The organism is Parafrankia colletiae (genome assembly GCF_001854655.1).
In the GTDB taxonomy this organism is placed as follows: domain Bacteria; phylum Actinomycetota; class Actinomycetes; order Frankiales; family Frankiaceae; genus Parafrankia; species Parafrankia colletiae.
In genome coordinates, this window is the sequence record NZ_MBLM01000118.1 from 1 (window position 1) to 57,671 (window position 57,671).

Annotated in this window: 40 protein-coding genes and 2 pseudogenes (1 of these 42 running past the window's edge); 24 read left to right on the forward strand and 18 right to left on the reverse strand. The window is 72.5% G+C overall.

Translation table 11 applies throughout. The features are described from left to right. Positions 1-102 precede the first annotated feature (102 nt). A complete protein-coding gene (locus tag CC117_RS16285) occupies positions 103-846 on the forward strand; it encodes a pectate lyase (protein ID WP_241830158.1) in 744 nt (247 codons plus the stop codon). Positions 847-860: 14 nt separating this feature from the next. Then, positions 861-1,862, forward strand: a complete 1,002-nt coding sequence (locus CC117_RS16290; protein WP_071085047.1) for an arabinan endo-1,5-alpha-L-arabinosidase — start codon at positions 861-863, stop codon at positions 1,860-1,862. Positions 1,863-1,938: 76 nt separating this feature from the next. On the opposite strand, the pseudogene CC117_RS40560 reads toward CC117_RS16290, so the two are convergent. After that, a pseudogene (locus tag CC117_RS40560) lies at positions 1,939-2,148 on the reverse strand (hypothetical protein); the annotation flags it as partial. A 170-nt stretch (positions 2,149-2,318) separates the two neighbouring features. Here CC117_RS40560 and CC117_RS16295 point away from each other — a divergent pair. From CC117_RS16295 to CC117_RS16305, 3 genes and pseudogenes are all read left to right on the forward strand, one after another. Further along, positions 2,319-3,029: a PadR family transcriptional regulator gene (locus tag CC117_RS16295; protein WP_071085050.1), complete on the forward strand. Its 711-nt coding sequence runs from the start codon at positions 2,319-2,321 to the stop codon at positions 3,027-3,029. Further along, a pseudogene (locus CC117_RS16300) lies at positions 3,026-3,775 on the forward strand (ABC transporter ATP-binding protein); the annotation flags it as partial. The gene CC117_RS16295 and the pseudogene CC117_RS16300, both read left to right, overlap by 4 nt. Positions 3,776-3,954: 179 nt before the next feature. Further along, the gene (locus CC117_RS16305) at positions 3,955-6,738 is read left to right on the forward strand and encodes an ABC transporter permease (protein WP_071085054.1); all 2,784 of its coding nucleotides are present in this window, start codon (positions 3,955-3,957) and stop codon (positions 6,736-6,738) included. Between the two features lie 196 nt (positions 6,739-6,934). Here CC117_RS16305 and dnaE read toward each other — a convergent pair whose 3' ends face one another. Both dnaE and CC117_RS16315 read right to left on the reverse strand, forming a co-directional pair. After that, positions 6,935-10,471 carry a DNA polymerase III subunit alpha gene (gene dnaE, locus CC117_RS16310; protein ID WP_071085056.1) on the reverse strand — a complete coding sequence of 1,179 codons (3,537 nt, stop codon included), beginning with the start codon at positions 10,469-10,471 and terminating at the stop codon, positions 6,935-6,937. Positions 10,472-10,870: 399 nt separating this feature from the next. Then, complete coding sequence (locus CC117_RS16315; RefSeq protein WP_071085057.1) at positions 10,871-12,289, reverse strand: pyridoxal phosphate-dependent decarboxylase family protein; 1,419 nt, start codon at positions 12,287-12,289, stop codon at positions 10,871-10,873. Positions 12,290-12,591: 302 nt separating this feature from the next. Between CC117_RS16315 and CC117_RS38160 the strand changes: the two genes are divergently transcribed. Beyond that, positions 12,592-12,768, forward strand: coding sequence for a hypothetical protein (locus CC117_RS38160; protein ID WP_198541877.1), 177 nt, complete (start codon positions 12,592-12,594; stop codon positions 12,766-12,768). A 261-nt stretch (positions 12,769-13,029) separates the two neighbouring features. Here the strand turns inward: CC117_RS38160 and CC117_RS16320 are convergent, their stop codons facing one another. The 6 genes from CC117_RS16320 to CC117_RS16345 all read right to left on the reverse strand — a co-directional run bounded on the left by CC117_RS16320 (position 13,030) and on the right by CC117_RS16345 (position 22,181). Beyond that, positions 13,030-14,427 (reverse strand): DEAD/DEAH box helicase, encoded by a 1,398-nt coding sequence (locus CC117_RS16320; protein ID WP_198541878.1) that lies wholly within the window; start codon positions 14,425-14,427, stop codon positions 13,030-13,032. A gap of 640 nt (positions 14,428-15,067) precedes the next feature. Next, positions 15,068-16,501 carry a glycosyltransferase family 87 protein gene (locus tag CC117_RS16325; protein ID WP_071085059.1) on the reverse strand — a complete coding sequence of 478 codons (1,434 nt, stop codon included), beginning with the start codon at positions 16,499-16,501 and terminating at the stop codon, positions 15,068-15,070. A gap of 145 nt (positions 16,502-16,646) precedes the next feature. Further along, positions 16,647-17,966 carry a DUF445 domain-containing protein gene (locus CC117_RS16330; RefSeq protein ID WP_071085061.1) on the reverse strand — a complete coding sequence of 440 codons (1,320 nt, stop codon included), beginning with the start codon at positions 17,964-17,966 and terminating at the stop codon, positions 16,647-16,649. Between the two features lie 42 nt (positions 17,967-18,008). Then, positions 18,009-18,314: a DUF6343 family protein gene (locus tag CC117_RS16335; protein WP_071085188.1), complete on the reverse strand. Its 306-nt coding sequence runs from the start codon at positions 18,312-18,314 to the stop codon at positions 18,009-18,011. Positions 18,315-18,493: 179 nt separating this feature from the next. Beyond that, positions 18,494-19,501: a hypothetical protein gene (locus CC117_RS16340; protein WP_071085063.1), complete on the reverse strand. Its 1,008-nt coding sequence runs from the start codon at positions 19,499-19,501 to the stop codon at positions 18,494-18,496. Between the two features lie 232 nt (positions 19,502-19,733). Then, complete coding sequence (locus tag CC117_RS16345) at positions 19,734-22,181, reverse strand: WD40 repeat domain-containing serine/threonine protein kinase (RefSeq protein ID WP_084132237.1); 2,448 nt, start codon at positions 22,179-22,181, stop codon at positions 19,734-19,736. A gap of 958 nt (positions 22,182-23,139) precedes the next feature. Between CC117_RS16345 and CC117_RS16350 the strand changes: the two genes are divergently transcribed. The 14 genes from CC117_RS16350 to CC117_RS16420 all read left to right on the forward strand — a co-directional run bounded on the left by CC117_RS16350 (position 23,140) and on the right by CC117_RS16420 (position 36,116). Further along, the gene (locus CC117_RS16350) at positions 23,140-26,700 is read left to right on the forward strand and encodes a sensor histidine kinase (protein ID WP_071085065.1); all 3,561 of its coding nucleotides are present in this window, start codon (positions 23,140-23,142) and stop codon (positions 26,698-26,700) included. Beyond that, positions 26,700-27,119, forward strand: a complete 420-nt coding sequence (locus tag CC117_RS16355) for a roadblock/LC7 domain-containing protein (RefSeq protein ID WP_071085067.1) — start codon at positions 26,700-26,702, stop codon at positions 27,117-27,119. The genes CC117_RS16350 and CC117_RS16355 overlap by 1 nt, the downstream gene beginning before the upstream one ends. Before the next feature lie 125 nt (positions 27,120-27,244). Next, complete coding sequence (locus CC117_RS16360; protein WP_018638242.1) at positions 27,245-27,616, forward strand: DUF742 domain-containing protein; 372 nt, start codon at positions 27,245-27,247, stop codon at positions 27,614-27,616. Next, positions 27,597-28,220, forward strand: coding sequence for a GTP-binding protein (locus CC117_RS16365; RefSeq protein ID WP_071085068.1), 624 nt, complete (start codon positions 27,597-27,599; stop codon positions 28,218-28,220). Before CC117_RS16360 ends, CC117_RS16365 begins: the two co-directional genes overlap by 20 nt. A 71-nt stretch (positions 28,221-28,291) precedes the next feature. Then, positions 28,292-29,287, forward strand: coding sequence for a LuxR C-terminal-related transcriptional regulator (locus CC117_RS16370; RefSeq protein WP_071085190.1), 996 nt, complete (start codon positions 28,292-28,294; stop codon positions 29,285-29,287). A 323-nt stretch (positions 29,288-29,610) separates the two neighbouring features. Continuing rightward, complete coding sequence (locus CC117_RS16375) at positions 29,611-29,976, forward strand: TcmI family type II polyketide cyclase (RefSeq protein WP_071085070.1); 366 nt, start codon at positions 29,611-29,613, stop codon at positions 29,974-29,976. 674 nt (positions 29,977-30,650) lie between these two features. Further along, positions 30,651-30,908, forward strand: a complete 258-nt coding sequence (locus tag CC117_RS16385) for an acyl carrier protein (RefSeq protein ID WP_071085073.1) — start codon at positions 30,651-30,653, stop codon at positions 30,906-30,908. Between the two features lie 112 nt (positions 30,909-31,020). Beyond that, positions 31,021-31,509 (forward strand): SRPBCC family protein, encoded by a 489-nt coding sequence (locus tag CC117_RS16390; RefSeq protein ID WP_071085075.1) that lies wholly within the window; start codon positions 31,021-31,023, stop codon positions 31,507-31,509. Positions 31,510-31,522: 13 nt separating this feature from the next. Further along, complete coding sequence (locus tag CC117_RS16395; protein WP_018638248.1) at positions 31,523-31,945, forward strand: cupin domain-containing protein; 423 nt, start codon at positions 31,523-31,525, stop codon at positions 31,943-31,945. A 77-nt stretch (positions 31,946-32,022) separates the two neighbouring features. Further along, the gene (locus CC117_RS16400) at positions 32,023-33,306 is read left to right on the forward strand and encodes a beta-ketoacyl-[acyl-carrier-protein] synthase family protein (RefSeq protein WP_084132249.1); all 1,284 of its coding nucleotides are present in this window, start codon (positions 32,023-32,025) and stop codon (positions 33,304-33,306) included. Then, complete coding sequence (locus tag CC117_RS16405) at positions 33,303-34,604, forward strand: beta-ketoacyl synthase N-terminal-like domain-containing protein (protein WP_071085077.1); 1,302 nt, start codon at positions 33,303-33,305, stop codon at positions 34,602-34,604. Before CC117_RS16400 ends, CC117_RS16405 begins: the two co-directional genes overlap by 4 nt. A 113-nt stretch (positions 34,605-34,717) precedes the next feature. After that, entirely contained in the window at positions 34,718-35,455 is a 738-nt protein-coding gene (locus CC117_RS16410) for an SDR family NAD(P)-dependent oxidoreductase (RefSeq protein ID WP_071085079.1), read from the forward strand. Continuing rightward, positions 35,455-35,778: an antibiotic biosynthesis monooxygenase family protein gene (locus CC117_RS16415; RefSeq protein WP_071085081.1), complete on the forward strand. Its 324-nt coding sequence runs from the start codon at positions 35,455-35,457 to the stop codon at positions 35,776-35,778. The genes CC117_RS16410 and CC117_RS16415 overlap by 1 nt, the downstream gene beginning before the upstream one ends. Further along, positions 35,775-36,116, forward strand: coding sequence for an antibiotic biosynthesis monooxygenase family protein (locus CC117_RS16420; RefSeq protein ID WP_071085083.1), 342 nt, complete (start codon positions 35,775-35,777; stop codon positions 36,114-36,116). Before CC117_RS16415 ends, CC117_RS16420 begins: the two co-directional genes overlap by 4 nt. Before the next feature lie 173 nt (positions 36,117-36,289). Here the strand turns inward: CC117_RS16420 and CC117_RS16425 are convergent, their stop codons facing one another. Further along, positions 36,290-37,219 carry a TIGR03564 family F420-dependent LLM class oxidoreductase gene (locus CC117_RS16425; protein WP_071085084.1) on the reverse strand — a complete coding sequence of 310 codons (930 nt, stop codon included), beginning with the start codon at positions 37,217-37,219 and terminating at the stop codon, positions 36,290-36,292. 47 nt (positions 37,220-37,266) lie between these two features. On the opposite strand from CC117_RS16425, the gene CC117_RS16430 reads away from it, so the two are divergent. Beyond that, positions 37,267-38,055: a helix-turn-helix domain-containing protein gene (locus CC117_RS16430; RefSeq protein ID WP_084132240.1), complete on the forward strand. Its 789-nt coding sequence runs from the start codon at positions 37,267-37,269 to the stop codon at positions 38,053-38,055. A gap of 82 nt (positions 38,056-38,137) precedes the next feature. Here CC117_RS16430 and CC117_RS16435 read toward each other — a convergent pair whose 3' ends face one another. The 4 genes from CC117_RS16435 to CC117_RS16450 form a co-directional block, all read right to left on the reverse strand. Beyond that, the gene (locus tag CC117_RS16435; RefSeq protein ID WP_071085192.1) at positions 38,138-39,139 is read right to left on the reverse strand and encodes an NAD-dependent epimerase/dehydratase family protein; all 1,002 of its coding nucleotides are present in this window, start codon (positions 39,137-39,139) and stop codon (positions 38,138-38,140) included. A gap of 139 nt (positions 39,140-39,278) precedes the next feature. Beyond that, on the reverse strand, positions 39,279-40,226 hold the full coding sequence (locus tag CC117_RS16440) for an aldo/keto reductase (RefSeq protein WP_198541879.1): 948 nt from the start codon (positions 40,224-40,226) through the stop codon (positions 39,279-39,281). A 375-nt stretch (positions 40,227-40,601) separates the two neighbouring features. After that, on the reverse strand, positions 40,602-44,777 hold the full coding sequence (locus CC117_RS16445) for an nSTAND1 domain-containing NTPase (protein WP_241830159.1): 4,176 nt from the start codon (positions 44,775-44,777) through the stop codon (positions 40,602-40,604). Positions 44,778-44,985: 208 nt separating this feature from the next. After that, complete coding sequence (locus CC117_RS16450) at positions 44,986-46,599, reverse strand: amidohydrolase family protein (RefSeq protein ID WP_071085193.1); 1,614 nt, start codon at positions 46,597-46,599, stop codon at positions 44,986-44,988. Between the two features lie 76 nt (positions 46,600-46,675). On the opposite strand from CC117_RS16450, the gene CC117_RS16455 reads away from it, so the two are divergent. Continuing rightward, positions 46,676-47,866 (forward strand): enoyl-CoA hydratase/isomerase family protein, encoded by a 1,191-nt coding sequence (locus tag CC117_RS16455; protein WP_241830160.1) that lies wholly within the window; start codon positions 46,676-46,678, stop codon positions 47,864-47,866. Here CC117_RS16455 and CC117_RS16460 read toward each other — a convergent pair. Further along, complete coding sequence (locus CC117_RS16460; RefSeq protein WP_071085094.1) at positions 47,820-48,776, reverse strand: hypothetical protein; 957 nt, start codon at positions 48,774-48,776, stop codon at positions 47,820-47,822. The genes CC117_RS16455 and CC117_RS16460 overlap by 47 nt on opposite strands. 112 nt (positions 48,777-48,888) lie before the next feature. After that, positions 48,889-49,818, reverse strand: coding sequence for an AraC family transcriptional regulator (locus CC117_RS16465; protein ID WP_071085096.1), 930 nt, complete (start codon positions 49,816-49,818; stop codon positions 48,889-48,891). Between the two features lie 507 nt (positions 49,819-50,325). On the opposite strand from CC117_RS16465, the gene CC117_RS16470 reads away from it, so the two are divergent. Further along, entirely contained in the window at positions 50,326-52,146 is a 1,821-nt protein-coding gene (locus tag CC117_RS16470; protein WP_084132244.1) for an ABC transporter ATP-binding protein, read from the forward strand. 57 nt (positions 52,147-52,203) lie between these two features. Then, positions 52,204-54,078 (forward strand): ABC transporter ATP-binding protein, encoded by a 1,875-nt coding sequence (locus tag CC117_RS16475; RefSeq protein WP_071085098.1) that lies wholly within the window; start codon positions 52,204-52,206, stop codon positions 54,076-54,078. 40 nt (positions 54,079-54,118) lie between these two features. Here CC117_RS16475 and CC117_RS16480 read toward each other — a convergent pair whose 3' ends face one another. Both CC117_RS16480 and CC117_RS16485 read right to left on the reverse strand, forming a co-directional pair. Continuing rightward, positions 54,119-56,461 (reverse strand): AfsR/SARP family transcriptional regulator, encoded by a 2,343-nt coding sequence (locus CC117_RS16480; protein WP_071085100.1) that lies wholly within the window; start codon positions 56,459-56,461, stop codon positions 54,119-54,121. Positions 56,462-56,517: 56 nt separating this feature from the next. Beyond that, positions 56,518-57,671, reverse strand: the 3' portion of a protein-coding gene (locus tag CC117_RS16485) for a hypothetical protein (protein ID WP_131803080.1). It continues 25 nt past the right edge of the window; only the last 1,154 of its 1,179 coding nucleotides appear in the window; its start codon lies off the right edge, out of view; its stop codon occupies positions 56,518-56,520.

Below are 57,671 nucleotides of genomic sequence, written 5' to 3' on the forward strand. Positions count from 1 at the left end.
CTGCGTGACTGACTCATTGATCTCCTCCGTTCACGGATCAATTATCCCTCATAGGGATCACTGTCCGAAGAACGGGGCCCACCTCAGTGGCAGCTGGTCAGAGTGGGCGGTGGCAGCAGTGGAGGCGGTAGTGGTGGGGGCGGCGGCACCACCCCGCCGAGCTGGCCGAGTGCCACCGGCAGCCAGGCCGTCTCCAGCACCATCCGGGTCAGCGGTACCTACGACGGTGGCATGCGCCGCTACTACGGCAGCGGTGCGCTCGGCGGCAGCAGCCAGGACGAGGGCCAGGACGCCCTGTTCGACCTTCCCGCCGGCGCCACCCTCCAGAACGTCATCCTCGGCGCCCCCGCCGCTGACGGCATCCACTGCGCCGGCACCTGCACGCTGCGCAACGTCTGGTGGGAGGACGTCGGCGAGGACGCCGCCACCTTCCGCGGCAGTGGCTCGCCAACCTTCCTCGTCGACGGCGGCGGCGCCCGCCTCGCCTCCGACAAGGTCTTCCAGCACAACGGCGCCGGCACCCTGACCGTGCGCAACTTCCAGTTCCAGAACATCGGCACCGCCTACCGCTCCTGCGGCAACTGCTCCACCCAGTACGCCCGCCACGTCGTCTTCCAGAACATCTGGGTGACCACCCCCGCCAACCGCCTCGCCGGCATCAACACCAACTACGGCGACACGGCCAGCTTCTCCGGCGTCACCGTCATCAACGACCCCAACCGCAGACTCACCGTCTGCCAGAAGTACATCGGCAACGATGATGGCGACGAACCCCAGAGCAACGGCAGCGGCGCCGACGGCACCTCCTGTCGGTACACCAGCTCCGCCATCACCTACGTCGGCTGAGCTGGGGAGCGCGCATGAGATTCGGAGGCAGCAGGCGACTGTCCTTCTGGCAGAGGGCCACAGTCGCGGTCGCGGTCGCGGTGACGGCCTGTGCCATGGTCGCACCCGGCTCCCCGGCGCTGGCCGCCTACCCGGGACCCGGTCGTGTGACAGGAAACGTGACCGTGCACGACCCGTCCATGGTGCGGACCCCGTCCGGATATCTGCTCTTCTCCACCCACAACGGAATCGAGACCCGTTCCTCCGCCGACCGGGTGAACTTCACCTTCGTGGGGCGGGCCTTCCCCACCCCGCCGTCCTGGGTGTACTCCTACAACAGTTCGGGTGACCTCTGGGCACCCGACGTCTCCTACCAGAACGGGCTCTACTGGCTCTACTACTCGGTATCCAGCTTCGGCAGCAACAACTCCGCGATAGGGCTGGCGACGTCCACCACCGGCCTGCCCGGAAGCTGGACGGACCGGGGAGTCGTCGTCACCTCGACGAGCTCGAGCAACTTCAACGCCATCGATCCGTCGCTGCTCGTCGACAACAACGGTAGATGGTGGCTCTCCTTCGGGTCTTTCTGGAGTGGGATCTACATGATCCGGCTGGATCCTTCGACCGGAAAGCGGCTGGCCTCCGACAACACCCGATACCATCTCGCCCACCGCCCGCCTGACCCACACGCGGTGGAGGCGCCGCAGATTGTCTACCGGAGTGGTTACTACTACCTTTTCACCTCCCACGACCTGTGCTGCCGGGGTACGGCAAGTACCTATCGGATCACGGTGGGGCGCTCGACCAGCCCGAACGGGCCGTATCTCGACCGGGCGGGGGTGCCTCTGCTCAACGGGGGCGGCACCGAGGTTCTGGCAACCCACGGCGCCGTGGTCGGGCCAGGCGGGCAGAGCGTGCTGCGCGACACCGACGGGGCTCTCCTCGTCTACCACTACTACGACGCAGGCGCCGCGGGTCGGGAGACGCTGGGCGTCAATCTGATCGGCTGGAGCGGAGGCTGGCCCGCGGTCTACTGAGACAGGCCGTCCGCGTGTCGGGGTCGGCCCACGACGTGGCCGGGCGAGCCGCCCGGCCACGTCGCCGGCCCAGGGGTCAGGCCACGGCGGAGGCGCCCAGCAGGGCCTTGAGGTCGCCCATCAGCGCGGCCGTGCGCTGAACCGTGTAGGCGTCGTCGAGCCGGAGCAGGGTGGTCCGGCTCGACGACTGCAGCCGCAGGTGGACCTCGGTCGTGCCGGGATGGTCGCCCAGCACCTCACGCAGCCGGTCGACGGTCGGCGGGTTGACCCGGTACGCCGGCAGGGTGCGGTCGGCCGCATCCGTTCGACAGCCATGGCGAGCGTTCCTCCCGTCGCAGGTCGCGGCCCTAGGTCCATGGGGCAGCCCCGGCCTGCGAGCCCGCAGGAGCAGCCCTCGATTGCATACCGGGTATTCTCCGTCGTGCATACTCGGTATGCAGAGGAGGGAGACCTGGCATGTCGGTCCGGAACGGGCTGCTCGCGCTGCTGGCGGAGCGCCCGATGTACGGCTATCAGCTGCGGGCGGAGTTCGAGACCAGGACAGGATCGACCTGGCCGCTGAACATCGGGCAGGTCTACACGACGCTGCGCCGCCTCGAGCGGGACGGCCTCGTGACGGGCGACCGTGCTCCCAGCCGAGCGGACGCGGCCGCCCCGGACACTCCGGCTGCGGAAGGGCCAGCCGCGGAAGGGCCGGCCGCGAGCGCCGCGGCCAGGGCCATGCCGGTCACCGGCACTCCAGCGGCGAGGACCGCGGTCATGAGCCCGGAGCATGGCGGTGACAGCGGCGACGGCCGGGGGATTGTCTACCGGCTCACCGCCGCCGGCGAGGCGGCGGCCCAGCGCTGGTGGGTGACCCCGGTGAGCCGGCGGATGGCGGGCCGCGACGAGCTCGCCATCAAGCTCGCGCTCGCCGTCACCCTCCCCGAGGTGGACGTCCGATCTCTGGTCCAGCGGCAGCGGGTGGAGACGCTCCGGGCGATGCAGGAGTACACCCGGCTGCGCCACCAGGCCGACGACAGTGCCGACCTCGCCTGGCTCCTCGTGCTGGAAAACCTGATCTTCACCGCGGAGGCGGAGATCCGCTGGCTCGACCATGTGGAGCTGCGCCTGACCCGCCGTGGCCTCGGCGCTCCCCCCGGAACCGACCGTGAGGACAACCGATGACGACGGCACTGACCAGCCCGGACGCCCAGGTGGAGGTCGGACGGGCACCCGCCCTGGAACTGCGGGGTGTGCACCGGGAGCACGGCCGGGGCGCGAGCAGGGTGCAGGCGCTGCGCGGGGTGGATCTCGTCGTGCGTGCCGGCGAGCTGGTGGCGGTGATGGGCCCGTCCGGGTCGGGCAAGTCGACACTCCTCGCCCTCGCCGGTGGCCTGGACGCCCCCACCTCGGGTGAGGTCCTCGTCGCGGGCACGACGCTGAGTGGCCAGTCGCCCAGGGCCCTGGCCGCGCTGCGGCGGCGGGCACTCGGCTACGTCTTCCAGAACCTCAACCTGATTCCCGCGCTGACCGCGGTCGAGAACGTCATGCTCCCCCGGGAGCTGGACGGGATCTCCGCCCGGGCAGCCCGGCGGGAGGCACGCGCGGCACTGGCCGAGGTGGGTGTCGCCGACCTCGCCGACCGGTTCCCCGACGACATGTCCGGTGGCCAGCAGCAGCGGGTGGCCATCGCCCGCGCGCTGGTCGGCCCGCGCGGTCTCGTCCTGGCGGACGAGCCGACCGGCGCGCTGGACTCGCACACCGGCGAGGCGGTTCTGCGGGTGCTGCGGGCCCGCTGTGACGCCGGCTCGGCGGGGCTGTTGGTCACGCATGAGGCCCGGCACGCGGCCTGGGCCGACCGTGTGATCTTCCTGCGGGACGGCCTGGTGGTGGACTCGACCGGCACGCCCGCGACCCCGGAGTCCCTGCTCGGCGCCCCGGCCCCCTTCCCGGCGGACGGTGCGAGGGGCGACGCGACGGCGAGCCCTGCGCCGGACGGGCCGAACCCGGGGTGGGACGAGTCCCGCGGGTCCTACGAGATCGACGAGTCCGACGAGTCCGAGGAGTCCGACGAGTTCGGCGAGTCTGGCGAGTCCGGCGGGAGCCGGCGATGACGGCCGGCCGGCTGCGGGCCTGGCGGGTGGCGCTGCGCCTCGCCCGGCGCGATGCCCTGCGTGCCCGCGGGCGTACCGCGCTCGTCCTCGCGATGATCGCGGTGCCGGTGCTGCTCGTGTCGGCGGTCGACGTCATCGCACGGTCCAGCCAGGACGGCCCGGCCCAGATCGCTCACCGCAAGCTGGGCAAGGACCCGTCCATACAGGCGGGGGTCTGGTTCTACGGGCTGGAGGGGCCGTTGTCCCAGAATCCCGGCGGCAGCGACATACGGACCGAGGAACCCCCCTCTCTGGCGGGTACCTCCCCGGTCCTGCCCGATCCCGCCGTCGCGCAGCGACGGGCGCTGGCGGCCCTGCCCGCCGGGAACACGGCCGTCATCGAGCTGCGCCACTACCTGAGGTTCCGGATCAGCGACGGGTCGCGACACGACCGGGCTGTCAACACGAACGTGCGGGAGACCGACTGGACCCGTCCAGAGCTCGCGGCCCTGGCAACAGTCCGGGCCGGCCGGCTGCCCGCCGCCGCGGGCGAGGCCGCGGTCAGCCGGGCGCTCGCGCGCCACGCCGGCCTCGGAGTCGGTGACACACTCACCGCGACCGCGCTCGCCGCGGGCGAGACCCCCGGTTCCGGGCCCGCGCTGAGGATCGTCGGGGTCGTCGAGGAAACCCTCGGGCCGCAGGAGAGGACGGTGTTGCTCCCACCGGGCACGCTGGCTCCGGTGGCGTCGGAGGCCAGCCGGTCGTTGTACGTCGTCGGACCGCATCCCGTTGACTGGTCGCGAGTACGCGCCGCCAACGCCGTGGGCGCGGTGGTGGTGAGCCGGGCCGTGCTCGCCGACCCTCCCTCCGACGCCCAGCTGCCGGCGGCGCTCTCGGCCGGCCCCGAGGCCGGTCTGGTCGCGGCGACGGTGCTCGCCGCGGGCCTGGCGCTGCTGCTGGTGGCGCTGCTCGCCGGCCCCGCGTTCGCGATCGGCTCCCGGCGCAGCCGCCGCCAGCTCGCACTGATCGCGGCCGGCGGCGGGGCGCCCGCGCACCTGCGCGACATCGTGCTGGCGGGCGGTGTGGTCATCGGCCTGACCGCGTCGCTGCTCGGGGCGGCCGTCGGCGCCGGGCTGGGCACGGCGCTCATCCCGACCCTGGTGGACCGCGGCTGGGCCGACATCGTGCACACCGACGTCCGCGTTCTGGATCTGCTGGCGATCGTGGCGGTCGGCACGCTCACCGCGATCGCCGCCGCGGCCGCCCCGGCGATCTCCGCGAGCCGGCTGGACGTGCTCTCCGCCCTGGGCGGGCACGGCGGTCCGGCCCGGATGCGGCGCCGCGTCCCGGTCGCCGGGAGCGGCCTGGTCGGCGCCGGAGCGGCCGTGGCCATCCTCGGCGCCGGCGACCAGAACGGGCTGCTGGTCCTCGCCGGGACCACGCTGGCGATGCTCGGCCTGATCGCCGTCGGCGGCGCCCTCGTGGGCCTGGTCGCCCGCCTTGCCGGGACCCTGCCCGTCGCCGGGCGGCTGGCCCTGCGCGACGCCGCCCGCCAGCGCGGCCGCACCACCCCGGCGATCGGAGCGGTGATGGCGGCGGTGGCGGCCTCGGTCGCCGTCTCCCTGTTCGTCGCCGCCATGGACGATCACGACCGCCGTGCCTACCAGCCCATGCTGGGCGACGGCGTGGCGCTGATAGGCCTCGCCGACGACTCGTGGGACCAGGCCGGCGCGGCACGGGAGCTGGCCGCCGCGGAGCGGATACTGCGGGAGCACCTGCCCATCCGGGCGGTGCACGTGGTCGAGCGGCCCGTCAACGCCTCCGGGCAGGTCCTGCCGATGACGTTGGAACCACCCCTGCCGGAAGGCTGTTCATCGCCGGCCGGCGGGCCGCCCGCGGACGACCCGCGGTGTCAGGTGGCCTTCGGCGGCTGGGGCCTCGGCGGCGGCCCCTACCCTGTCGCCCTCGGCGGCGGCGGCGAGGTGCTGGTCGATGACGGGACGGCACTGGAGGTGGCTCTCGGCCGCGCCGAGCCGGCGCTGCGCCGGGTGTTGGCGGGCGGCGGCGCGGCGGTGCTCGACGACCGGCTGCGCTGGCCGGACGGGACCGTGCACATCACCGTCACCCTGGACGGCGACAGCGCGGGCGGGGGCACCCCGCGGGAGATCGTGGTGCCCGCCGCGCGGGTCCCGACGTCGGCGCCCTCCTCCGACCTCACCTACGGCGGCCTGGTCATTTCCCCCGCGGTCGCCCGCGACCTGGGCCTGCGGAGCGCTCCGACCCAGATCGTCGCCGCCACGGACCGCACGCCCACCCAGGCCGAGGTGGAGCGTCTCCAGGCGGCCGCGGAGGACTTCGGGCTCAGCTACCCGGTGGTGGAGCGCGGCTACGTCAGCGAGTTCGGTATCGGCCTGCTGGCGCTGGCCGCCGGCGCCGCCCTGATCACTCTGAGCGCCACTGTGATCACGGTCGGGTTGGCGGCCGTGGATGGCCGTGCGGACCTTGCCACCCTGGCCGCGGTCGGCGCCAGTCCCGGCCTGCGCCGACGGCTCGCGGCGAGCCAGGCCGGTGTGGTGGCCGGGCTGGGCACCGTGCTCGGCGGGATCGCCGGCTTCCTGCCCGGCGCGGCCACGGTCCTGATGATGCGGCAGGACGACGGCGTGGACGGCCCGCCCTGGCGGCTGGTCATCCCCTGGGAGACGCTGCTGATCGTCACTGTCGCCGTGCCGCTGCTCGCGATCGCGGCCGGCTGGCTGTTCACCCGGGCACGGCTTCCGATGACACGGCGCGCCATCCTCTGACAGCCAGCGCGGGGCATCCCGCGACACCCAGCGCCGGGCATCCCGCGTTTCTGGGACGGCACCGCGGATCCGTCCGCGGTGCCGATCACGATCGACGACGGGTGCGCCGGACGTCCATCGGCCGCATCTCACCCGACCTTCGCGGGAAGCCCAGGCCAGCCGGGCCCGGGTGCGCGAGCCGGGCCCGGCAGGGCGGTCAGGCCACGGCGGAGGCTCCTAGCAGGGCCTTGAGGTCACCCATCAGGGCGGGGGTTCGCTGGACCTTGTAGGCGTCGTCGAGCCGTAGCAGGGTGGTGCGGCTCGACGACTGCAGCCGCAGGTGGACCTCGGTCGTGCCGGGATGGTCGCCCAGCACCTCGCGCAGCCGGTCGACGGTCGGCGGGTTGACCCGGTACGCCGGCAGGGTGATGACCACGGGCGGGCTCAGCGCGTGCTCGCTGAGGTCGGGCACGGTGAGGTCGGAGGCGACGAGGCGCGGGGTGTCCTCCCGCTTGTCGACCCGGCCCTTGACGATGACCACCGCGTCCTCGGAGAGCTGGGTCGAGCAGGTCTCGTAGGTGGCGGGGAAGAACATGACCTCCAGGCCACCCCCCATGTCCTCGACGGTGGCGAGCGCCCACAGCTTGCCCTGCTTGGTGACCTTGCGCTGCAGGCTGGAGATGATCCCGCCGATGGTGACGACCGAGCCGTCGGGGTAGTCACCGCTGTTGAGCGAGGCGATGGCGCAGTCCGCCTTCGCCGCGATGATGTGCTCGACCCCGAGCAGCGGATGGTCCGAGACGTACAGGCCGAGCATCTCCCGCTCGTGCGAGAGCAGCAGCGACTTGTCCCATTCCTGGTCGGAGAACTCCTGGACGCCGAAGAGGGGGGCTGCGTCCTCGGTGCCGTCCTCGCCGTCGAAGGCGARCAGGTCGAACTGGCCCTCGGCGTTCTTCTTCTTCACGCCCATGACCGCGTCGATCGCCTGCTCGTGCTTCTCGACCAGGCCGCGCCGGGTGTGCCCGAGCGCGTCGAACGCCCCGGCCTTGATCAGGGACTCGACGGTCCGCTTGTTGCAGGCGACGGCGTCGACCTTGTCGAGGAAGTCGGGGAAGGAGGCGAAGCGGCCCTTCGCCTTCCGGTTGCGCACGATCGACTCGACCACGTTGATGCCGACGTTGCGGATGGCGGCCAGGCCGACCTTGATCTCGCTGTCGCCGTGCGGGGTGTAGTCGGCGTCGGAGGTGTTGACGTCGGGCGGCAGCACCCGGATGCCCATCCGCCGGCACTCGTTCAGGTAGATCGCGCTCTTGTCCTTGTCGTCGCGGACGGAGGTCAGCAGCGCGGCCATGTACTCGGCCGGGAAGTTCGCCTTGAGGTAGGCCGTCCAGTAGGAGACCAGCCCGTACCCGGCGGTGTGCGCCTTGTTGAAGGCGTAGTCGGAGAAGGGGACCAGAATGTCCCWGAGGGTCTTGATTGCCTCCGCCGAGAAGCCGCTGGCCTTCATGCCGTCGGAGAACGGCACGAACTCCTTGTCGAGGATCTCCTTCTTCTTCTTGCCCATCGCCCGGCGCAGCAGGTCGGCCTGGCCCAGCGTGTAGCCGGCCACCTTCTGCGCGATGGCCATGACCTGCTCCTGGTACACGATCAGGCCGTGCGTGGTGTCCAGGATGTCGGCCAGCGGCTCGGCGAGCTCCGGGTGGATCGGGGTGATCTCCTGCTGGCCGTTCTTGCGCAGTGCGTAGTTGATGTGCGAGTTCGCGCCCATCGGCCCGGGCCGGTAGAGCGCGAGCACGGCGGAGATGTCCTCGAAGTTGTCCGGGCGCATCATCCGCAGCAGCGAACGCATCGGCCCGCCGTCGAGCTGGAACACCCCGAGGGTGTCGCCGCGGGCCAGCAGCTCGTAGGACGCCGGGTCGTTGAGCTCCARGCCCATCAGGTCGATACGGAAACCGCGGTTGGCCTCGACGTTGCGCACCGCGTCGTCCATGACGGTGAGGTTGCGCAGGCCGAGGAAGTCCATCTTCAGCAGGCCGAGCGTCTCGCAGGTCGGGTAGTCGAACTGCGTGATGATCGCGCCGTCGGCGTCGCGCCGCCACACCGGGATGTGGTCGATGATCGGCTCGGCCGACATGATCACCCCGGCGGCGTGCACCCCGGCCTGGYGGATGAGCCCTTCCAGGCCCTTGGCGGTGTCGATGACCTTGCGGACGTCCGCGTCGGACTCGTACAGCCCGCGGATCTCGCCGGCCTCGCTGTAGCGGGGGTGCTTGGGGTCGAAGATCCCGGAGAGCGGAATGTCCTTGCCCATGACCGCGGGCGGCATCGCCTTGGTGATCCGGTCGCCGACCGCGTAGGGGTAGCCGAGGACCCGGGAGGAGTCCTTGATGGCGGCCTTCGCCTTGATGGTGCCGTAGGTGACGATCTGCGCGATGCGGTCGTCGCCCCACTTGTCCGTGACGTAGCGGATCACGTCACCGCGCCGACGTTCGTCGAAGTCGATGTCGATGTCGGGCATCGAGACGCGGTCCGGGTTGAGGAACCGCTCGAACAGCAGGCTGTGCGGGATGGGGTCGAGGTCGGTGATGCCGAGCGCGTAGGCGACCATGGAGCCCGCCGCGCTGCCGCGGCCCGGGCCGACCGGGATGCCCTGGTTCTTCGCCCACATGATGAAGTCGGCGACGACCAGGAAGTAGGACGGGAAGCCCATCGAGAGGATGACCCCGAGCTCGTACTCGACCCGGGTGCGGTGTTCCTCGTCGAACCCGTCCGGGAAGCGCCGGGCCATGCCGGCCCAGGTCTCCTTGCGGAACCAGGACTCCTCGGTCTCGCCGTCGGGCACCGGGAAGCGCGGCATCAGGTTGTGCTTGGCGAACATACCCGCGGGGTCGACCCGCTCGGCGATCATGAGGGTCGACTCGCACCCCTGCTGCCAGGCGTCCGAGGAGTCGATCGCGTACATCTGCTCGGCGGTCTTGAGGTAGTAGCCCGAGCCCTCGAACTGGAAGCTGGGGTTCGCCACGGTCGACGCCGTCTGCACGCAGAGGAGCGCGGCGTGCGTCGTCCRCTCGTGCTCGAAGGTGTAGTGCGAGTCGTTGGTGACCACGAAGCGCATGTTCAGCGCGCGGGCGATGTCGACCAGACCGTCACGGACCCGGCGCTCGATCTCGATGCCGTGGTCCATGATCTCGCAGAAGTAGTTCTCGGGCCCGAAGATCTCCTGGTAGGTGGCGGCGGCCTTCAGCGCCTCCTCGTAGTGCCCCAGGCGCAGCCTGGTCTGCACCGCGCCGGACGGGCAGCCCGTGGTGGCCATCAGGCCCTCGGCGTGCTCGGCGATGATGTCGTGATCCATGCGTGGCCATTTGATGTAATGACCTTCGATGGACGCCCTGGAATTGAGCCGGAACAGATTGTGCAGGCCGACCGCGTTGCGTGCCCACATTGTCATGTGGGTGTAGGAGCCACCGCCGGACACGTCGTCGCTCTTCTGGTGCGGATCACCCCAGCGGACCCGCTGCTTGAGCAGGCGTGACTCCGGCGCGACGTAGGCCTCGCAGCCGATGATCGGTTTCACGCCGGCCGCGGTCGCCTGCCGGTAGAAGTCGTACGCCCCGTACATGTAGCCGTGGTCCGTGATCGCGACGGCGGGCATGCCCTGCCGGGAGACCTCGCCGAACATGTCCTTGAGTCGGGCCGCTCCGTCGAGCATCGAGTACTCGGTGTGAACGTGAAGGTGGACGAAAGAGTTCGCCATGTCGTCGGACCTTCCCGCGCGCGGAGGGCACGCCGGTCGCTGCTGGGTGGGGACACGTCGGTCAGGACGATGGTGCGGGAGCGGGCCGGGCGGCCGCCGGGACCGACCCGGCGGAGCGCGCGGCGGCCCACCCGGCGGGGCTCGGACGAGCTCCGGTGGGACCGGGGAAACCGCGGCAAGAATCAAATAACTTTCTCGCCTGATTGTTCTCGGGTTGTTTCTTATTGCCAGGGTGACGTCATTGTGTCTCTCGGTGGTGAACTCGGCTGTCGGCTGTCGTCCGGCGGCATTGATGCAGCCTAGCCCGGCCCGCCGACAGGACTCCGAGAAGATGCCGAGGTGTCCCGTCCGACCGCCGGACCGGGCCGCCGGACCGGGCCCGGGCGCGTCCGCGGGCGCTCAGGCGCGTGCGCGTGCGCGGGCGGTGATCGCGGCGGTGGCGATCGCGGCGACGGCCTGGTCGACGTCCGCCTCGGTCGTCATCCAGTTGCAGACCGACACCCGCATCGCCACCGCCCCGCGCCACACCGTGCCGGAGACGAAGGCCACACCGCCGGTGACGACCAGGTCGGTGGTCGCGCCGGTGATCGCGTCGTCGTCGTCCACCCGGACCAGGACCTGGTTGAGCTCGACCTCGTTGAGCACGGCGACCCCGTCGAGGCCGGCCAGCGCCGCGGCGAAGTGGCGCGCGTGCCCGCAGCACCGGTCCACCAGGTCGGTGAGGCCGGCCCGGCCCAGCGAACGCAGCGCCGCGTACAGGGCGAAGCCGCGGGCCCGCCGACTGAACTCGGGTGTCCACTCCAGCGGGTCGTGTTCGCCCTCGCCGCCGTGTACCACGTAGTCGGCACGGGTCGACATGGCCGCCCGGTGCGCGTCGGAGTCGGCGACGATCGCGATGCCGCAGTCGTAGGCCAGGTTCAGCCACTTGTGCCCGTCGGTGGCCCAGGAGTCGGCCTGGTCGATGCCGGCGACGAGCGCGCGGCGCCGCGGGGAGGCCGACACCGCCGCCCACAGCCCGAACGCGCCGTCGACGTGCACCCAGGCACCATGTTCGCGGCCGAGGGCGCAGATCTCCGGCATCGGGTCGAACGCCCCGGTGTTGATCTCTCCGGCCTGGGCGATGACGATCGCCGGGCCGTGCCCGCCGGCCAGTGCCGCCCGCAGGGCGTCGGGGCGCATCCGTCCCGTCTCGTCCGCCTCCACCACGGCCAGCCGCCGGGTGCCGAAGCCCAGCAGGCGCAGGGCGGCGTCCACCGTGGTGTGCCGGGCGGCGCCGGCGAACACCCGCACCGGCGGCGCGCCGTGCAGGCCGTCGGCCTCGACGTCCCAGCCGTACCGGGCCAGCACACGGTGCCGGGCGGCGGCCAGCGCCGTCACGTGGGCCATCTGGGTGCCGGTGGTGATCCCGACCGAGGCGCTGGCGGGGAGGCCGAGCAGCTCCCTGACCCAGGCCCCCGCCACCGACTCGGCGGCCGCGGCGGCGGGGGAGAGGCTGGCGAGGCCGGCGTTCTGGTCCCAGGCGACCGCCATCAGGTCCGCGGCCAGCGCCGCGGGCAGGATCCCGCCGATGACGTAGCCGAAGAAGCGCGGTGAGCCGGTGCCGGTGAGGCCGTCGGCCGTTCCGGCGGCCAGTGCGTCGACGACCTCGACCGGGTCGGTGGGGCCGGCGGGCAGTGGGACGTCCAGCTGCGCACGGATCTTCCCGTACCCCGCGGTCGGGGCGATCGGGCGGGTACTCAGCCCGGTGAGGTAGTCCGTGATGTGCTCGAATGCCCGCGTGGCTGCGGCGCCGGCGTCCCGCGGTGGACCTGCCGCCATCGGCTCTCCTTCTCGCGGCCCGTGCTGCCTGGGCAGGGCCGGCCGGCTCGGCGCGTCGGCGCCTGTTCGGATCAGGGCGCATTTCCGAGGATGCCGGATGTGGCGATGCTCCCGCCCGGCGACGTGACGATCCAGACGGCCCCGCCGGGCTGCGCGGCCCGCGGCACACCCGGGCCGTCGCGGGCCGTCGCGGGCCGGCTCGGCTGTGACCGACGCCACCTCCCGCGCTGGGCGGCGTGCCCACTGGATACCGTTTTGCAGTATCCAGTGTCGATTCGATGACTCTTCGGAAGGTGTTGCGCATGAATCAGGACGAGTCGGTCGACCCCACGCTGGGGTCTGCGGTGCCCGTCCAGGGGGAGGCGGTTCCGGCGGCGGCCGAGGGTGGAGAGCTCGCCCAGGCGTCCACCGAGGGGCTGTCCTTCGGGGCGCTGGCGAACCCGAACCGGCTGCGGCTGGGTGCCTCGCGCTCCCTGTGACCACCCGGGCCACCGGCGGCTGATCCACGAACCTGTTGGAGGAGCTCGCAGTCGGCACCCGGACCGCGCGAACTCCGCGGACGGACCTGATGAGACACCAGTGCCCCAGAACGCCGAAGCGTTCTGGGGCACTGTCGTGTCCGGGTCCGCAGCACGGCGGGCCGTACCGGTCACGATCTCGCTGGTGGGTCGAACCTCGGCTCTCCCGAGAGGCGGGTCGTACGCCGCCCCCCGGGAGAGCCTCAGCCTTTTCCGGGGACGTCAGCCGCCCGGCGTGGGCTGCGGCTCGATGCGGGGCGCCGGGCGCGTGAAGCTGCGGGCAGGCCGGCTGCCCGGGCGGTGCCCGTCTGCGCGGGGACCGTCGGCGCCGGTGCGGGCGCCCGGCCCGCCGCGACGGTGACCGCCCTCGCGGCCCGTGCCGTCGCGCCGGCCGCCGTCACGGAAGCCGCCTTCCCGGCGCCCCCCGTCCCGGCGCCCGCCCTCACGCCGGCCCTCGCCGCGCTGGCGGCGGGCCGTGATCGTGGCGGGATCGACCGGCGGTGCCGGCGGGCCGGCGAGCTCGACGACGAGCGGGTCGTCGGGCGACGTCGGTACCGGCTGGGTCGGGATGCCCACCGCGCGCAGCAGCGACCTGGCCTTGCCACGCTCGGCCGGCACGGTCACGAGCACGTCGGCGCCGTCGGCTCCGGCCCGTGCGGTGCGCCCGCCGCGGTGCTGGTAGGTCTTCGCGTCCTCGGGCGGGCCGAGGTGCAGGACCAGGCTGATGCCGTCGACGTGGATGCCGCGGGCGGCGACGTCGGTGGCGACCAGCACCCGGTAGAAGCCGTCGGTGAAGCCGGCCAGTGCCCGGGTGCGGGCGCCCTGGGGCATCCCGCCGTGCAGCGGCTCGGCCGGGACCCCGGCCTCGGTGAGCGCCTGCGCGACGCGGTCGGCGTCCCGCTGGGTGCGCACGAAGACCAGCGTCCGCCCGGCGCCGCCGGCGAGCGCGGTGATCAGCCGCAGCTGCGCGTTGCGGTCGACGGACTCCATCGCGTGCCGGACCAGGGTCGAGACCTGCGACACCTCCGGGTCGACCGCGACCAGCACCGGCTCGGGCAGGTAGCTGCGGACGAGGACCTCGACCTCACGGTCGAGGGTGGCGCTGAACAGCAGCCGCTGGCTGTCCGCCGGAGTCATGTCCAGCAGGGCCTTGACCGCCGGGAGGAAGCCGAGGTCGCACATGAAGTCGGCTTCGTCCAGCACGGTGATGTCGATCTCGTCGAGCAGGCAGGCGTCCCGTTCGACGAGGTCGGTGAGCCGGCCGGGCGTGGCGACCACCAGGTGCACACCCCGGCGCAGGGCCGAGATCTGCCGGCTGATGGAGGTGCCGCCGTAGACCGGGGTCATCCACAGCCCGAGCGCCCGGGTGAGCGGGGCCAGCACGTCGTTGACCTGCTGGGCCAGCTCGCGGGTCGGGACGAGGATGAGCCCACGGGGCTGGCGCGGCCGGGCGGCACCGGTCGTGGCGAGCCGGGCGAGCATCGGCAGGCCGAACGCCAGGGTCTTGCCCGAGCCGGTGCGGGCCCGGCCGAGCACGTTCTCGCCGGCCAGCACGTCGGGCAACGTGGCGGCCTGCACGGCGAACGGCGCGTGGATGTCGCGGGCGGCGAGCGCCGCCACGAGCTTCGGGGGCAGCCCGGCAGCCTCGAACGTCTCGGCGGGCGGGCGGGGGGAACGGGTGGCGAGAGCCGGACGCGCGGCCGGGCGCTCACCGCCTCGGAACGGGACAGGGCGGGGCCCGCCACGGCCGTGGCCGGTGGCACGGGTGCGGCCGCCCCGGGAGGGACGGGCCGAACGGTGGGCGGGGGTGGGCTGGGTGCTGCGGGGCTGAGTCAGGGGATCCGCCGATCAGGTCAGGGCCGACAGAACACACGCCACGTCGGTTCCACGCGCCATGCGGCGTAGTTCACGAACGCGGAAAGTGTCATCCGGCGGCCAGGGGGCGGCCGGTTTCACGCGACCGGACCCAACCGCGGTTTCGGACCGCCATGGCGCTCGCACCGACCTTGGACATCCGGCCCGTCTGGCCGGAAGTCCCAGAGATCTTGTCTTCGTTCCGTGAGCTGGTTGCCCTCGGTGACGCCGACAGGAAGACGTTACCTCGTACCCGGGCATGATCGGGGGCCTCGAGGTGTGTGGTTAACCATCAGGGGAGGAGGTTCTACGTCACATCTGCCCCGGTGAACCACCGAACTGCGGTTCGAGGCGGCCTTGGCGACATTTCCTCTTTGTTTGATCTTCGGGATGCGGGCATGGGCCGTCATGCCGATGCCTGGCGTGCATCTGTTACCGGGGGTGCATCCGGCCCGATCGGGTGCCGGATGCAYCCGCGGCCGGCGTCGGCGGAGGCTCCGGCCGGGCGGCTCGCCCGGACCGCCCAGACCAGCAGCGCCAACACCCCCACGAGCGCCCCGTAGGCGCCGATCACCCGCTGGTCGTCCCCGTGCGCGCGGGCCAGCGCCCACAGCACCCAGCCGACCCCGCCGACGAGGGCCACTGCCGGGGCCGCCGCCAGGACCGCTGCCCGGACCACCCGCGGCCGGGTGTCGGGACGTCCGGCCCGCCGCCCCGGGGCCGGACGCAGCAGCGGGACCGCGACCAGCGGACCGACCACGGCGGCCGCAAGGAACAGGTCCATCGGAGTGCTCAGATGGGGGGTCACCAGCAGCCAGCTGCCCGCGGTGAACAGGGCCAGCGGCCGGTCGGGATCCCCGCCGCGTGTCGCGGTGATCCCGGCGGGCCCGCGGGCGATGGCCAACAGCGGAGCCGCGAGCAGCAGCAGGTAGTGGCTCCACACGATCGGGGAGGCCACCAGGGCCGCTGCCACGACGCCGGCGAACAGCAGCCCGTCGCCGGCGGCCCGCCTGGCGCCCCGCGCGTACCACAGGCATCCGGCGAGCAGCGCGCCGGCGACCCCCCGCGCCGCCCAGGTGGCGACGTCCAGGCCGAGACCGGTGTTCATCAGCAGGCCGGTCAGGCTCAGGCCGTCCGGAGCCTCCTCGCGTGCCAGCACCGCCAGCATGTCCGCGTAGGTGCGGGCCGGTACCGGGCTGTAAAGCTCGCCGACGGCGAACAGGACGCCCAGCGCGGCGACGGCGATGGCGGCCGCCCGCGGCCGGCGGGTGACCGCCAGCCAGAGGACGACCGGAATCAGGAAGAGCTTGCTGTACACCAGCAGCGCGGCGAGCACTCCGGCAGCGACCGGGGCGTCACGCAGCCGCCACAGCGCGACCAGACCACAGAAAAGCAACGCGTTGAGGGTGCCCATCTGCAACCCGGTGATGGTGCAGGACGTCCCCAGGACCAGGGCGAACGCCCACCAGCCCGCGCGGGCGAGCCGGCAGGCGGCGAGCAGGGCGACGACCGACAGGGCGATGAACAGATCGTCGGCCCCCGGCAGCGCGGACAGCGGCACGAACGGCAGGGACATCAGGTACGGGTAGACGAACGCGAACCCGGAGTAGACCTCGGGGGTGCCCGGTGGGGGGTAGGGGTCCCGCCCGTCGGCGACCGCCGCGCCGGCCCGAAGGAAGACATCCACGTCGAAATGCGCGATCGGTGCAACGAAACCGACCCAGACCAGGCCGATCAGGGCCGCGAGCACGAGCGGGCCCGCCGCCCTGGCGGCGCCACGGCCGGCGCCGGTGAGGATCTCGGCGCCGTCGCGTCGACGTGGGGGCAGGTCCGTCCTCATGACACCCGCTTCGGTCGGCGTTCCACCCGGTCTCCAGGGTCGTCGGGGCTGCGACGGTCATGGTCCCATCCGGGGACGGGCAGGTGATGACAGAGGTTGTCCGCCGCGTCACGCCGCACACCAGGCCGGCCGCCGTCCCGGCCGGCTACAGCAGTACTTCGGTGAGAAGGTGGATCACCAGGCCGGCGAGCGCGCCGACAACGGTGCCGTTGATGCGGATGAACTGCAGGTCCCGGCCGACGTGCAGCTCGATGCGCCGGGAGGTCGCGGCCGGCTCCCACCGGGCCACCGTGTCGCCGATGACGGCGGCGATGTCCTCGCGGTAGCGACGCACCGCGCGGGTGGCGACGTCGGCGGCGGCTCTGTCCACGGTGGCGGCGAGCTCCGGCTCGGTGACCAGCCGGCCGCCGAACGCGGCCAGTGTCTCGGCCGCCCGGGTGCGTGCGGCCCCGTGCGGATCGGTGGTGAGATCGAGGAGTACCCCACGGGCGGTCACCCAGATCGCCGTCACCGCCCGGTCCGCCTCGGGGTGGGCGACGATCCGCCGCTTGAGGGCCTCGACCTTCTCGCCGAGCTCGGGATCGGTGCGCAGCCGCTCGGCGAAGGTCAGCAGGAAGGTGTCGATGGCGCGGCGCAGCCGGTGCCCGCGGTCGTCCCGCAGGTCGGCGACGAAACGCAGCGCCTCCGCGTAGGCGCGGGCGGCGACCGCCTCGTCCAGCCACCGCGGTGACCAGGTCGGTGCCTGCTCGCGCACCAGCCGCAGGACGGTGTCGGGGTTGGCCCGCAGCCACTCGTCGGCCTCGCTGACCAGCAGGTCGACCAGATGGTGGTGTGTTCCCTCGGTGACCACCCGGTCGAGGGCCAGCCCGAGAGCCCCGGCCCAGCGCCGCTCCAGCAACCGCGGCAGGACGGACTTCTCGACCAGCTCGCGGACGAGATCGTCCTCGATGCCGGAGATCATGGCCGCGGCGCGGCTGGACACCTCGGCGGTGATCCGCTCGGCGTTCTCCGGGCGCCGCAGCCAGGTACCGACCCGGGCGGCCACGCCGAGCTGGTCGACCTTCTCCCGCACGACGTCCTCGGCGAGGAAATGCGTCCCGACGAAGCTCTGCAGGCCGCGGCCGAGCGCGTCCTTGCGGTGCGGGATGATCGCGGTGTGCGGGATCGGCAGCCCGAGGGGGTGCCGGAACAGCGCGGTGACCGCGAACCAGTCCGCGAGCGCGCCGACCGTCCCGGCCTCGGCGGCTGCCGCGACGTAGTCGACCCAGCCGGGCGCGCCCGAGGCTCCCCACCGCCAGGCGATGATGTAGACGGTGACCATGACGGCGAGCAGCGTCGTCGCGATCACGCGCATCCGCCGCAGCCCGTGCCGCATCCTGGCCTCGGCGGCCGGGTCCCCGGCGGCCAGGAGACCACTGGACGGATCACTACCGGGACTGTCCCCGCCTGCCACCTCATCTGCCATGCGAGCCGGTCCACCCTCCGTCCTGATCACGGTCCCAACACCCTACGAGGGAGGACGGCCTTCCCGGCGCGCCGCCGCACGACGGTGGATGACCAGCAGATCGACGAGGGCCGTCACGGCGATCACCGCGAGGGCCACCGCCGGCCCGACATGGCCCGAGACCGCGAAGAGGCCGGCGGTGACGGAGCAGAACAGCAGGCCGAAGAGGGCGAGGGCGCGGCGCAGCGTGAGTGCGCTGGCCGCCGGCGCCGCGCCGGTACGCCGGTCGCCCCACGATCCCAGCGTGCGCCACCATGGTTGTGAACCTGTTGGGTGCTCGGTGCGTTGGTGGGGTACATGGCGGGTCACGCCAGCGGTGTGCCCGCGTCCGCGTCGGCGAACCGGGACCAGATGGTGGTCCGCCTGCATGCACCGCCCAGGTAGTCAACATCCCGACGAATGTCGGCAGGAAGCTGCCGATCCGGATGTGTCAGGGCCTGCGACGCTGTGGTCGGCGGCCGCCGTGCCCGCCCGACCCGCCCGACTCGTCAGACCCGTGGCGGCCCGTCCGGCCCGTCCGGGCCAGGCGCACTGTGGCGCTCGGCGAGGGCGTCGACGAGCAGCTTCGTGCTGGTGAAGTCGACCGGGACCTCGATCACCCGGACCCCGGGGCCGCGCAGCGCCGCAGCGAGGCGCTCGCGATGGTCGGCGCCCGAGCGCAGCCCACCCCGGTGCCCCCACACCTCGACGACGAGACCGACGTCCAGTGCCGAGGCGAGATGCAGCACCGTGGCGGCCGGCCCGACCGGGGGGCTCCCGACCACCGCCACCCCGGGGCGTCCCTGCCGGCAGGCCAGCAGCGCTCCGGCGAGCGCGACCTCCCCGCCGCCGCGCAGCACCCGCACCTTCCCGGCGGCCGGGCCCATGACCTGACTCACCCAGAGCCCGACCGGGCCCGGTTCGGCCACCACGATGCCGTCGGGTGGCAACGCGCCGGCCAGGTCGGCGGCCGCGCGCGCCGGCGTGAGCGGAGCGTCGTCGCGCCCCGCGAGCTGGCCGATGAGAGCGCGCGGCTCCCGGCCGAACCGCGAGAGCGGGTCTTCGGGCGAGAAGGGATCTTCGGGTGAGGCCGGGGCCGCCGGCGCGGACGAGTCCGTGAGGGAGAACGACCTCGCTGGGCGGTGCGGCTCTCCCGGCGGGAGCGGGACGTCCAGCGCAAAGTCGGGCCGCAGTCGAACCTCGCCGGCGCCCGCCCGTCGTATCGCCTCGGCGGCGCGCAGGACGTCACCCGGTGTCGCGGGCGGGGCTTGCGGGCCGGTACCGGATGCCTGCGCGGCGACGCCGGACAGCAGCGTGAGGACGGCTCCGTCCCAGCAGGCGCCAATGCCGTGACCGAGCTCGGCGGAGGCCGTGGCGAGCAGGCGCGCGCAGGTCTCGTCCGGCGCGGGAACCAGCTGGACCCCGGCTGATCCCATAGCTGCCCGGGGGAGTCGCGTGCCGAAGACGGTGACCAGATGGCTGACTCCGGCCGACGCGAGCAACTCTCCGAGGGTCATCGACGCGCGCTCCTCTTCCTCTTGCCCCAGGGGAGGGCGGGTGGGAGCCGCGCCGGTCCCGCCTGCTGACCGAGGGCGGTCGGGCGGTCTCCCCCTGATGGCACCATGTGTCCGTGCTGTCCACGGTGGCCTGCCGGCGGCGGAGGGGAAAGTGATGCGGAGCGGATCGGCCCAGGTCAGCAGCGGTCCGTGACGGGCCGGGTAGTCCACGGCAGGCTTCAGGGCGGTCCGGTCAGGATCGGCAGGGGTTGTCGAACGGGATGTCCGGCAGCTCGCGGGACCACCACAGCTCGTCGGGCCCGAGGCCATCGGCGCAGGCCAGCCGGGTCAGCCGCCGGGGGTCGACGGTGAACACCGTCGGACCGCCCGCGGCACCGGCGACGGCGAACGTGGTGCCCGCCCGGTCGGCGGCCAGCCTGCGGTCGGCGGCGGCCCCGCCCCGGCCGACCGGGAGCCGGGTGAGCTCGGCGACCCCGGCGGGGCCGGGCGCCGACCACACGACGACGGAACCGTCCCCGGCGCTGGTGGCCGTGCTGCCGTGGATGCCGACGGCCACATCGCGCAGCGCACCGCTGGTGACCTTCCGTTCGTCCAGCGGCCGCGGGTGGGCCGGCTCGGTGAGGTCCCAGCGGCGCAGCGTGCCGTCATCGCCACTGACGGAGGCGAGCGTGCGGCCGTCTCCGCCGAACGCGACCGCGTCGACGGCACCCCGGTGCCCGGTCAGCTCGGCGAGCACGACCGGCCTGCGCCGGTCGGCGAGGCTCCACACCTGCACCTTCTGGTCGATGCGGGAGACGGCGAGCAGGCTCCCGTCAGGGCTGAGGGCAGCGTCGGTGACGGGCGCACTGTGATCGGTGAGCCGCGCCAGCAGGGAGGGCCGGGCGGGCTGGGAGACGTCCCACAGGCCCACCGACCCGTCCTGCGCCACCGTCACCAGCAGGTTCCCCCCGCCGTAGGCGATCCGGTCGATCGGGCTGATGTGGCCGGTCAGCGGTGCGGATGTCCCGCCGCCAGCCGGCGCCAGATGCCCCTGCCCGTCCGCGTCGCCCCAGGCGATCCAGGTTCCGTCCGGTCGGATCGCGACGCTGGTGGCGCCCGCCGCGGGCAGGTCGGCCGGGGCGGTGAGGACCGGGGCGGTGAGGGTTGAGGGGTGCGGCACTGCCGATGCGCCGGTGGGCGGTGACAGCCAGGGCCGCAGGTCCCACAGCCGGACCCGGCCGTCGGCTCCCGCCTCGGCCAGCTGCTCGCCGGAGGCGCTGAGGGCGACGTCGACCGAGCCGGGCGTGGTCTCGCGTGCGGTGAGAGCCGTCCGTGCGGTGAACGAGGCGATCATCGCGGCGCCGGCCTGCGGCGTCGGGGAGATCTGGTAGGCCGCCAGCGCGAGCCGCCCGGCGCGTACCGCGTCTCCGGCGCGGGCCAGGTCGGAGCGGGCTGCCAGCTCACGGGAGAGGATCGCCGGATCCTGGGCCGAGGTCTGGGCGGGGGCCCCGCCCAGACCGCTGGTGATGACGAGAGTGGTGCCGACCGCCGTGGCGAACACGGCGGTCGCCACGGCGGCGGCGATGAGCAGCGGCGTGCGCCGGTCTCCCCGCGAACGCGACGGGACTGCGGGCGCGGGCGTTGTCACGAGGCCGGTCTGATCGCCCGCCGTACCCACCGCGGTCGCGGCACCCGCAGCACCTGCCGCAGTCGCCGGGGAGCGTTTCGCCGCGTGCCGCGGTCGCCTTGACGGCCGCCGAGCAGGCCCCGCCGCCGTCCCCGGCTGCGTTGCGGTGGGGTCCGTACGGGCGGCCGTACCGGTGAGCCGCTCCCGAAGCTCCTCCGCGGTGGGCCGTGCGGCGGGATCTCGGGACACGGCCTTCTCGACGAGACCGCGGAGCTCGTCGGGCAGCCCGTCCAGGAGGGGTGGCTCGTGGACGACCCGGTACAGCACCGCGTCGGTCGGCCCGGATCCGAAAGGTGGCCGACCGGTACCGGCGAAGATCACGATGCTGCCCCAGGCGAAGATGTCGGCCGCCGAGGTGACCGGCGCGTCCAGGATCTGCTCGGGGGGCATGTAGCCGGGGGTGCCGGCGCGCTCCCCGATCTGCTGGCTGATCTCGGTGGTGGCGACCTGCGAGCGGGCCAGGCCGAAGTCGATGACCTTCGGCCCGACCGCGGAGAGCAGCACGTTGGCCGGGGTGAGATCGCGGTGGATGATGCCCGCGGCATGGATGGCGCTCAGGGCGGTCGCCACGCTGAGTGCCAGGTGCTCGAGGTCGGCGTGGCCGAGCGGCCCACGGGCCGCGACGTGCCGGGCCAGCGTGGGCCCCTCGACATATTCGGTGACCAGGTAGGGGCTGGGCCCCGTTGTTCCGGCGTCGAGCACGGCGGCGGTGGCGAAGCGGCGGACCTGCCGGGCGCTGTCGGCCTCTCGCCGGAAGCGGGCGCGGAACTCGGGCCGCTGCGCCAGTTCGGGCCGGATCACCTTGACGGCGACCCACGGATGGTCTGGCGCCTCGCCGGGCGCCTGGGCCAGATACACGGAGCCCATTCCGCCCCGGCCGAGCAGCCCCACGACCTGGTACGGGCCGATGGCCCGCGGGTCGTGTGGTCCGAGCGGAGCCGCGATGGAGCCCGTCAGTGGAGCTCCTGGGACAACCGGATCTCCTGGCGCAGAAGGCGGTGTGGCTGCCGGCATGCGGTCTGTGCACCCCCCGGTGCCGCATCGGACCTGTAGTCCCACTATGCCCGACGGATCCCTTCCTCCGGACGCCCTGCGTCAGGAGTGAGCGTCCCGCGGCGGCCGGGCTCGCCTGCCGCGTTGGCCGCGGCTCACTTCCGCGACGACTCGCGGTGAATGCCCATTTCATTCGCTTTGCAGGGAATCGCCGCGTTGCTTGCACCGTCGACGGACGTCCGTGCTGGTCGGCCGGCCCCAGGCCTGGCCGGCGGGCCGCGGCGAGCGCTCCGTCAGGCGCTGTCTCCGGGCCCGGGACGTCGCTCCGGACCATGAACCTGCGCCCGACCTGCACCCAACAGGCGCCGGACTTGCTCACGTGCGGCGCTCCGGAATGTGTCGCCGGGCCGGACGAGCGCTGGCTCGGCCGGATGTGGCCTACCTCGCACGTCACCGGCGTGCTACGGCCGGAGAACGCCCTCCGCGGGCCCYCTCTGTGCTGGTGGACTTGTCCCTAAGACCAGTGTCTTCTTTGCGTCTGCGCAGGTAGAGACCCTGTGGGCGGGTGCCCAAGGCAGCCTGCGGACATGTCTGATGTGAGATCTGTCACCGTTACTGTACGCATTCCTATATATCAATGGGGTTCAAGTATTAGGGGGTGCCGATGGTCCTGTCGATTACAGTGTGTGATTCGGTGATTCCTGCTGGGAATCTTGCTTCTGTGGGTCCGGTTGACAATGGCCGGAGTGTCTCCCCGGCGTGGTCGGTAGACGGCAGGGTCTTGTTGAAGGGCTTCTGTGCACGCTCGCTAGAGTTGTCCGACGTCGGACGCTTTACACGTTGAGCGCGGACCGGGCGTGAATCATGCACACGGTCCGCTCTTGCCGCGCGCCGTCCGTCGCGGATCAGCATCGATTGAGCGATTCGCTCACCCCGCACACGAGGCGCCCGCCCCTACGGCGTCGGACGAGAGGACTGGATGCTCCGGAATTGGCCCATCCGCTCGAAGCTGGTGGTGATTCTCATCGTCCCGCTGGCCGCACTGGCCGTGCTGAGCGCGATACAGGTGCGCGGGGACGTCGACAACGTCCGGGCCGCGGACCGCATCGAGGCGCTCGCCAACTTCTCGATCAAAGCGAACGATCTGGTCAACGCCCTTCAGGGCGAGCGCTACGCCACTAACGCCTTCGCTGGTTCAAACTTCAGCGTCCAGGCTCTCAACCAGACCGTCATGGACTCCCGCTCGCCGGTGGACCAGGCTCTCGCCGTGTATCGCGCGGACGAACAGCGCCTGCCGCAGTCGGCCCGCCAGGAGCTCGACGGGACACTGTCCGTGATCGGAGAACATCTCGATCAGCTTGCCGAGCACCGCAGGCAGTTCGACGCGCGACAGACACAGGTCGCGGCGAACGCCGCCTTCTACGACACGTCAGTAAAAGACCTGCTGGTGCTGAACGCACGGGTTGCCTCGGGTAGCACCGACGCCCGTCTGGTGAACGGCTCCACCACCCTGGCCGGAATCTCGCAGGCGAAGGAACAGGCCTCGCAGCAGCGTGGTGCCGTCGCCCAGATGCTGTTCCTCGCCATGCAGGGCATCCGCGTGACGCCGCAGGCGATCTGGCAGCTTCAGGCCACCGCCGGCGCGGAGGACGCCTGGATCGAGCAGTTCCGTACGACCGCCACCGCCGAGCAGCAGGAGTTCTTCAACACAACGGCCGGCCGCTCGCAGGACAACGTCGATGGGGTGCGGGGCCGGATTATGGAGGCCCTGACGACCTCCCAGCCCATCACCATGAGTCCTCTCGAGTGGGCGGGCCTGGCCGACGCCAAGATCGAGCAGATGCGCGAGGTCGAGCGCCGGGTCGCCTCCGACCTGGGAATCACCAGCAGCGGCATCTCGGATGACGCCTCGCGTGGCGCGCTGTTCGGAAGTATCGGCGTCGCCGCCATTCTGGTCGTGTCGATCGTGATCTCGCTGCTCGTCGCCAGCCCGATGATCAGCCAGCTGCGGCGGCTGCGGCGTGGCGCCCTCGACACCGCCACCGAGCGCCTGCCGGCGGTCGTCGAGCGGCTGCACCGAGGTGAGCCCGTCGACCTCGCCGCCGAGGCCTTCCCGGTGCCCGCCACCAGCAAGGACGAGATCGGCCAGCTCGCGGATGCCTTCGCGACCGTGCACGAGGTGGCCGTGCGCACCGCCGTCGAACAGGCCGCGATGCGCAAGAGCATCGGGGACACCTTCCTCAACCTGGCCCGCCGCAGCCAGGCCCTGATCCACCGCCAGCTGAAGATCATCGACGCGCTGGAGCGGAAGGAGACCGACCCCGACGAGCTGGAGGAGCTGTTCCGGCTCGACCACCTCGCGACCCGTATGCGGCGCCACGCCGAGGACCTCATCGTCCTCTCCGGCTCCAAGCCCGCCCGTGGCTGGCGCCGACCGGTTCCGATCAAGGACGTCGTCCGCGGTGCGGTCGCCGAGGTCGAGGACTACACCCGGGTCAAGGTCATGCCGATCACCGGTGGCGCGGTCAGCGGCCACGCCGTCGGTGACGTGATCCACCTGTTCGCCGAGCTGATCGAGAACGCGACCTCCTTCTCGCCCCCGCACACCCCGGTGCAGGTCTCCGGGCACCCGGTCTCCAACGGGTTCGTCGTCGAGATCGAGGACCGCGGCCTGGGAATGAGCCAGGAGGAGATCGACGCACTGAACCACCGGCTGGCGAACCCACCCCCGTTCGACCTGTCCACCAGCGAGCGGCTGGGGCTGTTCGTCGTCGGCCGACTGTCCGAGCGGCACGCCGTCCAGGTACTGCTGCGATCCTCGCCGTACGGCGRCACGATGGCGATCGTCCTGCTGCCCGACACCCTGCTGCGGGCCTCGGATGACAAGGGGGAGGACACCGGCCCCCGCGAGCTCGCGGCAGTCGGCGCCGGAGCGTTGTCCGCGGGTGCGCAGCCCGGCGGTGTCGCGGCACTCAACGGCGCCGGCGACCACCCGGAGATCGCCGGAATGGCCGGCCTCGACGCCGCCCCGAGCCCGAACGGTCGCTGGCACGGTGACATCGCCGGCGGCTCGGCGCAGGGCGACGCCCAGGGGGCGCTGGGAACCGCGCATCCCGCCGGGCCCCGTACCGACGAGACCCTGCTCGACGACCTGCCGGTGTTCGCCACCGCGCGGTCGAGCTGGTTCGTCGCCGACCGGCCCCGCGGCGGCCTTCCGGGCGACGAGGACGGGCCTGACGGCCCGCACGGGCCCGGTGACCTGACGAGCCCGATGCCGATGTCCGAGCTGACCGATCCGGATGAGGAGCCCGGCGCTGAGGACCAGCCTGGCTCGGACGGAGCCGACCAGGGATGGCAGGGGGGCCGTTACGGCCGCGCGGAGCAGGACCAGGCCGACGGGCGGTACCGTTCGCCCGGCTCGCCGGGATCCCTGTTCAGCGCGCCACCCGACACCGGCCAGTTCTCCGGCTTCGGCCCGTCCGGCTACGACTCCACGGGGTACGACGAGGGCGCCTACCGCAACGGCAGCGGCCAGGGCGGCGCCCACGGCAACGGTGACGGCTCGGGACGCTCGAACGGCCGCGGCGCCGGCGGCTACGGCGCGCAGGACTACCTGGCTCCGGACTCCGGCACACCGGGATTCGGCACGGGCGGGGGCTTCGGTGGCGACGCCGGCTTCGGTGGCGACCCCGACCGTTTCGGGTCGGCGGACGGCGGCTTCGGCACCAGCTCCGGTTTCGGTACCGAGAACGGTGCCGGCTCCAGCGGACTGCCCGGGACCGGCGACGGCTTCGGTGGCGCGGGCTTCGGTCAGCGCTACCCTGCCGACCCCCGGGACGGTGGGTCCGGGCAGTCGCCGCTCGCGGGCGAGCTGCCGTCGCGCCGGCGGGGAGGGCGTACCGGCGGCGACGGGGCCGGCCTCGGCCGGCCCGGAGGAGACCGGTTCGGTGCCGACCCGCTCGGTAGCGACCCGCTCGGTGTCGACCCGCTCGGTGGCGACGACTCGTCCGCGGGATACCGGGAGCCTCGAGCCGACCGTGGCTCCGGCTACGCCGCCCGCCCGCCGCGCGACGGCGGGGCTCGCGAGGGTGGCGCCCGCCCCGGGGGCAACGGTGGCTACGCCGGGTACTCCCGCCCGGGCTATGGCGACAGCGCTCCCCAGGAGGGCGGTGGCTTCGGCGACGGCGCCTACCGCCAGGCACCGCGGACGTCCCGCGGCACCGGCGGGGGAGCGGGCTTCCCCGGCCGCTCGGCGTCCGAGCCGGACTCCGAGCAGGGCCAGGCGGGCATCCCGCCGCAGGCCGGGGATCCGCACGGCGAGCTGGACGAGCTCGGCCTGCCGAAGCGGCGGCGGCGCGCGAACCTGGCGCCCCAACTGCGCCGGGAGAACGCCGACTCGAGCCGTTCGGCGATGACCGCGGGCCCTCGTTCACCCGAGGAGATCCGCAGCATGATGTCGTCCTTCCAGGCCAATTTCGGCCGTGGGCTTGAGGACGGAACGGTGTCCAATGACGGAGATGATGTGGGGAAGGTAACCTGATGCGTCCGCTGGGGCCGTCCGAGAACATGAACTGGTTGCTCAACAACCTGGTCAAGAAGGTCCCCGAGGTCACTTATGTGATCGTGCTTTCATCGGACGGTCTGCTACTCGCGACCTCGCGGGGTATGGACCGGGCCACCGCGGACCAGTTGGCTGYGGTCGCCTCCGGATTCAACAGCCTCGCCCGGGGCGCCGGCCGTTTCTTCGGCGGCGGCAACGTGCGGCAGACGATCGTCGAGATGGAAGCGGGATTTCTGTTCGTCACCGCGGTGGGCGACGGGTCCTGCCTGGCGATTCTCAGCAGCCCGGGCGYCGATATCGGGCTGATCGCCTACGAGATGGCGCTGCTGGTGACGAGGGTGGGTGAGTTTCTGACGCCGGAGCTTCGCGCCGAGATCCAGTCGGCGCTGCCGATCTAGGACCTGTCCGCATGCATGCGGGACGGCGCACCACGACCCGCCCGGGCCCCCATCCCACGGGGGCCCGGGCCCGGGCCCGTGTCGCGCCGACCGCCGGCACATGACCGATCCAAGGGAGGACCGCGTTGTCAGGGGATGAGGAATGGTTCGACGACGATGCCGGGCCGGTGGTGCGGCCCTACGCCGTCACGGGGGGGCGTACTCGTCCCAGCAACCGGGCTCTCGATCTGGTGGCCTTGGTGACCACCTCACCGCAGGGCCGCGCACTGGCCAACACGCTGGAACCGGAGCAGCGCGCCATCGCCGTGCTCTGCCACCGGCTCCAGTCGGTCGTCGAGATCTCCGCCCGGCTTAACCTCCCGGTCGGAGTCGCGCGCGTACTTGTCGGCGACATGCTCGATGCCGGGCTGGTGAGTGTGCACCGGCCCGAACAACCATCGGACCGCCCCAGCGTGGCGATTATCGAGAAGGTGCTCAGTGGACTCCAGGCTCTCTAGGACCCGAGCGGCCGAAACACCAGCGCCGCATCCGGTCAAAATCATCGTGGCCGGAGGTTTCGGAGTAGGGAAGACGACATTCGTCGGTGCCGTGAGCGAGATTCCGCCGCTCACCACCGAGGCGGCGATGACGGCCGCGAGTATCGGGGTCGACGACACCAGCGCCGTGGCCTCGAAGACGACGACCACGGTGGCGATGGACTTCGGCCGGATCACCCTGGTCGACAGTGTCATTCTGTACCTGTTCGGGACGCCTGGCCAGGACCGTTTCTGGTTCATGTGGGACGAGCTGGTCCTCGGCGCGATCGGCGCGGTCGTGCTGGTCGACACCCGGCGCCTCGCCGACTCGTTCCCGGCGATCGACTACTTCGAGGAACGCGACATCCCGTTCCTCATCGCGCTGAACCACTTCGACGGCGCCCGCCAGTACCGCAGTGAGGACATCCGGGCTGCTCTGGACCTGGACCCCCGCCGTCCGATGGTGCTGTGTGACGCCCGCCAGCGGGAGTCCGTCCGTCAGTCGCTCATCGCTCTCGTACGGCATGCGCTGGAAGTGGTGTCGGCGGAAAGCCAGCGCCCGGGGCTGCCGACCGGCTCCCGGTGAGCGTCACCGCGCGTGCCGCCGCGGCGTCCGCGGCGCCCGCGGATCCGTCGATCCGAACCGGGAAAGGGACCTTGCTCGAGTTCCTCGGACTTGACGACGTCACGCTTGCCGCCTACCGGCTGTGGCTGAGACATCCTGAGCTGGATGTCGACGGAGTGGCCACCGCGGTCGGCCAGGCAACAGGGACGGTCCGCCGATCACGGGATCGGCTCGTCGAGCTGTCACTGCTACTGCCGTCGACCGAGCGCCCCGGCCACCTGGTGGCCGTCCATCCGGAAGCCGGTCTCGAACACCTGCTCCAGGCCCAGCACGAGGCGCTGATCCGCCGCCACGAGCGGCTGGTCCGGGCGCGCGCGCAGGTCAACACCTTCGTCTCGGAGTACCTGGACAACCGGCCCGGCGGGGACGGTGCGGAGGTCGAGCACATCGACAGCGCCGACCAGGCCCGAGTGGAGCTGCTCACCCTCCTCGGCCGGGCGGAGAAGGAGGTACTGGCCCTGCACACCCACCAGGGCCTGCCCCCGTCGCTGACCGCCGAGGTCCTGCCGGTCGAACTGCGCGCGCTGCGGCGCGGCGTGTCGATGCGCAGTGTCCTGCCCCGCACGGTCAGCACGGACGAGACCGGTGGCGGCTATGTCCGGACGGTGGCGTCGCACGGCCTGGAGGCGCGGCTCGCCGACGATCCCCGCATCGACGCCATGACGGTCGACGGCCGGATCGGCCTCGTCCAGTTCGCCTCCCTCGGTGCGGACCCGCTTGCACTGGTCGTGCGCTCGCCTGCCCTGGCGAGCCTGGTGACCCAGTTGTTCGAGCAGGTCTGGGAGACCGCCGAGCCGCTGGTGGTGAACGGCGCCGACTCGGCCGACGGGGCCGATGACCGGCCCAACGACACCGAGCGCCTGCTGCTGCGGCTGCTGAGCCTGGGCGTCAAGGACGAGGCGGCTGCGCGGCACCTCGGGGTGTCCGTGCGCACGGTCCGGCGCATGGTCGCGGACCTGATGATGCGCCTCGACGCGCGTAGCCGCTTTCAGGCCGGCACGGTCGCGGCCCGGCGAGGATGGTTGTAGCCATGTTGTGGTGACCTGGTTCCCACGTTGGCAGTAGATGGTCAGGGCAACTTCCTGCCAGCTGGTTTGGCGGACAGAAGTGTCGAAGCGACGCATGATTCCGATGAGCGACCGGAATTGTGCAGACCTGACACGTACCACCACCGCAGGAACATGTCAGGGGGCGCCGCCGACCGGCGGACGCGCGAGACCGGTCACGTGCGCGTCCGTGCCGAACGCGGCCGACGCCGGCTTCCGGGATCCTCGGGTCGGCCGGCGGCGGGCGACATGTCTGCGAGCACTCGGCGCAGCCTGTTCAACCTGACTCCGAAAGAGGAGATCGAGTGCCGACGGAATCCGCCTCGGTTCCGAACCAGAGCGCGCCCACCCAGCGGACGCTGATCGTCGCCCGTATGAATCCCGAGGACGCCGGTGCGGTCGCCGATGTCTTTGCGGAGTCGGATGCCGGTGAGCTACCCAACCTGGTCGGGGTCGCCCGGCGTGACCTGTTCGAGTTTCACGGCCTGTACTTCCATCTCATCGAGAGCCGGGCGGATATCAGAGGGACGCTGCCGCCGGTGCGGGACCATCCCCTCTTCCTCGATGTGAACAGCAAGCTGGAGAAGTACATCGCTGCCTACGACCCGCAGACCTGGCGCGGCCCGCGGGATGCAATGGCGCGTAGCTTCTACACCTGGCTCGCGGACTAGGCGCCCGTCGGGGCCCGCCGTGCCGGACCAGCCGCGCGCACCGCACCCGGCGTGGACGCCAGCCCCCGCCGGGTGGCCGCGATCATCGCCCGCCGGCCAGCGGTCGTCGGCCACCCGCCGCGGAGGCCGTTCGGCCCGCCCGGCCCGTACAGGGCCCGCGACCGTGGGTGGACGCACCGTGCGAGTCCGCCGGTGCCCGGCCTCCCGCACGCCCCCGCCGCCGAGGCGCCTGACGGCCCACCATCCGGCCCGGATCTGCCAGTGCCGCAGCGACGCGCGCCCGGGCAGCCCCGGATGGGCCTGCCGCCGGTGGCGTCGGCACCCTGGCTGCCCCGCCTCACCTGTCGGAACTGGTGGCCCCCGGATCCCGCCTTCCCGGTCGACGTCGCCCGGTTGTGCGGTGGCATGGCGGCATGACGGCCCGCCGGATCGCGGTCTGTTCGTGCCGTCATGCGACTGCGCCGACGGGCAGTCGCGTCGTCGCGCGACCGAACCGCCGGGCCCGCCCCGTCGGCCGTCGGCGCGCTCCGGAGCTCCGAGCGGGTCCCGACCGGGTCCCGAGCGGCCGCTCGGCCAGTGCCGCGGGCCGGGCGGCCGGATGCATGGCACCGCCGCTGAGTTTCATGTCACAACCGTGCCCCGTGAACGCGGACAATGTGGAAGGAATACGGCACATGTCAATGCAGTGGACCGCTGACGAGCTTCTGGGTTTCCTGGTCGAGCAGGCCGGTCTCCCGCCGGAGGACCTGCCCGTCGACCTCGACGTGACGTTCACCGACATCGGCCTCGACTCGCTCGCCTATCTGCAGCTCCAGGCCGAGGTGCAGGCGCGTTTCGACGTCGAGCTGCCGAACGAGGCGCCCGAGGGATACACACTCGCCGACATCCTGGGGGCCGTGAACAACGCCCTTCTGGAGCCCGAGCCCGCCTGAGTCGCGCCGATGGTACCGAAACACCGGCCGCCCGTTGCGGCCGGCTGGGTGCCGCGCGCCCCGGGTGTCGTCGCGAACCCCCCTTCACGCTGCCAGCAGACCGGAGAAAGACGTGAGCGGACACACTGACAACTCGATTTTCATCAATGCCGACATCGACCTCGTCTGGTCGATGACGAACGACCTGGAGTCGTGGCCCGAGCTCTTCACCGAGTACTCCTCGGTGGAGATTCTCGAGAAGACCGACACCACGTTCAGGTTCCGGCTCACGATGCACCCGGACGAGTCGGGGACGGCGTGGAGCTGGGTTTCCGAGCGGGTCCTCGACCCGGCGAACCACAAGGTCCGTGCCTACCGGGTGGAAACCGGCCCGTTCGAGTACATGCACATCGAGTGGACGTACGTGCCGGAGGGCACCGGGACCCGGATGCGGTGGGTCCAGGACTTCCAGATGCGGCCGTCGGCCCCGGCGAACGACGAGCAGATGACCAACCGCATCAACACCAACACCCCCCGCGAGATGGCCTCCATCCGCGACAAGGTCGAGCGGGCCGCTGGCGCGTCCGCGCAGGCAGCGAGCCAGATCCCCGAACAGGTCTGAGGAGTCAACCCCGGTGAGCACCGCAACCACGTCCGCATCCCTGACGGTCCCCAAGGTCGTGTCGATCCACGACGTTCCCGCCAACCGGCGTCGCGGCGGCGACATCCGCACGCTGCTCTCGCCTGCGACGGTCGGCGCCAAGTCCGGCTTCCTGGGAACGCTCACCCTCCAGCCCGAGGAGGTGGTGACCGAGCACTGGCACCCCTACTCGGAGGAGTTCCTCTACTGCGTCTCCGGGTCGGTGACCGCCCGTCTGGACGGTGAGCACACCGCCCTGTCGGCCGAGCACGGCCTGCTGATCCCGATCGGCATGCGGCACCGGATCGTGAACACCGGTGACGAGGTGGCCTTCCTCGTGTTCCACCTCAGCCCGCTTGCACCGCGGCCGGACCTTGGCCACGTCGACACCGAACCGCTGCCCGAGCAGCAGCCGTGAGCGAAGCGATCAAGCGGTCGCGGCCGGACGGCGCCCTCGGGCCGGCGTCCAGGGGCGGGGGTCCGCGCCGCACCGTGGTGACCGGGATCGGCGTCGTCGCGCCCGGTGGCTCGAGCCGTAAGGAATTCTGGACGCTGCTCACCGACGGCCGCACCGCCACCCGCCGGCTGTCCTTCTTCGACCCCGCCCCGTTCCGCTCGCAGATCGCCGCCGAGTGCGACTTCGACCCACTCGCCTCCGGTCTCACCCGCCAGGAGATCGCGCGCAACGACCGGTTCGTGCAGTTCGCGCTGGCCGCGGCGATCGAGGCGGTCGCCGACAGCGGCCTCGACCTCGGCTTCGCCGCCGGCGAGGGCGTGGTCAGCGGTGAGCGCGAGCCGGGCGACGGTCCGGTCGTCGGGGTCAGTATGGGCAGCGCGGTCGGGGCGACCAGCCGGCTGGAGAACGAGTACGTCGTCGTCAGCGACAGCGGCAAGCTGTGGGAGGTCGACCCGCGCTACGCGAGCTCGTTCCTCTACCACGCACTGGTGCCGAGCTGCCTGGCAACGGAGATCGCCTGCCGCTTCGGCGCGCACGGGCCGTCCTTCGTCGTCTCCACCGGCTGCACGTCCGGTATCGACGCCGTCGGCTACGGGCACCAGCTCATCGTCGACGGTGAGGCCGACATCGTGATCGCCGGGGCGTCGGACGCACCGTTGTCCCCGATCTCTATCGCCTGCTTCGACGCGATCCGGGCCACCTCGGCGCGCAACGACGACGCCGAGCACGCCTCCCGCCCGTTCGACGCCAGCCGGGACGGCTTCGTGATGGGTGAGGGCAGCGCCGTCCTCATCCTGGAGGAGCTGGAGAGCGCCCGCGCGCGTGGCGCCCACATCTACTGTGAGGTCGGCGGTTACGCCTCCCGGTCGAACGCCTTCCACATGACCGGCCTGCGCCCCGACGGCGTGGAGATGGCCGAGTCGATCCGGATCGCCCTCGACCAGGCTCGCCTCGACCCGACCGCGGTGGACTACGTCAACGCCCACGGCTCGGGCACCAAGCAGAACGACCGGCACGAGACCGCCGCGTTCAAGCGGTCCCTGGGGGCGCACGCCTACCAGGTGCCGGTCAGCTCGATCAAGTCCATGGTCGGCCACTCGCTGGGCGCCATCGGATCGATCGAGCTCGCCGCCTGCGCGCTGGCGATCGAGAACAACGTCGTGCCACCCACCGCGAACTGGACGACCCGCGACCCCGAGTGCGACCTCGACTACGTCCCGAACATCGCCCGTGACCACCAGGTCGACGTCGCGCTGTCGGTCGGCAGCGGGTTCGGCGGGTTCCAGTCGGCGATCGTGCTGGCCGCGGCGGAGACACCATGACCGTTCTCGACACCGCCGCGGGCCCGACGGCCACCGCCGCCGGGGAGGTTGACGGCGGGCGTGCCGGGGCGCGGGTGCGGCCGGTCATCACCGGGCTCGGCGTCATCACACCGAGCGGCATCGGCGTCGAGGAACACTGGACGTCGACGCTGCGCGGCGAGCTGCGGGTGGCACCGATCACCCGCTTCGACGCCGGGCGCTACGACATCCACCTCGCGGGCGAGATCCCCGGGTTCGTCGCCGAGGACTTCGTCGACCACCGCTACATCGTCCAGACGGACCGGTGGACCTGGCTCGGCATGGCCGCGTCCCGGCTGGCGATGGCCGACGCCGCCTACGACCCGGCCGAGCGCGACCCCTTCGAGACGTCCGTCGTGTTCGGCGCCGGGTCCGGAGGCAACGACTTCGGTCAGCGGGAGCTGTCCCGGCTGTGGACCCGTGGGCGCACCGCCGTCAGCGTCTACCAGTCGATCGCCTGGTTCTACGCGGCGACGACCGGCCAGACCTCGATCCGGCATGGGCTCAAGGGACCGTCCGGTGTGCTGGTCAGCGACGGCGCCGGCGGCCTGGACAGCCTGGCCCAGGCGCGGCGCACCATCCGGCGCGGCACCCCGACCGTGCTCGCCGGCGGCGCCGAGTGCGGGCTGACGCCCTATGCGCTGACCTGCCATCTCAGCAGCGGACGGGTCAGCACCGCGGCCGACCCGACGGCCGGCTACAAGCCGTTCGACACCCGCGCCAACGGCTACCTGCCCGGCGAGGGCGGCGCGACGCTCCTCGTCGAGGACCCGACCAGCGCCGCCCGCCGCGGCGCCAGGGTCTACGGCGAGATCGCCGGCTACGCCGCCACCCACGACGGCACGCACCACGAGGAAGCCCCCGGGGACGCCCGCTGGCTGGCCACGGCGATGCGGCGTGCGCTCGCCGACGCCGGCCTGCGGCCCGCCGACGTCGACGTCGTGTTCGCCGACGGCGCCGGCTCCCCGGATCTCGACGCACTCGAGGCGCAGGCCATCCGCGAGGTGTTCGGCGCCGGTGCCGTGCCGGTCACCGCCCCGCAGGGGCTGATCGGACGCCTCTGCGCCGGCGGTTCGGCGGTGGCCGCGGCGACCGCGCTGCTGTCCATCCGGGACGGGGTGATTCCCGCCGTCGGCAACCTCGACGACCCGGATCCCGCCCACGGGCTGGACCTCGTGCGGGTTCCGCGGGAGGGCCGGGTCAGGGTCGCGCTGGTCAACGCGCGCGGCCACGGCGGCTTCAACAGCTCGCTCGTGCTGCGGTCCGTCGACACCGACTGACCGCACAGACACACCCACCCCGCAGGCGCACCCACCCCGCAGGCGCACCCACCCCGCAGGCGCACCCACCCCACAGATCGTCACATCTCCGTAAGCGGTAGAGAGGAACACTGATGTTTCCAGACCTGGCCGGCAAGCGTGCCCTGGTCACCGGTGGCACGCGCGGTATCGGCCGGTCCGTCGTCCTGGGGCTCGCCCAGGCCGGCGCCACCGTCGTCGTCGGTCACCAGCGGGAGACCGAGGAGGCGGAGAGCCTGCGCCTCGAGCTCAAGGCCACCGGCAACGACCACCTGCTGGTGCAGGCCGACGTCGCCGACCCCGCGCAGATCACCGAGCTGATCGCGGCCACCAAGGCCCATCTCGGCGGCCTCGACATCGTCGTGAACAGCGTCGGGACGATCAGCCACATCCCGTACGCGCAGCTGCCGCTCGAGGCGTGGACGCAGGTGCTGACCACCAACCTCACCGCCACCCACCTGGTCACCCAGGGCGCGCTCGAGCTGCTCGGCGACTCCGGCACCGTGGTCAACATCGGCTCCGGCGCCGGGCTCGTCGGCGTGCCGCTGCGCGCCCACTACACCGCGGCGAAGACCGGCCTCATCGGCCTCACCCGCTCGCTGTCCAAGGAGCTCGGCACCAAGGGCATCCGGGTCAACCTGGTCTCGCCGGGCGTCATCGAGACCGACCAGGCCGCCGGCATGCCCGAGGCCGCCCGCACCGCCTACACCAACCGCATCCCGCTCGGCCGGCTCGGCGAGGCCCACGAGGTCGCCGCCGTCGTCCTGTTCCTCGCCAGCGACGTCTCCAGCTACGTCAACGGCGCCACCTTCACGGTCGACGGAGGCATCTGATGGGTCACCCGCAGCCGTTCCGCATCATCCTGACGATGCACATCCACCCCGGCCGGGAACAGGAGTTCGAGCAGACCTGGCTCCGGATCGGGGACGGGGTCACCAACCACCCGGCCAACCTCGGCCAGTGGCTGATCCGCTCCGAGGACGAGGCGGGCACCTACGTCATCATCAGCGACTGGGTGGACGAGCCGCAGTTCCGGGAGTTCGAGCAGAGCCCGGGCCATCTGGAGCACCGCAAGATCCTGCACCCGCTGCGCGCCAGCGGCTCGATGGTGACCGGCACGGTGCTCGCCCACCTCCCCGGCGCGGCGGCCACATGACCGGCGGCCGGGTCCGGGTGATGCTCTGGGCGGTCGAACCGCCCGGCGACCCCGGTGCGGTGGAACGGGCTTACCACGAGATCAGCTCCAAGCTCGTCGGTACGCCCGGCCTGCTCGGTAACCGTCTGCTGCGCTCGGCCGCGGAACCGTCCCGCTTCGCGGTGGTCAGCGAATGGACGAGCATGGCCGAGTTCGCCGCGTGGGAGTCCGGCGTCGAGCACAAGCCGGCGACCTCCCCACTGCGGCCGCTGCAGGACCCGGCGATGCGCGCGGTCATCTACACCGAGGTCGCCGCCTACGGCCCGGACGGCCCCTTCACTGAGCCGGACGGCATCTGAACCACCTGACGAACACCCACGGGGGCATGCCTGGCCCGGTGGGGCAGCGGAAGAGACCTCCGCCGCCCCACCGGGCCAGTGGTGTTTGCGCTGTCGGCCCTCGCCGCTGCCGGGCCTCTGGCCGCCGGGCCCGATGAGTGATCGGCGCTGCTCCGCCGGCGAGCCGGCCGAGGCTATAAGGCGAGTCGGCCGGCGCCGAGGAGACGCAGGGTCCGTGCGCGTTCCTCAGCTGTGCCGGCCAGGCTGACCAGCGCGTCGGTGGCACCGAGTGCAGAGTAGGCGGACAGCTGGCCCAGGACCGCCTCCTCGTCGCCGACCACGGCGATGGCGCCTGGTTCGGGAAGACCGTCGCGGTCGAGCGCTGCGCGGTAGGAGGGCAGCTGCGCGTAGCCCGCGTACTCGGTACTGAGCTCGGCACGGATGCGGTCCGGTGTGGACGTCACCGCCACCGGCAGCCCCACGACGACGCGAGGGGCGGGCCGGCCCGCGTCCCGGGCCGCCGCTTCGATCAGCGGCACGACATGGTCGCCGATGGTGCGCGGTCCGGCGAGGAAGGTGATCGTGCCGTCCGTGCGTTCCCCGGCGAGCCGCAGCATCGTCGGCCCGAGCGCGCCAAGCAGGACGGGGACGCGGGCCGCTGCACCGGGCACGGCGCTGTCGGCGGGATCGGAACCTGCGCCGGTGGCTCCGGGGACACTGCGTCCGTCGAGGATGGGCAGCAGGGTGTCGAGATGGGCGCGCAGCGCGGCGACCGGCTGGTGGAACGGCTGACCGTAGATCTCCAGCAGGCCGGGATGGCTGACGCCGAGCCCGAGCGTGAACCGCCCGTGGGCCGCGGCCTGTGCTGTCAGCGCCTGCGCGGCCAGGACCCGGGGATGACGCGGCTGGACGACGACCACGGAGGTGCCCAGCTCGATTCCGGGCACCTCCCGGGCCACCGCGGTCAGGACGCCGACGGCGTCGTAGCCATAGCCCTGCGGAAGCCACCCGACCGGGACGTCGGCGGCGGCGACAGTCCGGGCGACCTGCACAAGGTCGTCGACGAGGTTGCCGGACCCGGGAGTGCCCAGGCCGGCTGCGAGGTTGACACCGATACGGATCACGACACCCAGCGTGGCCGGGCTCGGGTACGCGAACCAGGAGGCTGCTGATGGTGTCAGTGCAAGTGACACCCTCGCCCGTGACCGGTGCGGCGGCGGCCCGGCGCCGGGAGCTCGGAGCCTGCCTGCGGGCGTACCGGAGGCTGGTCGAACCGGCCAGTGTCGGGTTGCCCGCCGGTGGGCGTCGGCGCAGCCAGGGGTTGCGCCGCGAGGAACTCGCGTCCCTGTCCGGAGTCAGCCTGACCTGGTACACCGGGCTGGAGCAGGGCCGGGCGACGGCGTCGGCGCAGGTCCTCGATGCCGTCGGCCGGGTGTTGCGGCTCGACGAGGTCGGGCGCCGGCACCTGCGCCGGCTCTCGGTGCCCGAGCCGCCGGCCGTCGCCCCGCCCGCCGGATACCTGCGCGGGCTGGTCGGTCTGCTGGACAGCTGGCCGACCAGCCCCGCCGCGCTGCTCGACCACCGCCTCGACGTCGTGGACACCAATGCCGCCTGGGCCCGGGTCTGGGGCGACCCCGCCGGGTACGAACCGTCGCGCCGGCACGTGGTCTGGCTGCTGGCCGCCGCGTCGGCGCCGGCCGGACTGCTGCTGGCGGCCGCGCGGCAGTTCCGCATGGCCGCCGACCTGCACGCCGGTGACCCGCGGATCGCCGAGGTCGGCGCGCTGTTGCGCGCGGACCACCCGACCCTGGGCCTGGTGTGGGACTGCCGCGGAGTCGGCGCCTTCGGCCACCCCGTGATCGATGCGGCCGGTGAACCCGCGACGGCCCATCTGCTGCATCCCACCGGCGAGACCGAGATCGCCATCCTCGTCGCCGCACCCGCGCGACGGGAGGTCTGAGCCGATACCCGCCGCCGAGCACCGAGGGGCAACCGGCACGTCTCGCCTGGCGGGTGGGAAAGCGCCGGGCCTGCCCGGCCGCTCAGCCGGCGGTCTGGCGCTGCTGCTCGAGGTAGAACCGCGCGGCCGCGCGGACGGCCTCCGGCGTCGGGGAGGGCTCCCAACCGAGTTCCCGGGTGGCCTTGCCGTGGTCGAGCGGCGGCATGAAGTGCATCAACCGGACGCTGACGCTGGTCATCACCACGTCGCGGCGCAGCACCCGCCCGACCACGTCACCGAGGCGACCGACCGCCTTCATCACGGTGAGCGGAATCCCGAACCGCGGCGGCTTGGCTCCGCCGGCTTCGGCCGCGGTCATGACCAGTTCCTTCCAGGTCATGTAACGCTCGCTGATGATGTACCGCTCGCCGACGCGTCCCTTCTCCGCCGCGAGCAGAAACGCGGCGGCGGCGTCGGCGACGCCGACCACCTCCATCGCCGCGTTGCCGAAGTAGGCCGGCAGCCTGCCCTTCGCGGCCTCGGACACCAGGCGGCCGTGCGGCGAGCCGTGGTCGGGTGCTCCGTAGGTCGTCGACACGCACAGGGCGATCCCCGGCAGCCCGCGCTCACGGCAGTAGTGCAGAACGAGATCCTCGGCGGCGACACGCGCCTGGATGTAGGGCCCGCCCAGGTGCTGCCAGGTGTGCGGAAGATCCTCGTCGGCCGGGCGGCCGTCCGCCGAGATGCCGATCGTGCCCACCGTGCTGCAGAACACGAAGCGCCGCACCTGCATCTCGAGCGCCGCGTCCAGCGCGTGCCGCAGACCGTCGACGTTCGTCGCGAACAGCGGGGCCGGGTCGCGCAGCCACGCCCGGGTGTCGACGATGCAGTAGAACACCGTGTCGACCCCGCGCATCGCCTCGCGCATCGCCGCGTCGTCGACGAGGTCGCCGTGGAAACGCTGCACCGGTAAGTCGTCGAAGGCCCGCGTCGAACTGGACCGGCGGACCCACACCCGGACGTCGTCGCCGCGCTCCACAAGCTGCCGCGTGACATGCGAGCCCAGATAGCCGCTCGCTCCCATCACCAGGTGTGTGTCGACCATGACCTGACCACCTTCCGGATCGCGCAGGTCCGGCTGCCGCGTCGGCACGTCCCCGCCCCGCCACGGTCGTGGCGAGGCCGTGGCGGGCGCGGCAGGGACGTCTTCGGTTGGAGTCAGATCCTCCCTGATTCCGCGGCCGTCAGCGCTGGGGGCCTGACACCTCCAGCCAGGAGTGCCGAGCCGCGCCACGACGGTCGAAGATGTCGATGTTCTCGGCGATGCGGTGGGCCCGCACCGACTTGGGGATGGCCGACAGCCCGTGCTGGACGTGCCAGCGGAGCACCACCTGCGCCGGGGTCCTGCCGTACCTGGCCGCCAGGGAGGTGACGGTGGGGTGGCCGATCGGCCTGACGGCGGTGCCGGGCCCGGCCGGGTGGTTGGACAGCACTCCGCCGATCGGCGACCACGACTGGGTGACGATCCCGTGGGCGGCATCGGCGGCGCGGACGTCCGGCTGGGTGAAGAACGGGTGCAGTTCCACCTGGTTGACGGCGGGAACCACGTCGGTCCGGTCGAGGAGGTCGGCCAGGTGCCGGGGACCGAAGTTGGAGACGCCGATGGCCCGCGCCTGGCCGTCGGCGAGGATCTTCTCGGCGGCCTGGTAGGAGTCGACGGTGGCGTCGAAGTCGGCGGGCACGGGCCAGTGCAGCAGGTACAGGTCGACGTGGTCCAGACCGAGCCGGTGCAGGCTGGCGTCGAAGGCCCGATGGGTGGAGTCGTAGCCGTAGTCGCTCAGCCACAGCTTCGTGGTGACGAAAATGTCGGCGTGGGGCCCGAGCCAGAGCAGCGAGCGTCGGCGGGACTGCCCGTCGCACCCATCAACCCCATCAACCCCGTCAACCTCGGTCCTCGCGGGTACCAGGCGGTCGCCGTCAACGACCGGGGCGACGTCCTTCTCGCGCCCGACTGGAGCACCGGGTCCGAGCCGTTGAGCCGGGTCTCGCTCGCCTCCGGCCGTCCCGGGCGGAGTGCGCTCCCAGGCGTTCCGGTGGGTCCGTGGACAGACGACCGACCTCCCCACGCCCGCGGGCGGCGAGAGCGCGGCGACCGGCATCAACGACCGCGGGCAGATCGCCGGTACCGTCACCGCCGCCGACGGCTCCGACCACGCCGTCCGGTGAGACGGTTCTCGGCTCACCGACCTCGGCACCCTCGGCGGGCGCCACAGCCAGGCCGCCCTCGGCCGCGGCACGCAGAGCCGCTTGACCAACGATTGCCAACGGCGTGATCCTCGCCGACTTCACCGGACGGGGGCTCGTCGTCGGGCTCGGATCCGGGCCCGACGGGCTGCGCGCCCTCGCCTGGCGCGTCAGCTCACCCTGAGTCGAAAACGGCTCAGGGTGATGCTGTCGGGACGAGGTCGCGGAGGGGGTCCGGAAGAGGTGCCAGGCGATCATGAGCATGGGGCGGGAGACGGAGACGAGGGCGTTTGCTGCCGCGGCGGGTGGCGGTACGCCGGTAACTAGCCGGTCGGGCGTCGGTCTCGACATGATTCACGATAAGGGTCATCGTTTGTGCCGGAGACGTACTGTCGCCATTCCGGTTCGGCCAGACCTCGACCGGCCAGCTGGCACGCCACCTCGAAGGTATGTTCCCGCAACGACCCCAGATCTCTGGTATCCCACAGGCGCATCGTGGCATCGCTGCTGGCCGTGGCCAGCAACCCATCCGGCCCGAACGCCACCGCATTCACCGGCAAGGCATGACCGGTGAGAGGCTGGCCAATCTGGTGGACATCCTGCGGGTCAGAGGTGTCCCAGAGGTGTGCCTTGTCGTCGCCGCTGGTAACCAGTAGCAGCCCACCCGGCTCGAACGCCACCGCACTCACCGAGTCGGAATGGCCGGTGAGGGGCTCGCCCGCCAGCCGGGCACGCTGTGGATCCGCGACGTCCCACAACCGCACCGTCCTGTCGGCGCTGCCGGTGGCCAGCAAACCACCCGGCCCGAACGCCACCGCATTGACCGGGAAAGTGTGACCGCTGAGAGCCGGGCCAGCCGCGTGGACGTGCACTCGGTCTGAGGTATCCCACAGCCGTACCGTGGAGTCGCTGCTGCCGGTGGCCAGCAGCCCATCCGGCCTGAACGTCACCGTATTCACCGAGTTGGTGTGGCCGGTGAGGGGCACGCCGACCTGGCGGACACGCTGCGGGTTGGAGGTATCCCACAGACGCACCGTCCTGTCGTCGCTGCCGGTGGCCAGCAGCCCATCCGGCCTGAACGCCACCGTATTCACCGAGTTGGTGTGGCCGGTGAGGGGCTCACCCACCAGGCGGGCACGCTGCGGATCCGAGACATCCCACAACCGCACCATGCTGTCGGTACCGCCGACACTGGCCAGCAGCCCACCCGGCCCGAACGCCACTGCATGCACCGTGCCGGTGTGACCGGTGAGGGGCGGACCGACCTCGCGGACACGCCACGGGTCAGACCTGTTCCACAACCGCACCGTGCCGTCCGCATTGCCGGTGGCCAACAGCCCACTCGACCCGAACGCCAGCGCGGTCACCGGGCCGCCGTGGTTGACGAGGGGCTGGCCAAGCGGATGGACACGCTGCGGATCGGACGTGTTCCACAAGCGCACCGTGCCGTCCGCGCTGCCGGTGGCCAGCAATCCACCCGACGAGAATCCCACCGCGTTCACCTGGTCGGTGTGGCCGGTGAGGGACGTACCGAGTGAGCGGACGTGCTGGGGATCGGAGGTGCCCCACAACCGCACCGTCTTGTCGCTGCTGGCGGTGGCCAACATCCCACCCGGTCCGAACGTCAGCGCGCGGACCTCATCGGTGTGGCCGGTAAGAGGCGGACCGACCTCGCGGACCCGCTGAGGGTCGGAGATATCCCACAACCGCACCGTACTGTCGACGCCACCAGTGGCGAGCAATCCATCCGGGCCGAACGCCACCGTATTCACTGAGTTGGTATGGCCGGTGAGAGGAGCATCGACCGGACGGACATGCTGCGGGTTGGAGGTAATCCACAGGCGTACTGTTTTGTCGGCGCTGCCGGTGGCCAGTAACCCACCCGGTCCGAACATCACCGCGGTTACCGGGAAGGTGTGGCCGGTGAGGGGAGCACCGACCTGGCGGACGCGCTGAGGATCGGACGCATCCCATAGCCGCACCGTGCTGTCGAAGCCGCCGGTGGCCAGCAACCCGCCCGACCCGAACGCCACGGTGAACACCGGGCCGTTGTGACCGGTGAGGGGGCGGTCGATCTGATGGGCGTGCTGCGAACTGGATGTGTCCCACAGCCGCACCGTGCCGTCGAGGCCGCCGGTGGCCAGCAGCCCACCCGGCCCGAACGCCACTGCATACACCGTGCCGGTGTGACCGGTGAGGGGGATGCCGATCTGGTGGATACGCCGCGAATCGGAGGTATCCCACAACCGCACCGTGCCATCCTCGCTACCGGTGGCCAGCAACCCGCCCGACCCGAATGCCACCGCGGTCACTGGGCCGGTGTGGCCGACGAGGGTGGCGGTCAGGGCGGGAACACCGGCGAGGGTGACGAGAAGATTTCCCCGGATTCGGGCTGTCGTGTCCTCATCGGCTGCGAGGGTGCCGGCAGCGACAGCGAGGCGGAGCGCGGCGGTTGGATCAGCGGAGCGTGTGGTGTCAGCCAGGTTGAGAAGCCGGTCGACGACGGCGGTGCGACGGCGAGCTTCGGCCGTATAGCGCTGCCGGTCAGCGGCTCCACCTTGTATGTACGCGGTGACCCCGAAGCTGGTCGCGACCAGTAAAAGGACGATTAGGACGATGAAGGCCCCGGCCAGGCGGCGCTGCGCCCGCCGGCGACTCGCGGTCAAGAAGACGCGAGCTGTGGGAGTCAGCTCCTCGGATCCAACCGCAGTGAGGGCTGCGGTCGCGAGGCCCAAGTTCCACAGCCGCGTGGCCGGACGGCCACGGCGCTGCCAGTCCTCGGYCGCCGTCTCGGCCTGGCTCCGCTGCCGCAGCCGGTCCGATGCCACGGCGATCGCCGTGGCGAGCGGGGGCCAAGCGGTCAGCAGCCGCTCGTGGGAGACCTCGACGGTAGCCGGACCGCCCGGGACAGCGTCCACGGTGAGCAGTCTGCGGACCACGAACGGAGTGAGCGCAGCGCGGACCGGGACCATGAGGTGGTCGAGAGGAACCCGACGGCGGGTCGGCCGGCCCTCGGTGTCCACGCCGATCAGATGGACAAGGCTGGCGAGCACCTGCTCGTTGCTGCGGCCGGTAGCAGCGCTTGCCTCGGCGACGGCGGCGTCGGCGTGGTCAACGAGCGCACCGCGGACCCCGCCGATGGCGTCGTAAAGAGCGGCGGACAGCACAGCCGTACCCACCTGGTTGGCGTGGGCGTGCAACCGCTGAAGGGTGTAGGCCAACAGCGGCAGCCCGTGCCCGTCACCCGTATCGGCGACTATCCGGGCGACCAGCTCGTCCTCGACCGTCAGCCCGGCCAGGCTCGCAGGCCCGGTGATCACCAAGGGCAGCAGGTGACGCGGCAACGGGTGAACTGCCTCAGTCCRCACTCGCAGCCTGACCGGCGTGGCTTCTTCAATGAGCTGGTCCAGGTATTCCGAACGCAAAGTGGCAACCACTCGCACTGGTCCAGCGCTCGCCTCCGCCAGCAGAGCCAGGAACTCCGCCCGRCCGGCCGCACAAGTACGGACCAGCAGTTCCTCGGCCTGGTCGATCACCAGCAGCAGCCGCCGCGCCTGCACCGCTGCAAGCAGCTCTCGGRCCACCTCCACCACCGCACCGGGCTCGGCCAGTCGATCGGCCAACTCGTCCGCCTCCCAGGCTAGATCATGCTGGCGACCGGCCTCGGTGAGCGCCTCTGCCAACGCAGCAAGCGGTCGACCCCCCGGTACCAAAGCAGGCACGGCCAACCAATTTGGATCCTGCGCCATCATGGGGACGAGTCCGGCCGCAACTAGCGACGACTTACCACAGCCAGATGGGCCAACCACCACCACCAGCCCGCTGCCATCCCCGCCCGGACGAGTGAGGCTGTCGGCCAGCAACCGGGTGTCCTCCTCTCGGCCCTTGAACACCATTGCCCGGCTCGCGTCGAAGGCGTCCAAACCCGGAAACGGCGAGCGGCCAGGCTGCCACACCGCCTCCCACCCCCGGGTCGGGCCCGGAAACCCTGGCGGAGGGTAGCCCGTATGGGCGCGCCGTCCGCCGGGAAACGTCGGAGAATGTGCGGGCCTGAGCCGCGTCCTGGTAGCAGCTGCCAAAAGCCGCTGCCGAGCGGTCGACCGGTCGACCGCGAACAGATCCACCCCGACCAGCTGCCCCAACAACCCCGGCTGGGGACAGTCCTCCACCCGGACCGCCAGCAACTTGCCGTCAGCCCCCGACGGATCGGCATTCCAGGCGGCCTGCCATGCCGCCTCGGCGTACGCCGAGGTCAGATAGGCCGGTGAAAGCACCGCCACCGTCCGCGCGGCCGTCATCGCCGCACGGTGCATCTCCCGGACAAAGTTCGATCCAGCGGTAAAATCCCACGCCTGCACCAGCACTCGGTAGCCAGCAGCCTCCAGCTCCCAGGCAATCCACTCTGCCCACTCCCGGTCCACCCTCGTGTGGGAGATGAAAAAATCCGCCCCCGCCGCGCGTTCCTTCTCGCCCTTCGCGGCATCATCATCACTATCCACCCGCGGTACCCCCGTACCCACATCCATACCTCCAGCCTGCCACCAGCGACGAAGCGCCATAGAGCCGCCACGCAGAGACCAGCGGGGACGTGTTATGCCGGGGCCGGCAGGTGAACCGCCCCGTCCCGGAACCGGCGGGCTTGGTACTGAGTCACCGAGTTCTCGTGCGGAGCGGAGCGGTTGCCGGAGCGGCGGGCCGGGCGACCGCCTAGGAGGCGGCGTAGGCGAGCGTGCCGTCGATGAAGGTGGCGGCGACGTCCGCTGCCTGCGGGTTGGCCAGCGCCTCGTCGAGCGGGACGCGCAGTAGGCACAGGTCCGCGGTCATACCCAGGCAGATCCGACGCGGCCGGGCGGGACTCTCGGGGTGGCCGAGGAACAGGTCGAGGGCGCTGCGTCCGTCCACCCGCTCGGCCGCCCCGAGCAGCGTGCCGGCGGGGGTGCGCCGGTGGACGGCGGCCCGGACGGCCCGCCACGGGTCCGGGTGGCCGAACGGCGCGTCGGTCCCGGCGGCGACCGCGATACCGGCGGCAAGCAGTGACCGGCACGGATAGAGCCAGGGGATGTCGTCCGGGTCGACCTCGGCGAGGTAGGCGTCGCCGCGCTCGGCCACGAAGTTCGGCTGGGTGACGACCGTGAGCCCGGCCGCGCGGATGAGCGTGGCCAGCTCCGGGGGGATCACCGCCCCGTGCTCGATCCGGTCGGCCGGCCGGCCTGGCACCAGGCTGCTCAGGCCGGTCGCGGTGGCGGGGGCACCGCCGGCGCTGGGCCGGGCGGCCTCGATCGCCGCGAGGGTCACCACGAGCTGGACGCGGGTCACGCAGTGCACGGCCACCGGCACACCGGACCGGTGGGCCGCCCGGACCCGCTCGGCGAGGCGGTCCGGGTCCGGCAGATCGGTGTCGTCCAGCATGATCTTCAGCGGTCCGGCCGTGAGCCGGGACTCCCACCCCGAACGGAGCCGTTCCGGCGCACCGCCCGGCGCCCACGCCCCGTCCGGACCACACGTTCCGGGCCGGACAGGCAGTTCTGTCTCCGCCGAGGAGCGCATCAGGGTGAGGCGCTGGGGCAGCACCCCCGCGACCACCGCCTCCGCGAGCGCGGCTCGATCGGAGGGCCGCCGCTCGGGCGTGGCGTCGGTGAAGCCGGTGACCCCTGCCGCCAGCGCGGCCCGGCCAAGCGCTCCGAGATCGACCGCGACGCGCGGGACCCGGGCGGCAAGCCAGCTGTCGAGCCGCCACAGGCGGCCGGTGGGCGTCCCGGCTGCGGTCCGCTCGATCCCCTCGCCGACGCCGACGCCGACGCCGACGCCGACGCCGGCGTGCGGGCTTAGGCCGACCTCGCGCAGCGCGGCCGAGTTGAGCACCCACAGCGCACCGCCGCGATGCTGCACCCTGGTCGGTACGTCGCCGGTGAGGGCGTCGAGGGCCCAGCGGTCGAGATCCCCCGCCGTGGCCGGGTGGTAGCCGATGCCGCGCACCCAGCCGCCGCGGGGTGACCTGCGCGCGGCGCCGGCGGCCTCACCCAGCCGCCGGGCGAACTCCCGCGCGTCGGCGACCGCGGGCGGCCCGAGGAACACCGAGGCCATCGAGGCGGCCAGCGACATCAGGTGCAGGTGATGATCGTGCAGGCCGGGCAGCAACGCGCCTCCGGCGGCGTCGAACTCCTCCTCGCCGGGGCGCCGATCCAGGCGCCGCCCCGGCGGCCCGATCTCGACGACGGTCCCACCGGCGAGGCGGACGTCCACCAGATCGGCCCGCGGCGTTCCCGGGCCGGGGCCGACGGCGGGTGTGGCCGCGAGGATCTCGGCGCGTCGGACCAACACGGCGATCACCTCGTCTGGCGGGCCGGTGAACGGTGAACGGGCATGCCGAGCGTACGGAATCCGTACGGTGGGCACGGTGAACACCGCCTGCGCAGCGCCCGCTGTCCTGGAACCGGAGGAGGCACTGGTCGCGCTGCGTGCCGACCCCGAGATGTTCGCGGCGTACAACGGGAAACCGCTGCTCGCGGTCCGGATCCGGGGGCCGCGGGCGGTCGAGGTCGGCGCGCTCGCCCGGTGGCTGCCGTGCGTGCTGGTGGGTGTCGCCCCTGACCTGTCGGGCCTCCCCCCGGGGATCGAGACCGCGGGCTTCGACATCCTGCTGACCGATCAGCCCGAGCCGCCGGCGCCCTGGGTCGGCCCGGTGGGCCGGGGGAGTGACGGCCAGCCCGGCGGGACGGCGGAGGCGCTCGTGGCGATCGCCGCGATGACCCGCGCCGTGCCGGCGGCCTCGGTGGCGTTCACCCAGCTCGTGCGGTACTCGGCGCGCCTCGACGTCCGGGACGCGGTGATCGCGGAGTCGTTCGTCTACTCCACCCTGCAGGCAGGCACCGAGTTCGCGGCCTGGCTCGCCGGCCACCGCGCGGCCCGGGCGCGCCGCGCGGCATCGTCGTCGGCGACGACGACATCGACGGCATCGGCGTCGGTGGTCGCCTCCGGGGCCTCTCCGGTGCCCACCGCGCCGGCCGTCCTCGTCGATCGTGACGGCGACGAGCTGTGGGTCGAGCTGAACCGTCCGCAGGTGCGCAACGCTGTCAGCCGGGACCTGCGTGACGGCCTGGTCGACGCGTTCACCCTGGCCGCCGGCGATCCCAGCGTCAGCGCCGTGCGGCTGCGGGGCGTCGGCCCGACCTTCTGCAGCGGCGGAGATCTCTCGGAGTTCGGCACGCTCCCCGACCCGGCCGTCGGCCATGCCGTGCGGACGTCCCGCAGCATCCCGATGGCACTGCTGCGGTGCGCCGACCTGGCAACGGCCTACGTGCACGGGACGTGCGTGGGCGCCGGAGTCGAGGTCCCCGCGTTCGCCCGCCGGGTGGTCGCCGACCCGCGGACCACGTTCCGGCTGCCCGAGCTGGCGATGGGGCTCATCCCCGGGGCCGGCGGGACGTCCAGCATCGTCCGCCGGGTGGGCCGGGAGCGTACCGCCTTTCTGTCGTTGACCGGCTGGGCTGTCGGCACCGCGGTCGCTGCTGCGTGGGGGCTGGTCGACGACGTCCGGCCGGTCAGCGGCGATACCCGTCCACCGTTGCCGGAACCGGGTGGGCGGTGAACGGCCGGGGGCCGTCGGGGGCGTCCGACGCGTCGGTGAAGAAGAGGAAGCAGCGGGTGCCGACGAACTCGCCGTCGCGGGTCACCGTGCTGGAGTAGACCTGCATGGGCAGCAGGGTGCCGTCGAGGCGGCGGATCGTGGTCGGGTAGTTCAGGATCGCGTTGTCGACGGTCATCGACTCGCCGAGTGCGACCAGATCCTCCTCGACGGCGAAGATGCCGAGCAGGTTCTGCCCGACGAACCTGGTGGGCTCGTCGGCGCAGCCGAGGAACGCCAGATGGATCAGGTTGGTCCGCCTGACCTCGGCGGTGCGGGCCATGCCGTGCAGGGGCACGGGCAGCAGCTCGAAGAGGTCCTCCAGCTCCTTCGTCAGCGCGGTGACCGCTGTCTCGCCGAGCCCACCGAGGAGCGGCCCGACCTCGCTCTGGCTCCACTGCTTGTGCCACGCCCGCGTGTCGGCCTCATCCGGCCCCGGCAGGGATCCACTGAACGCGGGACGGGTGACCAGACGGAGAACGCCCCCGTCGGCATCGCCGTTGGCGTCGAGCAGAGCGGCCACCGTCGACCCGTCCGCCCGCCGCAGGTCGACCGGCAGGTTGTGCAGGGCGTGCCCGTCGACCGCCGCGGCGGTCACCTGCTCCCACACGTCGTCGCCGAGGAGCGTGCGGGCCGACGGCCTGGCCGCGCTCGACGGCTTGGCCGTGACCGATGGCGCGGCCGTGCCTGCTGGCCCGGCCGCGTCCGACGGGGCCCAGCCGGCGATCCGGCGCTGCGCCGGGTTCGCCCGTCTGACGGCCCCGTCGAAGCGGGTGACCATGATCCCGATGTTCGCGTTCTCGAACAGGTCCAGGAGTTCCCGCAGGTAGTCGGTGGCGGATATGCCGTTGTACTGCGGCGCATCGATGGGCATGATGGTCGGCCTTTCCCTGGCGCGGTCGGGCTGTTCCCCGGGAGACCGCGGCGGATCGGTTCCCGCCGCGGATCTGACGCCGGGAACGATCGCCCGAGCCGGTAGCGCGCCCCTAACGGGCTGGTAGCGCGGTGCCGCTACCAGCAGGTGCGGGCGGGCGGGTGACGGCCGCCGGGCGTCGCCCCGAGGTCGTGTACGGGCGAGCCCCGGGCCGGGCGGGCCGGGTGGTGCCGACGCGGCGCTGGTAGGCCGACGGCGTCTCCCCGCAGTACTGGGTGAAGGCCCGGGCGAACGCGCTGCCGTTGTCGAAGCCGACGGCTGTGGCCACCTCCAGCACCGATCGCCCGGGCACCGAGAACAGCTCCATCGCTCGCAGAATGCGGGCCTGGAGCAGGTAGCTGCGCCAGGACAGCCCCAGCGTCGCGCGGAACTGGCGGCGCAGCGAACGCTCCGAGACTCCGACGGCTCCGCTGACCTCCCCGACCGTCACCGCGCCGAGATGCGCCCGGGTGTAGGCCATGGCCCTGGACAGGACCGGGTCTGTCGAGGTCGGAAGGCACAGCGGTGCCTCGTGGTCGAGGGCCTCGGCGACCAGGTGGCCCAGGGCGCGGAAGAACTCGTCCGCCACGCTGTCAGACGCGGTCCGCGTGATCGGCCAGCGCAGCGAGTAGACGATCATTTCCCGGATGAGGGGGGAGACCGCCAGGATCCGCGCCCGGTCGCCGGGGTTGGGGACGACGGCCGGGTCGAACATCACCGCGACGGTGCGGGTCGCGGCGTTCATCGTGGCCTGGTGCGCCAGCCCGGCCGGGATCCAGGCGGCCTGCTGCGGCGGCAGCAGATAGTGCGCGATGGAGGTCTCGACCTCCACCACACCGGCGATCGCGTACTCGATCTGGTGCAGGTCATGCGCATGCCAGCCGGTGACGAGCCGTTCGCCCTCGTACGGATGGCTGCCCCCGACTGCGCCGCCGCCACGACGCAGGTCAACCAGCGCGGACGATTCTCCCGGCCCCCCGGACAGGTGTGCTGGGGATGTCATGGCGGTGAAGCGTACAAACACCCGCCACGGCGGTCCAGAGCGGTCGTGAGTGGCCGATTCGGTGGAATTTATGGCCGATGCTGCCGCGACGGCCACGAATAACCGGAGTAGAAACAAGGGTACGCCCGCTGGCCGTGAACGCCAGTGTAACGGCGTGCCGTCCGGCCTGTTCGCGATCCCGACTCGAGGAGGGGCATGCGCCTCGACGGCGCATTTCTGGTGCGCGATGACAGTTGTCTGGTCGAGTAGCTGGCCGAACCGCCGGGAATGGCTGCCCACCGCGTTCGGGTCTGGCTTCCCGCCGGCCGTGACCAGTGCCGGAGCCGCGATCCGTGCCGGTAGAAAAACGGCCCGTCGTCGTGACGGGAAACGGGCCGGATGGCCCCGGGAGTCCTGCCTGCGAAACCTGCCTGAGAAACCAGTCGGCGACCCGAGGAGAGACGTGAACCCGTACGAAGGTGCGCCGCCGCGCGCGGCACGGTTCCGCGCCGGAACGGACCCCGCTCCGTGAGCGCCCCGACAGTCGACACGCCACCTACGGACAACCCGCCGACGGAGGCCTCGACGGTGCAGGTCTCGTCGGCCGGGTCCTCCACGGCCTCGCCGGTGGCGGTGCACAGCGCCGGGTCGGTGCTGCGCCGGGCGCGCCGCGGCCAGTTACGCCACGTGAGTGCGTCGTCGACCTTCCTGTCCTGCCACCAGGTCGCCGRGGCCCTCGTCCCGATCACCATCGGCCTCGCGGTGGACCGGGCGATCGCCACCGGGGACGGCGCCTCGATGCTGCGCTGGCTGGCCGTGCTGCTCGGGCTCTTCGTCGCCCTCACCTGCGCGATGCGGTGGGGCTTCCGGGCGAACCTGCGGGCTGTCCAGGGCGCCGGCCACGACCTGCGGATGCTGGTGGCCGACCGGGTCCTCGACCCGCGTGGCGGCGCCAGCGCCGATCAGCTCCCGGGGCAGCTCGTCGCGCTGGCGACCGGGGACGCCCTGAAGGTCGGCATGTTCAACTACGCGCTGGCGATGGCCATCTCCGGCATCGCCGGGGTCGGGGTCGCCGTGGTCGTTCTCGCCCGCTTCTCGCTGTCACTGACCGGTCTGGTCGTGGCCGGGACGCTCCTCCTCATGGTCATCACCCACTTCCTGGGCCGGCCACTGGAGCGGCGCAGCGCCGCCGAGCGCGCGACGATGGCGGCGGCGACAGGCCTCGCCGCCGATCTGATTGCCGGACTGCGGGTCCTCAAGGGTTTCGGTGGGGAGCGCCCGGCCGTCGAGCGCTACCGGACGGCCAGCCAGCGCGCGCTGGGCGCCACCCTGCGGGCTGCAGCCGCGGAGTCGACCATCAGGGCGGTGGCGGTCGCGCTGGCCGGTGGCCTGCTCGCGGTCGTGACACTGGGCGCGGGCCGCCTCGCGGCCGGCGGGTCGATCAGTATCGGCGCCCTGATCACCGCGGTCGGCCTGGCGCAGTTCCTCGTCGACCCGCTCAACCGGATCACCGGGTTCGGCGCCCAGCGGGCACAGTCCCTGGCGTCGGCGGGCCGCATCGCAGCGGTTCTGAACGCCCCGCCGGCGGTTGTGGAGAGAGCGCCCGCGGTGCCGGCCGGTGCCGATCGGCAGGCGGGTCCTGACCGGCCGGAGAGCCGGCTTCGTCTGGAGAAGGTCACGGTGGGCTCCGTCCGCGATCTGGACCTGGAGGTGCGCGCCGGGGAGTTCCTCGGTGTCGTGGCGGCCGATCCGCACGAAGCCGCCGCGGTCCTCAGCGTGCTGGCCCGGGATGCCGACCCGGCGTCCGGCGCACTGCTGCTGGACGGCACCCCGGTCACCGACCTGCACCCCGACACGGCCCGGGAGATCGTCCTGGTCGCCCCCCATGACGCCGTGCTGTTCGAAGGCACCGTGCTGGACAACATCCGGTCCGCGACACCGGCGGAGACCGGCGGCGACCTGGACCCCGTGGTGACAGCGGCCGGGCTGGACGACCTGACGGAGGTGCTGGCCGAGGGCCTGCACACCCGGCTGCGTTCCGGCGGGACGTCACTGTCCGGCGGGCAGCGCCAACGCGTCGCGCTGGCCCGCGCCCTCGCCGCGGCCGCGCCCGTCCTGGTGCTGCACGAACCCACCACCGCGGTGGACTCGCTGACCGAGCGCCGGATCGCCGAGGGCCTGCGGCGCCTGCGCGGCGGGCTGAGCACGGTGTGCGTCACCTCGAGCCCCGCGATCCTGGCCTGCTGCGACCGGGTCGTCGTCCTCGACGGCGGCACGGTCACGACCGAGGGAACCCACGCGGACCTCGTCCACACGAACCCGCGCTACCGCGAACTCGTCCTCGCGTGACCGGCCAGAACAGCATGACCGGCCAGAACAGTGTGACAGCCAGGACGGGTGATCCCCATGCGAGGTGACAGCGTGCGAGAAGAACGCTCCGGCGACGGCCTGCTCCCCACCGCGAGCGCCGGTGAGACGTGGCGGTACCTCCTGCGGCTCCTGCGGCCACGGTGGGCGCTCGGCGTGCTCACGGTCCTGGCGTTGACAGCGGGGACCTGTCTGCAGCTCATCGTGCCCCGTGCCCTCGGCTGGGTCGTCGACGCGGCGATCGACGGCGACCGCGGAGCTGTCCTCTGGCCGGTCCAGGTCCTGGTCATCGTGGCGGTCGGCGCCGCGGTCCTCCTGGTGGTGACCAGGGTACTGATCGCGCTCGTGGCGGAGCCCGCGCTGGCGTCGCTGCGCGAGGACGTCCTGGAGCGGGCCCTGCACCTGCCCGCGGGCGAGGTCGAGCGCACCGGCTCCGGTGATCTGGTGGCGCGGATCAGCGGCGACGTCGAGGTCGTCACCACCGCGATTCGCACCACCGTGCCGACGCTTGCGATGTCGGTGTTCCTGGTGTGGATGACCGCGGTCGGCCTGGCCGCGATCGACTGGCGTTTCGCGGTCGTCGCGCTGCTCGCCGTGCCGACCGACATCTATGCGCTGCGGTGGTACCTGCGCAGGTCACGGTCGGTCTTCGCGGCCCAGCGGGTCGCCGAGGGCGCGCGGGCCCAGCAGCTGCTGGACTCGATCGGCGGGACGGACACCGTCCGGGCGTTCCGCCTCGGCCCGCGCCATCTGCGGCTGACCGCCCAGCGGTCGGAGGCGGCGGTGGACTGCGCCTACACGGCGATGCACTTCCGGACGCGGTTCTGGGGCCGCATGCACCTGTCCGAGGCCATCGGCGTCGCCGCCGTCCTGGCCGCCGGCTTCTACCTGGTGCGTGACGGTGCTGTCACGGTCGGCGCGGCGACAGCGGCGGCGTTCTACTTCAGCCGCCTGTTCGAGCCGGTCAACATGATCCTTATGATGATCGACACGACTCAGGAGGCCGGCGCCGCGCTGTCCCGCCTCGTCGGAGTAGCGCGGGTGGCACCGCCGCCGGCGCCGGAACGGGCGGTTCTCGGCGAGCCGGCCGTGGAGGTGCGCGACGTCCACTTCGCCTACGCGGACGATCACGAGGTGCTGCACGGCGTCGACCTCGCCGCGCGTCCGGGGGAGCGGGTGGCGGTCGTCGGTGCGAGCGGGGCCGGCAAGACCACGCTGGCCAACATCGTCGCCGGCCTGCATCCCGCGGCGTCGGGGGAGGTCCGGCTGGCCGGCCTTCCGGTCGGGCAGTTCGGTCCGGACGACCTGCGGACCACGGTGGCCCTGGTGACCCAGGAGGTCCACGTGTTCGCCGGCCCGCTCGTGGACGATCTCCGGCTTGCGCGCCCGGACGCCTCGGCCGCGGACATCGACCACGCACTGGCCCGCGCGGGCGCGGCGAGCTGGGTCGCCGCACTGCCGTCCGCGGAGCGGACCGTCGTGGGCCGGGGCGGGCACCGGCTCACCCCGACGCAGGCGCAGGAACTCGCGCTTGCCCGGCTGCTGCTCGTGGACGCGCCGATCGTCGTCCTCGACGAGGCCACCGCCGAGGCGGGCAGTGCCGGCGCCCGCCGGCTGGAACTGGCAGCCGAGCGGGCCCTGGACGGACGCACGGTGATCGCCGTGGCGCACCGGCTGACCCAGGCCGCGTCCGCCGACCGGATCCTGGTTCTCGACCGCGGCCAGGTGGTCGAGAACGGCTCGCACGACGACCTGGTCGCCGCCGGCGGCCAGTACGCGCGGATGTGGTCGGCCTGGTCGTCGGCGGGCGCGACCGAGCCGCAGACTGCCGAGCCGCGGTCAGCCGACGGACAGTCGGCCGACTCACAGCCGCTCCCTCCGGCATCAGCTCCGGCCGCTMATGGTGCGGTGTAGGCACGGGCTCATGGTGCGGTGTGGGCACGGGCGGCGCGGGTCAGGAGGCGATCGTCGCGGCCGCGTCGAGCGTCGCGATGCCCACCYGGAGCTGCGTCGCACGCGGGTCCGCCAGATCCTCGAAGATGCGCAGCGCCTCGGTCCAGGAGCGCCGCGCGGCGGCCGGGTCCGGGACCTTCAGGTAGCTGTGCCCGAGGAGGGTCAGGGCACGGGCGCTGGTGTGCCGGTCCCGGATCCCATGGGTGAGCGCCAGCGTCCGGCGGCACACCAGGGCGGCGCTGGCGTGGTCGCCACGGGCCAGATGGTCCTCGGCGAGGCCGAGGTGCGCCAGCCCCAGGCCCCACTCGTCGCCGAGGTCGCCCAGGATCGCGGCTCCATGGCGGTGACAGGCGATCGCCTGGTCCAGGTCGCCGAGGTTGCGGTGGGCACGGCCGAGCTCGATCTGCGTCAGGGCGAAACCCCAGGAGTTTCCCACCTCGCTGAAGATCTTCTGAGCGTTCTGGTGGTCGGCCATCGTCCGCTTCGCGCCGCGCACGTGGGCGAGGCTGAGCAGGCTGACCGCCTCCCCCCACTGGTCCGCGCTGTCCTTGCCCACCGACAGCGCCCGTTCGAGCATCTCCAGCGACCGCCCGTACATGCGGAGGTCGTCGTAGGCCAGCCCGGCGCTCACCAGCAGCGCGGACTCGCCGAACCGGTCCTGTGCCTGCCGCGCCGACGCCAGCCCGATCTCCGCGGTCGTGATCCAGTCCGTCCACCGCTTGCTGACATGGAAGTAGCCGGTGAGCGCGGCGGCCAGGCGCCACGCGAGGGCGTGCTCACCCGCGGTGGCCGCCATGCGCACCGTGGTCATGAGGTTCTCGTGCTCGGTGGCGACCCAGACCGACGCCTGCCGGTAGCTGCCGAACGTCTCCGGTGGGTGTTCGTCCGAGGCCGGGTGCAGACCGGGCCGCCGGCCGTAGGGATGCAGCACGTTCCCGGCCTCGACCGTGCTGCGCAGGTACCACCCGCCCAGACGCCGCAGTACGGCTCCCGGCGCGGCGTCATCGTCCCGGCCTGGCCCACCGGTATCGGTGCGGGTGCCGGCCCTGGTCCGGCCGAACAGTCGGACCATGGCCGGCAGCCTGAACCGGTCCGGCGCGGGGGATTCCGCGAGCTCCTGATCGATGAGGACCGCCAGGTCGCGGCGGACGAGCGCCGGTGGCCGGCGGAGCACCGCGCAGACTGCCGCCAGTGGTAGATCGGCGCCGCTCCAGCCGCTGAGCAGACGCAGTGCCCGGGCCGGATCGGGGTCGGTGCCCGTCTGCGGCGGGGGCAGGCTTTCGTACCTGCGTGCGAGAGCCTGGTGAACGGCGGCGGGCGGCGGGGAGAGCGGGCCTGACGGACGCGGGCGGAACTCTCCTGCGGCCGCGGCCGCCACCGTGGTCATGCCTGTTCCGTTCATCATGGCTGTGTCGGTCGCCAGGGCCGGGTCGGTCACCACGGCCGGGGCGGTCACCATCGCGGCGGATGTCGTCATCATGGTCGCGGTCGCCGGTTGTCCGGAGCCACCGGCGACGGCGGTCGACCTGTCCGTACCGGTGGCGGTGGCGGGGTCCGGGAAGAGCAGCTGGTCGTCGGACAGCATGTGCCGCTGCAGCTGCTGCAGCCCGCGGCCGGGATCAACGCCGAGCTCGTCGCGCAGGACCCACCTGACCCGGCGGTAGGCCTCGAACGCCTCGGCCTTGCGACCGCACCGGAACAGGGCGAGGATCAGCATCTCCCAGGGGTGCTCCCGGATGCGGGTCTCCTCGACGAGGCGCCGCAGCTCCGGCAGGGCGCCCTGGTGGTCGCCCAGCATCACCTGGGCGGTCAGCGCCAGTTCCCGCAGCCGCAGCCGGGCCTCGGCCAGGTGCGGTGCCTGCTCCCGTCGCAGCCGTTCCACCGGTATGTCGCAGAACGGGTCTCCGCGCCACAGAGCGAGGGCGTCCCGTGCGTCACAGGCGGCGCGGGCCCAGTCGCCCCGGGCCGCCGCCTCCTGCGCCCGTCCGGCGAGGTCCGACTGGATGACCAGATCGACCTCGAACCTGTTCCGTGGCTCGATCACGTAGCCCGGAGAGCGGGTGATGATGCGTCCGCCCAGCACAGGCCCGAGTAAGCGGCGCAGCCGGCTGACATAGTTCTCCAGCGTCTTCGTCGCGGACGGCGGCGGCGAGCTGTCCCAGAGCAGATCCGAGAGCCGGTCGGCCGAGACCACGGTGCCGGCGTCGACCAGCAGGGTGGCGAGGACACCGCGCTGCTTCGGAGCGGAGACCGGAACCGCCCGGCCGAGGTCGTCCCGGACCTCGAGCGGGCCGAGCAGTGCGAACCGGGGACTCCCACCTGTCGGCGTGCTTCCGGCTGTCATCTTCCGTCCTCCAGGACTGTCGGCGATCTGACCGGCTCCGAACGGGGACCCAGCCGTCAGCACGGCAGGGCCTGCCAGGTCCCCGTCGCGCCTTGCGGATCGAGGGCGACGACCGGCCGGTGGGCCGGGCCGCCGCGTGCGCGCTCGGCCCAGCTCGCCAGGTCGAGGGCGAAGGACGGATCTCCCACGGCGGCGATCCGGCGGCTTGCGGCGTCCAGAAGGCCTGCCCAGGCGGGGTCTGCCGCCTGCGCCCGGTCCGCTCGCTCACCGAGGGCGGCGGGACAGGCGGCGGCGGCCGGCGCGGCGCGCAGGCAGTGCGCCTCCAGCATCAGGCGCAGGCCGACCAGTGGGTCAGCGGAAGCGGAGAGGATGTCACCGGCCAGCCGGCCCAGCATCGTCGCGCAGGCCCCGGCCGCGGCGGGGGTGGGCCCGTTCGGCCGGGCCCGGGCCGCGGTGATCCTGCCGTGCCAGGTCGGGTCCGTCGACCAGCCGGGTGGTGCGCCGTCGGTATCAGGAGCGGCCAGCGCCTGCAGCAGGGACGAGGTGGTCCCGGGGTCGCCTCCGCGGCGTTCTGCCACTCGTAGCGCGCCGCGCAGGCCGAGGGCGAGATCCGGGGGGAGCGGCGAGGAGATCCGCTGTTCCAGGAGCGTTGACGTGGGTGGTGCGCCGAGATGCGCGGCCGCGGCCGCCAGCCGGCGCGCGCGGTCGGCCTGCCCGGGGCCGCGAGCCTGCCGGATGACCGCGGCGACGCGGCACGCACGCGCGAGATAGCCCGGATGCGGCGAGCCTGGCCGGTCGGTCGGGAACGTGCCGGCGGGGTGCGCGCCGGCCGGTGGTGCGACGGCCGGCCCCAGCAGGGCCCGGACGGCGCGTTCCGAGGCCACGAGGGCCAGGTCCGGATCGCCGAAGGCGGCCAGGACGTCGCCGCAGAGCGCGAGGACGCGAGCGGAGCCGGGATCGTCCCGCCCGTCTGGGCGGCCCAGCGGGTCGGAAGCCGCGCGCAGGCCGAGCAGAGCCGCCTGCGCGTCCACCAGCGCGGAGGCACCGTGCCCCTGCGTGGCGCGCACGACAGCCCGCCGGGCCCGCACGTCTGCCAGCGGCCCGGCCGCCGCGGGTGTCCGGCGGACGAGTACCGCGTAGAGCTGCTCGCTCGCGTCCAACGCGCGGACCGCGGCGCCCGGATCGCCGGCCCTGTACCGCAACGCCGCCA

Bases quoted from the DNA above. Each gene is read 5' to 3' on its own strand.
- CC117_RS16420 (WP_071085083.1), top strand. From the start codon at position 35,775: ATGACCGGCGGCCGGGTCCGGGTGATGCTCTGGGCGGTCGAACCGCCC.
- CC117_RS16315 (WP_071085057.1), bottom strand. From the start codon at position 12,289: ATGGCGGCAGGTCCACCGCGGGACGCCGGCGCCGCAGCCACGCGGGCA.
- CC117_RS16465 (WP_071085096.1), bottom strand. From the start codon at position 49,818: ATGACATCCCCAGCACACCTGTCCGGGGGGCCGGGAGAATCGTCCGCG.
- CC117_RS16435 (WP_071085192.1), bottom strand. From the start codon at position 39,139: ATGGTCGACACACACCTGGTGATGGGAGCGAGCGGCTATCTGGGCTCG.
- CC117_RS16415 (WP_071085081.1), top strand. From the start codon at position 35,455: ATGGGTCACCCGCAGCCGTTCCGCATCATCCTGACGATGCACATCCAC.
- CC117_RS16410 (WP_071085079.1), top strand. From the start codon at position 34,718: ATGTTTCCAGACCTGGCCGGCAAGCGTGCCCTGGTCACCGGTGGCACG.
- CC117_RS16305 (WP_071085054.1), top strand. From the start codon at position 3,955: ATGACGGCCGGCCGGCTGCGGGCCTGGCGGGTGGCGCTGCGCCTCGCC.
- CC117_RS16330 (WP_071085061.1), bottom strand. From the start codon at position 17,966: ATGGCAGATGAGGTGGCAGGCGGGGACAGTCCCGGTAGTGATCCGTCC.
- CC117_RS16345 (WP_084132237.1), bottom strand. From the start codon at position 22,181: ATGCCGGCAGCCACACCGCCTTCTGCGCCAGGAGATCCGGTTGTCCCA.
- CC117_RS16340 (WP_071085063.1), bottom strand. From the start codon at position 19,501: ATGACCCTCGGAGAGTTGCTCGCGTCGGCCGGAGTCAGCCATCTGGTC.
- CC117_RS16385 (WP_071085073.1), top strand. From the start codon at position 30,651: ATGTCAATGCAGTGGACCGCTGACGAGCTTCTGGGTTTCCTGGTCGAG.
- CC117_RS16430 (WP_084132240.1), top strand. From the start codon at position 37,267: ATGGTGTCAGTGCAAGTGACACCCTCGCCCGTGACCGGTGCGGCGGCG.
- CC117_RS16460 (WP_071085094.1), bottom strand. From the start codon at position 48,776: ATGCCCATCGATGCGCCGCAGTACAACGGCATATCCGCCACCGACTAC.
- CC117_RS16290 (WP_071085047.1), top strand. From the start codon at position 861: ATGAGATTCGGAGGCAGCAGGCGACTGTCCTTCTGGCAGAGGGCCACA.
- CC117_RS16405 (WP_071085077.1), top strand. From the start codon at position 33,303: ATGACCGTTCTCGACACCGCCGCGGGCCCGACGGCCACCGCCGCCGGG.
- CC117_RS38160 (WP_198541877.1), top strand. From the start codon at position 12,592: ATGAATCAGGACGAGTCGGTCGACCCCACGCTGGGGTCTGCGGTGCCC.
- CC117_RS16295 (WP_071085050.1), top strand. From the start codon at position 2,319: ATGTCGGTCCGGAACGGGCTGCTCGCGCTGCTGGCGGAGCGCCCGATG.